At 60.1% G+C, this 54,277-nt stretch carries 60 protein-coding genes and 2 tRNA genes (2 of these 62 cut by a window edge); 20 read left to right on the forward strand and 42 right to left on the reverse strand.

Annotation, left to right across the window (positions count from 1 at the left end; all coding sequences use genetic code 11):
- The 5 genes from MCUTH_RS03765 to MCUTH_RS03785 form a co-directional block, all read left to right on the forward strand.
- On the forward strand, positions 1-333 hold the final stretch of the coding sequence (locus tag MCUTH_RS03765; RefSeq protein WP_066955766.1) for a M28 family metallopeptidase. 717 nt of this gene lie to the left of the window's left edge; only the last 333 of its 1,050 coding nucleotides appear in the window; the start codon falls outside the window, past its left edge; the stop codon is at positions 331-333.
- Positions 334-438: 105 nt separating this feature from the next.
- Entirely contained in the window at positions 439-1,944 is a 1,506-nt protein-coding gene (locus MCUTH_RS03770; protein ID WP_066955769.1) for a glutamine synthetase family protein, read from the forward strand.
- Positions 1,945-2,169: 225 nt separating this feature from the next.
- A complete protein-coding gene (locus tag MCUTH_RS03775; RefSeq protein ID WP_066955772.1) occupies positions 2,170-2,481 on the forward strand; it encodes a hypothetical protein in 312 nt (103 codons plus the stop codon).
- 132 nt (positions 2,482-2,613) lie between these two features.
- On the forward strand, positions 2,614-3,540 hold the full coding sequence (locus tag MCUTH_RS03780; RefSeq protein WP_224732712.1) for a lactate utilization protein: 927 nt from the start codon (positions 2,614-2,616) through the stop codon (positions 3,538-3,540).
- A 350-nt stretch (positions 3,541-3,890) separates the two neighbouring features.
- Positions 3,891-4,712 (forward strand): mechanosensitive ion channel family protein, encoded by an 822-nt coding sequence (locus MCUTH_RS03785; protein ID WP_066955775.1) that lies wholly within the window; start codon positions 3,891-3,893, stop codon positions 4,710-4,712.
- Positions 4,713-4,727: 15 nt separating this feature from the next.
- On the opposite strand, the gene MCUTH_RS03790 is transcribed toward MCUTH_RS03785, so the two are convergent.
- Both MCUTH_RS03790 and MCUTH_RS03795 read right to left on the reverse strand, forming a co-directional pair.
- A complete protein-coding gene (locus tag MCUTH_RS03790; RefSeq protein ID WP_066955777.1) occupies positions 4,728-6,194 on the reverse strand; it encodes an RNB domain-containing ribonuclease in 1,467 nt (488 codons plus the stop codon).
- A 49-nt stretch (positions 6,195-6,243) separates the two neighbouring features.
- Positions 6,244-7,083 carry a class I SAM-dependent methyltransferase gene (locus tag MCUTH_RS03795; RefSeq protein ID WP_066955780.1) on the reverse strand — a complete coding sequence of 280 codons (840 nt, stop codon included), beginning with the start codon at positions 7,081-7,083 and terminating at the stop codon, positions 6,244-6,246.
- Positions 7,084-7,235: 152 nt separating this feature from the next.
- On the opposite strand from MCUTH_RS03795, the gene MCUTH_RS03800 reads away from it, so the two are divergent.
- A complete protein-coding gene (locus MCUTH_RS03800) occupies positions 7,236-7,988 on the forward strand; it encodes a CPBP family intramembrane glutamic endopeptidase (RefSeq protein ID WP_201784938.1) in 753 nt (250 codons plus the stop codon).
- A 101-nt stretch (positions 7,989-8,089) separates the two neighbouring features.
- Here MCUTH_RS03800 and MCUTH_RS03805 read toward each other — a convergent pair whose 3' ends face one another.
- From MCUTH_RS03805 to MCUTH_RS03815, 3 genes are all read right to left on the reverse strand, one after another.
- The gene (locus MCUTH_RS03805; protein WP_150468669.1) at positions 8,090-8,770 is read right to left on the reverse strand and encodes a hemerythrin domain-containing protein; all 681 of its coding nucleotides are present in this window, start codon (positions 8,768-8,770) and stop codon (positions 8,090-8,092) included.
- A gap of 117 nt (positions 8,771-8,887) precedes the next feature.
- Positions 8,888-10,252 (reverse strand): PFL family protein, encoded by a 1,365-nt coding sequence (locus MCUTH_RS03810; RefSeq protein ID WP_066955785.1) that lies wholly within the window; start codon positions 10,250-10,252, stop codon positions 8,888-8,890.
- Between the two features lie 9 nt (positions 10,253-10,261).
- Positions 10,262-10,534, reverse strand: coding sequence for an ACT domain-containing protein (locus MCUTH_RS03815; protein ID WP_066955788.1), 273 nt, complete (start codon positions 10,532-10,534; stop codon positions 10,262-10,264).
- Between the two features lie 231 nt (positions 10,535-10,765).
- Here MCUTH_RS03815 and MCUTH_RS03820 point away from each other — a divergent pair, with 231 nt between their 5' ends.
- Entirely contained in the window at positions 10,766-11,635 is an 870-nt protein-coding gene (locus MCUTH_RS03820) for a UbiA family prenyltransferase (RefSeq protein ID WP_066955790.1), read from the forward strand.
- A gap of 136 nt (positions 11,636-11,771) precedes the next feature.
- On the opposite strand, the gene MCUTH_RS11700 is transcribed toward MCUTH_RS03820, so the two are convergent.
- Entirely contained in the window at positions 11,772-11,918 is a 147-nt protein-coding gene (locus tag MCUTH_RS11700) for a hypothetical protein (protein ID WP_161937568.1), read from the reverse strand.
- Positions 11,919-12,014: 96 nt separating this feature from the next.
- Between MCUTH_RS11700 and MCUTH_RS11550 the strand changes: the two genes are divergently transcribed.
- Positions 12,015-12,764: a glycosyltransferase gene (locus tag MCUTH_RS11550; RefSeq protein WP_150468670.1), complete on the forward strand. Its 750-nt coding sequence runs from the start codon at positions 12,015-12,017 to the stop codon at positions 12,762-12,764.
- 236 nt (positions 12,765-13,000) lie between these two features.
- On the opposite strand, the gene MCUTH_RS12100 is transcribed toward MCUTH_RS11550, so the two are convergent.
- Positions 13,001-13,351, reverse strand: a complete 351-nt coding sequence (locus tag MCUTH_RS12100) for a rubredoxin (protein ID WP_066955801.1) — start codon at positions 13,349-13,351, stop codon at positions 13,001-13,003.
- Positions 13,352-13,683: 332 nt separating this feature from the next.
- Positions 13,684-13,863 carry a hypothetical protein gene (locus MCUTH_RS03845; protein WP_201784939.1) on the reverse strand — a complete coding sequence of 60 codons (180 nt, stop codon included), beginning with the start codon at positions 13,861-13,863 and terminating at the stop codon, positions 13,684-13,686.
- Positions 13,864-14,092: 229 nt separating this feature from the next.
- On the opposite strand from MCUTH_RS03845, the gene MCUTH_RS03850 reads away from it, so the two are divergent.
- Positions 14,093-14,593 carry a shikimate kinase gene (locus tag MCUTH_RS03850; RefSeq protein ID WP_066955804.1) on the forward strand — a complete coding sequence of 167 codons (501 nt, stop codon included), beginning with the start codon at positions 14,093-14,095 and terminating at the stop codon, positions 14,591-14,593.
- Between the two features lie 9 nt (positions 14,594-14,602).
- Positions 14,603-15,268, forward strand: coding sequence for a DUF3795 domain-containing protein (locus MCUTH_RS03855; RefSeq protein ID WP_201784940.1), 666 nt, complete (start codon positions 14,603-14,605; stop codon positions 15,266-15,268).
- A 198-nt stretch (positions 15,269-15,466) separates the two neighbouring features.
- Here the strand turns inward: MCUTH_RS03855 and MCUTH_RS03860 are convergent, their stop codons facing one another.
- From MCUTH_RS03860 to htpX, 5 genes are all read right to left on the reverse strand, one after another.
- Positions 15,467-16,105: a hypothetical protein gene (locus MCUTH_RS03860; protein WP_066955806.1), complete on the reverse strand. Its 639-nt coding sequence runs from the start codon at positions 16,103-16,105 to the stop codon at positions 15,467-15,469.
- A 200-nt stretch (positions 16,106-16,305) separates the two neighbouring features.
- Positions 16,306-17,136 (reverse strand): CPBP family intramembrane glutamic endopeptidase, encoded by an 831-nt coding sequence (locus MCUTH_RS03865; RefSeq protein ID WP_066955809.1) that lies wholly within the window; start codon positions 17,134-17,136, stop codon positions 16,306-16,308.
- Positions 17,137-17,234: 98 nt separating this feature from the next.
- Positions 17,235-17,308: transfer RNA gene (locus MCUTH_RS03870), tRNA-Val, on the reverse strand.
- 2 nt (positions 17,309-17,310) lie between these two features.
- Positions 17,311-17,381 (reverse strand) — tRNA-Gly (locus MCUTH_RS03875).
- A 71-nt stretch (positions 17,382-17,452) separates the two neighbouring features.
- Positions 17,453-18,334, reverse strand: a complete 882-nt coding sequence (gene htpX / locus MCUTH_RS03880; protein WP_066955812.1) for a zinc metalloprotease HtpX — start codon at positions 18,332-18,334, stop codon at positions 17,453-17,455.
- A 138-nt stretch (positions 18,335-18,472) separates the two neighbouring features.
- Here htpX and MCUTH_RS03885 point away from each other — a divergent pair, with 138 nt between their 5' ends.
- Together MCUTH_RS03885 and MCUTH_RS03890 are read left to right on the forward strand one after the other, a co-directional pair.
- The gene (locus tag MCUTH_RS03885) at positions 18,473-19,237 is read left to right on the forward strand and encodes a sulfide-dependent adenosine diphosphate thiazole synthase (protein WP_066955815.1); all 765 of its coding nucleotides are present in this window, start codon (positions 18,473-18,475) and stop codon (positions 19,235-19,237) included.
- A gap of 45 nt (positions 19,238-19,282) precedes the next feature.
- Complete coding sequence (locus MCUTH_RS03890) at positions 19,283-19,933, forward strand: putative phosphothreonine lyase domain-containing protein (RefSeq protein ID WP_066955818.1); 651 nt, start codon at positions 19,283-19,285, stop codon at positions 19,931-19,933.
- Between the two features lie 94 nt (positions 19,934-20,027).
- On the opposite strand, the gene MCUTH_RS03895 is transcribed toward MCUTH_RS03890, so the two are convergent.
- The 10 genes from MCUTH_RS03895 to MCUTH_RS03940 form a co-directional block, all read right to left on the reverse strand.
- Positions 20,028-20,174 (reverse strand): 50S ribosomal protein L40e, encoded by a 147-nt coding sequence (locus tag MCUTH_RS03895; protein ID WP_066955821.1) that lies wholly within the window; start codon positions 20,172-20,174, stop codon positions 20,028-20,030.
- 59 nt (positions 20,175-20,233) lie between these two features.
- Positions 20,234-20,782 (reverse strand): RdgB/HAM1 family non-canonical purine NTP pyrophosphatase, encoded by a 549-nt coding sequence (rdgB, locus tag MCUTH_RS03900; RefSeq protein WP_066955825.1) that lies wholly within the window; start codon positions 20,780-20,782, stop codon positions 20,234-20,236.
- On the reverse strand, positions 20,779-22,353 hold the full coding sequence (locus MCUTH_RS03905) for a bifunctional N(6)-L-threonylcarbamoyladenine synthase/serine/threonine protein kinase (protein ID WP_066955828.1): 1,575 nt from the start codon (positions 22,351-22,353) through the stop codon (positions 20,779-20,781). Before MCUTH_RS03905 ends, rdgB begins: the two co-directional genes overlap by 4 nt.
- 97 nt (positions 22,354-22,450) lie before the next feature.
- Complete coding sequence (locus tag MCUTH_RS03910) at positions 22,451-22,606, reverse strand: 30S ribosomal protein S27ae (RefSeq protein WP_066955830.1); 156 nt, start codon at positions 22,604-22,606, stop codon at positions 22,451-22,453.
- Positions 22,607-22,609: 3 nt separating this feature from the next.
- Entirely contained in the window at positions 22,610-22,903 is a 294-nt protein-coding gene (locus tag MCUTH_RS03915; RefSeq protein WP_066955834.1) for a 30S ribosomal protein S24e, read from the reverse strand.
- 79 nt (positions 22,904-22,982) lie between these two features.
- Positions 22,983-23,477: a GTP-dependent dephospho-CoA kinase family protein gene (locus tag MCUTH_RS03920; RefSeq protein WP_066955836.1), complete on the reverse strand. Its 495-nt coding sequence runs from the start codon at positions 23,475-23,477 to the stop codon at positions 22,983-22,985.
- Positions 23,477-23,680: a transcription elongation factor subunit Spt4 gene (gene spt4 / locus MCUTH_RS03925; protein WP_066955839.1), complete on the reverse strand. Its 204-nt coding sequence runs from the start codon at positions 23,678-23,680 to the stop codon at positions 23,477-23,479. Before spt4 ends, MCUTH_RS03920 begins: the two co-directional genes overlap by 1 nt.
- On the reverse strand, positions 23,680-24,249 hold the full coding sequence (locus tag MCUTH_RS03930) for a DNA-directed RNA polymerase (protein WP_066955842.1): 570 nt from the start codon (positions 24,247-24,249) through the stop codon (positions 23,680-23,682). Before MCUTH_RS03930 ends, spt4 begins: the two co-directional genes overlap by 1 nt.
- A gap of 3 nt (positions 24,250-24,252) precedes the next feature.
- Complete coding sequence (locus tag MCUTH_RS03935; RefSeq protein WP_224732713.1) at positions 24,253-24,633, reverse strand: type II toxin-antitoxin system VapC family toxin; 381 nt, start codon at positions 24,631-24,633, stop codon at positions 24,253-24,255.
- A complete protein-coding gene (locus MCUTH_RS03940) occupies positions 24,630-25,865 on the reverse strand; it encodes a translation initiation factor IF-2 subunit gamma (RefSeq protein WP_066955848.1) in 1,236 nt (411 codons plus the stop codon). The genes MCUTH_RS03935 and MCUTH_RS03940 overlap by 4 nt, the downstream gene beginning before the upstream one ends.
- Before the next feature lie 202 nt (positions 25,866-26,067).
- Between MCUTH_RS03940 and nikR the strand changes: the two genes are divergently transcribed.
- Positions 26,068-26,490, forward strand: coding sequence for a nickel-responsive transcriptional regulator NikR (gene nikR, locus MCUTH_RS03945; RefSeq protein WP_066955850.1), 423 nt, complete (start codon positions 26,068-26,070; stop codon positions 26,488-26,490).
- Here nikR and MCUTH_RS03950 read toward each other — a convergent pair.
- Positions 26,487-26,777: a DUF2098 domain-containing protein gene (locus tag MCUTH_RS03950; protein ID WP_066955853.1), complete on the reverse strand. Its 291-nt coding sequence runs from the start codon at positions 26,775-26,777 to the stop codon at positions 26,487-26,489. The genes nikR and MCUTH_RS03950 overlap by 4 nt on opposite strands.
- A gap of 55 nt (positions 26,778-26,832) precedes the next feature.
- Here MCUTH_RS03950 and MCUTH_RS03955 point away from each other — a divergent pair, with 55 nt between their 5' ends.
- Positions 26,833-28,008, forward strand: a complete 1,176-nt coding sequence (locus MCUTH_RS03955; RefSeq protein WP_066955855.1) for a YcaO-related McrA-glycine thioamidation protein — start codon at positions 26,833-26,835, stop codon at positions 28,006-28,008.
- Between the two features lie 59 nt (positions 28,009-28,067).
- Here the strand turns inward: MCUTH_RS03955 and MCUTH_RS03960 are convergent, their stop codons facing one another.
- The 14 genes from MCUTH_RS03960 to MCUTH_RS04025 all read right to left on the reverse strand — a co-directional run bounded on the left by MCUTH_RS03960 (position 28,068) and on the right by MCUTH_RS04025 (position 43,874).
- On the reverse strand, positions 28,068-29,036 hold the full coding sequence (locus tag MCUTH_RS03960; RefSeq protein ID WP_066955857.1) for a histone deacetylase family protein: 969 nt from the start codon (positions 29,034-29,036) through the stop codon (positions 28,068-28,070).
- A 5-nt stretch (positions 29,037-29,041) separates the two neighbouring features.
- The gene (locus MCUTH_RS03965; RefSeq protein ID WP_066955859.1) at positions 29,042-31,681 is read right to left on the reverse strand and encodes an oligosaccharyl transferase, archaeosortase A system-associated; all 2,640 of its coding nucleotides are present in this window, start codon (positions 31,679-31,681) and stop codon (positions 29,042-29,044) included.
- A gap of 141 nt (positions 31,682-31,822) precedes the next feature.
- On the reverse strand, positions 31,823-32,944 hold the full coding sequence (locus MCUTH_RS03970) for a glycosyltransferase (RefSeq protein WP_066955861.1): 1,122 nt from the start codon (positions 32,942-32,944) through the stop codon (positions 31,823-31,825).
- A 132-nt stretch (positions 32,945-33,076) separates the two neighbouring features.
- Positions 33,077-34,168, reverse strand: a complete 1,092-nt coding sequence (locus MCUTH_RS03975; protein WP_066955863.1) for a DegT/DnrJ/EryC1/StrS family aminotransferase — start codon at positions 34,166-34,168, stop codon at positions 33,077-33,079.
- Positions 34,165-34,764 carry an N-acetyltransferase gene (locus MCUTH_RS03980; RefSeq protein WP_066955866.1) on the reverse strand — a complete coding sequence of 200 codons (600 nt, stop codon included), beginning with the start codon at positions 34,762-34,764 and terminating at the stop codon, positions 34,165-34,167. Before MCUTH_RS03980 ends, MCUTH_RS03975 begins: the two co-directional genes overlap by 4 nt.
- Entirely contained in the window at positions 34,761-36,500 is a 1,740-nt protein-coding gene (gene glmS, locus MCUTH_RS03985; RefSeq protein WP_066955868.1) for a glutamine--fructose-6-phosphate transaminase (isomerizing), read from the reverse strand. Before glmS ends, MCUTH_RS03980 begins: the two co-directional genes overlap by 4 nt.
- Entirely contained in the window at positions 36,501-37,652 is a 1,152-nt protein-coding gene (gene glmU / locus MCUTH_RS03990) for a bifunctional sugar-1-phosphate nucleotidylyltransferase/acetyltransferase (protein WP_066955871.1), read from the reverse strand.
- Between the two features lie 4 nt (positions 37,653-37,656).
- Entirely contained in the window at positions 37,657-38,856 is a 1,200-nt protein-coding gene (glmU, locus tag MCUTH_RS03995; RefSeq protein WP_066955875.1) for a bifunctional sugar-1-phosphate nucleotidylyltransferase/acetyltransferase, read from the reverse strand.
- 4 nt (positions 38,857-38,860) lie between these two features.
- Positions 38,861-40,117 carry a phosphoglucosamine mutase gene (gene glmM, locus MCUTH_RS04000; RefSeq protein WP_066955877.1) on the reverse strand — a complete coding sequence of 419 codons (1,257 nt, stop codon included), beginning with the start codon at positions 40,115-40,117 and terminating at the stop codon, positions 38,861-38,863.
- Positions 40,118-40,153: 36 nt separating this feature from the next.
- A complete protein-coding gene (locus MCUTH_RS04005) occupies positions 40,154-40,759 on the reverse strand; it encodes a hypothetical protein (protein ID WP_066955880.1) in 606 nt (201 codons plus the stop codon).
- Entirely contained in the window at positions 40,756-41,370 is a 615-nt protein-coding gene (locus tag MCUTH_RS04010) for a cyclase family protein (RefSeq protein WP_066955883.1), read from the reverse strand. Before MCUTH_RS04010 ends, MCUTH_RS04005 begins: the two co-directional genes overlap by 4 nt.
- On the reverse strand, positions 41,367-42,029 hold the full coding sequence (locus MCUTH_RS04015; RefSeq protein WP_066955886.1) for a protein-L-isoaspartate(D-aspartate) O-methyltransferase: 663 nt from the start codon (positions 42,027-42,029) through the stop codon (positions 41,367-41,369). Before MCUTH_RS04015 ends, MCUTH_RS04010 begins: the two co-directional genes overlap by 4 nt.
- A 16-nt stretch (positions 42,030-42,045) precedes the next feature.
- Positions 42,046-43,137 carry a SufB/SufD family protein gene (locus MCUTH_RS04020; protein ID WP_066955889.1) on the reverse strand — a complete coding sequence of 364 codons (1,092 nt, stop codon included), beginning with the start codon at positions 43,135-43,137 and terminating at the stop codon, positions 42,046-42,048.
- 5 nt (positions 43,138-43,142) lie between these two features.
- Positions 43,143-43,874: an ABC transporter ATP-binding protein gene (locus tag MCUTH_RS04025; RefSeq protein ID WP_066955892.1), complete on the reverse strand. Its 732-nt coding sequence runs from the start codon at positions 43,872-43,874 to the stop codon at positions 43,143-43,145.
- A gap of 290 nt (positions 43,875-44,164) precedes the next feature.
- On the opposite strand from MCUTH_RS04025, the gene MCUTH_RS11705 reads away from it, so the two are divergent.
- Both MCUTH_RS11705 and MCUTH_RS04030 read left to right on the forward strand, forming a co-directional pair.
- Positions 44,165-44,320 (forward strand): hypothetical protein, encoded by a 156-nt coding sequence (locus MCUTH_RS11705; protein WP_161937569.1) that lies wholly within the window; start codon positions 44,165-44,167, stop codon positions 44,318-44,320.
- 40 nt (positions 44,321-44,360) lie between these two features.
- Positions 44,361-45,266: a DNA-methyltransferase gene (locus tag MCUTH_RS04030; protein ID WP_066955895.1), complete on the forward strand. Its 906-nt coding sequence runs from the start codon at positions 44,361-44,363 to the stop codon at positions 45,264-45,266.
- On the opposite strand, the gene MCUTH_RS04035 is transcribed toward MCUTH_RS04030, so the two are convergent.
- The gene (locus MCUTH_RS04035; protein WP_066955898.1) at positions 45,239-46,387 is read right to left on the reverse strand and encodes a hypothetical protein; all 1,149 of its coding nucleotides are present in this window, start codon (positions 46,385-46,387) and stop codon (positions 45,239-45,241) included. The two genes, MCUTH_RS04030 and MCUTH_RS04035, sit on opposite strands and share 28 nt — an antisense overlap.
- A gap of 5 nt (positions 46,388-46,392) precedes the next feature.
- Positions 46,393-47,157, reverse strand: a complete 765-nt coding sequence (locus tag MCUTH_RS04040; protein WP_066955899.1) for a TIGR01458 family HAD-type hydrolase — start codon at positions 47,155-47,157, stop codon at positions 46,393-46,395.
- Between the two features lie 193 nt (positions 47,158-47,350).
- On the opposite strand from MCUTH_RS04040, the gene MCUTH_RS04045 reads away from it, so the two are divergent.
- The 3 genes from MCUTH_RS04045 to MCUTH_RS04055 are packed head-to-tail and all read left to right on the forward strand — an operon-like array spanning position 47,351 to position 51,284.
- Positions 47,351-48,430 (forward strand): ribonuclease H-like domain-containing protein, encoded by a 1,080-nt coding sequence (locus tag MCUTH_RS04045; RefSeq protein ID WP_083524755.1) that lies wholly within the window; start codon positions 47,351-47,353, stop codon positions 48,428-48,430.
- Positions 48,411-50,660 carry a DEAD/DEAH box helicase gene (locus MCUTH_RS04050; protein ID WP_066955902.1) on the forward strand — a complete coding sequence of 750 codons (2,250 nt, stop codon included), beginning with the start codon at positions 48,411-48,413 and terminating at the stop codon, positions 50,658-50,660. The genes MCUTH_RS04045 and MCUTH_RS04050 overlap by 20 nt, the downstream gene beginning before the upstream one ends.
- Positions 50,661-50,714: 54 nt before the next feature.
- Complete coding sequence (locus MCUTH_RS04055; RefSeq protein ID WP_066955904.1) at positions 50,715-51,284, forward strand: archaemetzincin family Zn-dependent metalloprotease; 570 nt, start codon at positions 50,715-50,717, stop codon at positions 51,282-51,284.
- A gap of 388 nt (positions 51,285-51,672) precedes the next feature.
- Here MCUTH_RS04055 and MCUTH_RS04060 read toward each other — a convergent pair whose 3' ends face one another.
- Positions 51,673-51,879: a helix-turn-helix transcriptional regulator gene (locus MCUTH_RS04060; RefSeq protein ID WP_066955906.1), complete on the reverse strand. Its 207-nt coding sequence runs from the start codon at positions 51,877-51,879 to the stop codon at positions 51,673-51,675.
- Between the two features lie 49 nt (positions 51,880-51,928).
- On the reverse strand, positions 51,929-52,315 hold the full coding sequence (locus MCUTH_RS04065; protein WP_066955908.1) for a hypothetical protein: 387 nt from the start codon (positions 52,313-52,315) through the stop codon (positions 51,929-51,931).
- A gap of 325 nt (positions 52,316-52,640) precedes the next feature.
- Between MCUTH_RS04065 and MCUTH_RS04070 the strand changes: the two genes are divergently transcribed.
- On the forward strand, positions 52,641-54,277 hold the 5' portion of the coding sequence (locus MCUTH_RS04070) for a bifunctional alpha,alpha-trehalose-phosphate synthase (UDP-forming)/trehalose-phosphatase (protein ID WP_066955910.1). It continues 622 nt past the right edge of the window; the window shows 1,637 of its 2,259 coding nt (coding positions 1-1,637); it begins with the start codon at positions 52,641-52,643; its stop codon lies beyond the right edge, outside the window.

Below are 54,277 nucleotides of genomic sequence, written 5' to 3' on the forward strand. Positions count from 1 at the left end.
ATCTCGGACCACATCTCGTTCTGGTCCCGGGGCTATCCGGCACTCATGGCGCATGCTCTACCGCAGTGGCCGGCCCATACGCCGGACGATACCATCGATCAGGCGTCGTTTGAGTTTGCCGAGAGAAACGCCCGGCTGGGGCTCTCGGTCCTTGCGAGGGTCGCAAGGATGGAGGGTCTCGTCTCCCCACCCCCGGAGGGTGGAAGCGATCCCGGGGTTTCCTGGCCTATGATGCCAAACTGGGGCGCTAACAATCGCGCAGAAGGGAATAGATGCTCTCTTACGTCCCTTCAACTCTCGATCAATCCAACTGAACTCTGTGGCTGCTCGTAATGCCGGTGAAATGCCTTCCCGGAGCCTGAATTTGGATCTTTCGCCACACCGGATGCGGGGATAAGAACACGCTTTTTATAGCGTCATGACCAACGTAAGACAGTTATGAAAGATTCTGAGATCCTGATGAACCCCAACGATCTGGTCCGTTTTCTCAAGAAGGATCCCGCGGAGTTTACCAAGGAGGATATCATCCGGTTCTGCGAGGCGAACGGGATTGAGATGGTCAACTTCCGCTACGCAGCCGAGGACGGCAAGCTCAAGACCCTTAACTTCGTCATCTCCTCAAAGGACCACCTTGACGCCATCCTCTCGGACGGCGAACGCGTCGACGGCAGCAACCTCTTTTCATTCATTGAGGCCGGGAGCAGCGACCTGTACGTGATTCCCCGCTACCGGACGGCCTTTGTCAATCCCTTTGCCGAGGTGCCGACACTGGAGCTCCTCTGCTCGTTCTACGGTGCCGATGGGAAGCCGCTTGAGAGCTCCCCCGAGTACGTGCTCCGCAAGGCCAACGAGGAGTTCACCCGCCGGACCGGGTACACCTTCAAGACCCTTGGCGAGCTCGAATACTACGTCATCGCTCCCCGCGAGGACCTCTACCCGGGCCGCGACCAGAAAGGCTACCACTCGGCCGAACCCTTCGTCAAGTTCGCGGATCTGCGGGATGAGGCGATGCGCCTTATCGCCCGTGCCGGCGGAAAGATCAAGTACGGCCACTCGGAGGTCGGCTGTTTCTATGCCGACGACCTCTACTACGAGCAGCACGAGATCGAGTTCCTGCCGATGCCGGCGGAGCAGGCGGTCGAGCAGTTGATCGTCGCCAAGTGGATCCTGCGGATGCTCGGCTACCAGTACGGCGTCGATATCAGCTTCGCCCCGAAGATCACCGTCGGCAAGGCAGGGAGCGGCATGCACTTCCATATGCTCGTCGAGAAGGACGGCCAGAACCTGACCGTCGAGGGCGGCAAGTTGAGTCCGCTCGCCCGGAAGATGATCGCCGGCATCCTTGACGTTTCCGATGCCCTGACGGCCTTCGGAAACACCATCCCGACCTCCTATCTCCGTCTCGTCCCCCACCAGGAAGCCCCGACGACGATCTGCTGGGGCGACCGCAACCGCTCGGTCGTTGTCCGCGTGCCCCTCGGCTGGATCGGTGCCGAAGACATGGCCCACGATGCCAATCCCTGCGAGGAAGCGTGGCAGGAGAAGCGGCCGTCGAAGCAGACGTTCGAGTACCGGGTCGCCGACGGTTCGGCCGATCCCTACCTGACCGTCGCCGGCCTCATCGTGGCGTCGCTGCACGGGATCGAGATGCCCAATGCGCTCGAGATGGCTGAGCGGCTCTACGTCAGCGGCAACATCTTCCGGCCCGAGTTCCGTGAACGCCTCGCGGAGCTCAAGCAGCTCCCGGCCTCCTGTGTCGAGTCCGCCGAGGCGCTCGAGGCAAAGCGTGCGATCTTTGAGAAGGACGGTGTCTTCCCGGCAGGGATGATCGACAGCCGGATCGCCAACTTGAAGGCCTACAATGACCGCGGGCTGAGCGAGAGGCTCTACGGCAACAACGAAGCCATCCGGGAACTGGTCAACCAGTACCTCCATGTGGCATGAGAGACGGAGAGCCGACTCTCGATATACTTTTTAATCAGCAGAATACGGGCTCCTCTCCGGGGGAGTATTCTCTCTTTTGACCGATGGTTCGGCACGGGCAAGTTATTATTACGGGGGAATCCAGAGAGGGTGACTCCCGGGAGTGAGCGGGATCCCCGGCCGATGCCGTTGAGGTCGTGCGAAACCGCGGTGGTCCGCGCACGCCCGGGCGATGGAGGAACGCGTATGCGAGGTGGAGCAGAAGAGAGTATGGCAGGAGAGGCGGGACCGGTCACGTTTACCTGCTACCGCATCACCCCCGGGGAAGAAGAGGTTCCCGAGGAAGGTATGAACACCTATAGCGTCGTTGTGCTGCTGCCCGATGGGGATGTCAGGCATCAGATCGTCTGGGCCCGGGCCCCGGAGGATATAGGTGATGCGATCCGGGTACCTCCCGGCTCACGGGTGATCATGACCGAGATGAAGAGCCCCATAATCTGGGACAGCGAGCCGATGGAAGAGAAAGAGGCGGCTGTCAAGGCCGCACCGACTCCCTGACCATTTTTAGGTGCGCTGTCTGGATCTCTTAAGTACGCAGGCTCGACGGTAGCGCTTTTGACCCTGCCGTGGACCCGAGGATGCCCTGAGAGGACGGCGCGTCATCCTCAGAGTCTCCTGGCGTTGAGGAGCATGGAGACCACCCCGACCATGGAGACCCCGATGATCGCGAACGTGACCTGTCTATTGAACCCTCCAGTACGGATGGGTGCCGCCCCTCCCGGCTTCGTCCGGGATATCCCGCAAGGTAGATGCGGACAGCAGTTCCACTCCAGGTATCGAGACGGCCGGAGAGTTCACAAGGCTGCCCGCGCCATCGAGAGGTATATGTGGGATGACGTCCCCCGTTCCGCAGGTGATCGGATGGTGAATGTTGCTGGGCAGCAGATGGAAAGACCCACGGAGTACAGCGCAGTCAACCTGCTGAAGGATGCCGGGGTGGACGCCGAACGGTGGAACCGGATCCCGGATGAGGCGACGATCAAAAGGACGGTCGAAGCGATTGAAGCACGAAACATCAGGGTGATTATTGTTGATACGGCAGATGAGGCGCTTCAAGCGGTCATTGACCTGATCCCCGGAGGGGCCGAGGTCATGAACGGCTACTCGACGACCCTGATCGAGATGGGTTTTGACCGGGTCCTTGAGGAGAACCCGAAAGGGTGGCGGGACTACCATGCGGTCATCACGGCCGAGAACGACACCGAGAAGCGGCACGCACTCCGCCGAAAGAGCGTCGCGGCCGAGTACTTCCTCTCCGGCGTCCAGGCGATCGCAGAGACCGGGGAATTCGTCGCGTGCGACAAGACCGGGAGCCGGACGGGGGCCTGGCCTCACGCGGCGGCACACCTCGTCCTCGTCTCGGGGGCAAATAAGATCGTGCCGACCCTTGAGGACGCCCTCCGGCGGTGCCGGGAGTACTGCCTGCCGCTTGAGAACCAGCGTGCGCAGCGTGCCTACGGGATCGGGAGTTATATCGGCAAGTACGTCATCCTCGACCGTGAGGAGACCGACGGGAGAGTCACGCTCATCCTGATCCGCCAGCCGCTCGGGTACTGAAATCCGGCCGTCCTGCCAGGGGAGAGGATCGACGTCCTCATGACAGGCGTTTGCCCGACCACCCTTTTTTGGGTCAACCGCATCCCTCCCTCTCCTCGTGGTCCTGCAGATCTTCGCGAGAGAAGATTGAGGCGCGCCGGGACTCTGGAGCCGAGCGGTGAAACTTCCAGCCGCCGTTTACTCCCAAACTCCCTACGCCCTCACCGGAGATGGCGGACGGCTTTGAGCGGCGGCATCGTGGTGAACGGAGGTGGCCCATCCCTCATCCCGGTCACGCTGGACCCGATGAGCGGCGGATCTTTTTCATCTTTTCGGGTTTGGTATATCAAAACACGCGTGCCAGTTTGATCATGGAGATCGCAGAGATCCTCGACTTCACTGTTCCGCTCTCCAGTATCACGCTTGAGAGGGTTGTTCTTGCCATACTCGTCGCGATCATCGGATGGATTGTGGTGAAGGTGCTCACGTCCACCTTCACAACAGCGCTCTCGCGGGCGTCAAACCTCCCCGGCCTGGTCGTCGAGTTCCTGGCCAGGTTCTTCTCGGTCCTGCTCTATGTAATTCTCGCCCTCATCGTCCTTGCGGCGTTAGGGGTTGACATCTCCTCCATGGTGCTCGGGCTCTCGGCGGTGATCGGGCTGATCCTCGGTTTCGGCCTCCAGGATTCAATCAACAACCTCGCTGCCGGGGTCTGGCTTGCGGCATTCCGCCCCATCGATAAGGATGAGTTCGTCGAGGTCAAAGGCATATCCGGCAAAGTAGTCTCGGTCGGCATCTTGGCGACCGAACTGCTCAAGCCCGACAACACCTACATCACCATCCCGAACTCCCTTGTCTGGGGAAACCCTGTGATCAACTCCTCCAGGATGGAGACCCGCCGCGTCGAGGTCAAGGTCGGGGTTGCCTATGACAGCGATCTCGATACGGCAATCCGGGTCGCCACCGATCTCGCGGCGGCCCACGAGAAGGTGCTCCCGTCGCCGAAACCTGCGGTCGTCGTCACAGAACTCGGCGACTCTTCGGTGGTCCTTGCTCTGCGGGCGTGGACGAAGACGTCCGATGTGGGGGGCGTGCAGGGGGACTTAAACCGCGGTATCCTCCGGGCGTTTCGAGAGGCCGGCATCGAGATCCCCTTCCCGCAACTGGACGTTCACCTGACGGGGGCAGAATAGGCCCTCCTTTCCCCCTCACCGGGTGCGTGCGAAGTCGATGAAACCGTTGTAGGGGTCGGTCGAAAGCAGGCGGACCAGGATCCTCTGCCCGACCCTGAGCCCCTGCTCGCCGAGGACCACTTTTCCCTCGGCCGGCGGGTCGATCAGCCGAACGTAGGTTCCTTTCTCCGAAGCCCCGGTGACGAACGCCTCAAACGTCTCCCCGATCCTCTCCCGGAGGAGGACTGCGGCCGCAGCCTTCCGGACGAAGCGTTCGACCTTCTGCGATGCCTTATCCCGGTCGGTGAGGTGGAGGGCGAGGTCGTCGAGTTCTTCACCGGTATACGGGCATTCATCCCCCTCGATGACCGATTTGATCAGCCGCTGGATGATGATGTCGACGTAGCGCCGGTTCGGGGCGGTGCCGTGGGTGTAGTCGGTGACGGCGAGGGCGAAGTGGCCGATCGGTTGGTCGCCGGGCCGGAACGCGACGTACTCCCCTGCCCCCATAAGTTTCACGACCGTAAGAGAGAGGTCCGGAAAGCGGTCGGGGTCGGCTGTTTTCTGCCGGAGAAGGAACCTGGTGAGCGCTCGAGCGTCCGGCTCAGCCGGCAGGGCCTCACCGCGATCCGCCGCTTCCCGGACGATCCCGTCCCAGTTCTTCGGTGTGCGGACGACCCGGTGGATCATGGGTAGACCGGCACCGTTCAGGAATGCGGTTATGGTGCCGTTTGCCGCGACCATGAACTCCTCGATGAGGCACCGGGCAAGGTTCTGCTCCTGGACGACAAGCCCCCGGACCTGGCCGTCCACCACGAGCGGTTCTGCCTCGATTGTCTCGAGGGCGAGCGCCCCCCTCTCCGTCCGGCGCCTCCTCATCCGTACCGCAGCCTCGTGCTGGAGGAGGATCTGCTCTTCGAGGCCCGGCGTCTCTGCGACTGTGCTGGGGACGGGCCCCTTCCCTTCCAGCCAGTCGCCGACCTCTTCGTAGACGAGCTTTGCGTGGTTTGCGACGATCGCCCGGTAGATCTCGCCGGGTCTCGTGCTCCCGTCGGGGAGGACGGTATACTCGATGACGATCGCCAGTCTCTCCCGGCCGGGGAGGAGCGAGGTGAGGTCGGCCGAGAACCGGTCGGGGAGCATGGGGAACGTCGTCACACCGGTGTAGACCGATGTCCCGTTGTGGGCGGCGTGCCGGTCGGTCGCCGAGTCTTTCGGGACGCGGGAGTCGACGTCGGCGATCGCGACCCGGACGTGGATCTCCCCACCCTGCCCCTCCTCGCAGACCTCGATCTGGTCAAGGTCCATGGAGTCGTGGTTGTCGATCGAGGACCAGAGGAGCGAGCGGAGATCCCGGAGATTGCCGCCCGGGTCAAAAGGCGCTTTTTCGCTAAGAGCGGAAACTTCCCGGAGGACAGCCGGCGGGAATGCCGGGGCAAAGCCGTACTGCTGCATCGCCGTCCACGCGATGCCCTTGAGATTGACGGGGGGCTGGTCCTGCATCGTGTGAAGATCTCTTTTATGGCATATATAGGAGATGAAGTGCGCCCGGTCACCCCACCTCTTTCTCCCACCAGACCGCCGCGGTCGGCCGGACGGTCCTCTCGACGTACTTCCCGGACTCGGTCCGGCGAAGCGTTCGGCCAAAGTGGTCCACGACCACCGAGAGGTCCTCCATCCCTGGGTTGTGCATCGCCGCCCAGGTCCGGGCGGCCTCTTCGACGGAGTCGTAGACCGCATCCCAGACGGCGTGATAGATCCGGACGTTCGGGTAGATCCCGGCGTCGTGGAGGATGTTGACGAGGTAGATATAGTCCGGGTAGCCCCGTCCGGCAGCCGCCTCCTCCCCAAAGACCGCTCGATAGAGCGCCATCTCCTCGGGGCCCCGCCACTCGCCTGCGTGCCAGAAGAGGTAGACCGCCCGGCGGGCCGCAGCGTCGAGTTTTTCCAGAGCTGCTGCAAGATCGTAGAACCCGAGTGAGAACGCCGCAATGACGACGTCGTGCGGCTCGACGTCCCTCCCGATCACGGTCTCCTCCCAGCGCATCGTGACCGTGGAGTAGTTTGTAAGCCCCTCCGCCGCCATCCGCTCCCGGAGGATGGAGAGCATCCCCTCCGAGGGGTCGAGTGCCGTAACATGGGCGGCGGTCCGGGCGATCGGCACGGCAAGCCTCCCGGTTCCTGCGCCCACATCGAGTACGGTCTCGCCCGGCCGCACCCGAAGGATCGCGAGTTCCTGCTTGGTCGCCTCTTTCTCGTCGCGGCTGACCCTTTGGTAGGATGCGGCGCGCCTGTCCCAGTGGGCTGCGGGATCGCGCCCTTTCTCGACGCGTTCGGGCGAGCTTGAGTATATTGCCTTCCAGAGCTCGTTCCAGTCGATGATCCGATGCATGAATGTTCACTCTCCCCGGAGCGGCATAAACACTCGGGATCTGTCCCTCTCTGGCCACAGAGCAGCCCCCGTACCGGGCTGATGCCGGCCGATCATCCTGGCGGGAGTAGCCTTATGTAGGGTGAACCGCTCCTTGCAGGACAGTGGTGCCGATGAAGACTGCCAGAAGAACGAGGTCTGTGGAGCTCTTCTTCCTGCTGGTCTTTCTGCTCTCCCTTCCCGTATACCTGCTCCGTCTCGTTCCTCCGTACAGCCTTCTCATGGTCTTTAATCCCTTCATCGCGGCCTCGATCCTCACCAGCCGGGAGGAGGGGTTGAGCGGTGTGCGGCGCCTGTGGAAGAGAACCTTTGATTACAGAAGGATCCGGCGAAAGGTCTGGTACATCCCCATCCTTCTCCTGATGCCGGCAGCGATGGCCCTGCAGTATGGGTTGATGAGACTGATGGGCGAATCCATCCCCCGTCTGCAGTTTCCGCTCCTGATGATACCCGTCTATTTTGTGGCCTTCTTCATCCTCGCGATCGGTGAAGAGGTGGGCTGGTCGGGATACGCCCTCGATCCGCTGCAGGAGCGGTGGGGTGCTCTCCCTGCGGGCGTCATCCTCGGGGCGGTCTGGGCCCTGTGGCACCTCGTACCCTACGCCCTCCTGCATCCGCCCCTCTGGGTGGCGGGCCAGTGCCTTGCGACGGTGATGGCACGCGTCCTCATGGTCTGGATCTACAATAACACCGGGGGAAGCGTCTTTGGCATGATCCTCTTCCATGCCATGATCAACATGGGTTCGGTTCCCGACTACGGCTTCCGGTATGATCCCGTCCTGGTCGGCCCCATCCTGGCTCTCATGGCCGCGGTTGTGGTCTTCCTGTGGGGTCCAGAGACCCTGGCCCGTTATTGGTATGGCTGAGCTGACCCGTGGAGTAAGTAATATCCACCGGCACCCGGAATCGGTTACCTCGCCTTCTCGGCATTGCGCCTGGCGGGATGGGTCTAGGGTTGAACGGGGTGCTATCTCTCCTCGAAACGCTTTTTAACGGCCGCCAGCTCCTTGGTGCTCAGCATGCTCTCTGTAAGTGCATAGAGCATTTCCCTCGCTTCTTTCGGGGCGCCCTCCGCTCGTTCAAAGACTGTGCGGAGCTCGTCAGGATCGTATGCCGGGACCATGATCTTGAGCAGATATCCGGCATCTTCTGGAGTGATATCCCGCATGCCGCTCAGGTAGCCACCGAGAGCTCCCAGCAGTTCGTCCTCGGTGGCCAGCCTCCACAACGCGGGCTGAATATCCTCTTCCTCTCTATCGAGGTGGGCGAGATACCCTGCGATGAACCTGTTCAAGGCCCGGTAGTGCTCTAGACCTATCTCCCCAAGCCTCTCGAAGTCTTCAGGCAGGGCCCTGATCTCCTCTAAATGATTTATCAGGTTCTCGAACTGCTCGGAATGCAGGCGGTGCTCTTCCTCCAGATCTCTCGCCCCTCCTGGAATCCGCCTCGACAAAAGGGGGTGGATGAACGTCTCTTCAGCCTCTATATGGATCCGGAGTTGCTCTCGAAACGCCGCAAGGAGGTCGTTGAGCCTCTCCAATGAACTCTCCTCGCTATAATCGGTCCTCCCGGCTTGAATTGCCATCGTGTAGAGAGCATAGCGGTGGGCTTTGTGAATTGATGTGTACAGGTCGGTCTGCCGGACCATTTTTGCCACCCCGGGGTGACCTCCCTTGAGTGCATACGCCTTAAAACCATGGGTTCGGCATCCGTCTGCGTATGCCGTCACCAAATTGGAGAAAAAGAGATTGACTCTCCCCGCCACTCAGTTCCTGAAGCTATGAACCGGTGCGGGGATCCGTCCGCCGCGGTTGATGAAGTCGGCGCAGCCGAACCTGTTCACCGGCTGGATCGGTGCGCGGCCGAGAAGCCCCCCGAACTCGACGATATCGCCGACATTCTTCCCGATCACCGGGATCAGCCTGACAGCAGTGGTTTTATTGTTGATCATCCCGATCGCGGCCTCGTCCGCGATGATCCCGGATATCGTCGAGGCAGGTGTGTCGCCCGGGATCGCGATCATATCGAGGCCGACCGAGCATACGCAGGTCATCGCCTCGAGTTTCTCGAGCGTGAGGGCGCCTCGGTTCACCGCATCGATCATCCCCTGGTCCTCGCTGACCGGGATGAACGCACCCGAGAGTCCGCCGACAAAGGAACTTGCCATGATCCCGCCCTTCTTCACCTGGTCGGTCAGGAGGGCAAGCGCGGCCGTCGTCCCCGGTGCACCGGCCGATTCAAGCCCCATCTCCTCGAGGATCCCGGCGACGCTGTCCCCGACGGAGGGTGTCGGAGCGAGGGAGAGGTCGACGATCCCGAACGGGATCCCGAGCCGCCTCGAGGCCTCCAGGGCGACGAGCTGCCCGGCGCGGGTGACCTTGAAGGCCGTCTTCTTGACAGTCTCGCAGAGGACCTCGAAGTTTTCTCCCCGGACGCTCTCGAGCGCGTGCTTGATGACCCCCGGGCCGCTCACGCCGACGTTGATGACCGCGTCCGCCTCGGAGACCCCGTGAAACGCTCCCGCCATGAACGGGTTGTCGTCGGGGGCGTTGCAGAAGACGACCAGTTTCGTGCAGCCGATGGAGTTCTGCTCCTTCGTCGCCTCGGCCGTCTCCCGCACGATCTCCCCCATCAGTTTCACGGCGTCCATGTTGATCCCGGTCTTTGTCGAGCCGACGTTGACCGAGCTGCAGACCCTCTCGGTCGAGGCGAGGGCTGCCGGGATCGAGCGGATGAGGGCTTCATCGATCGGGGTCATGCCCTTCGAGACGATCGCCGAGTAACCCCCTATGAAGTTCACCCCTGTGTCCCGTGCAGCCCGATCGAGCGTCTTTGCGACCTCTACAAAGTCTTCCTGAGTCTCGCAGGCCCGCCCGCAGACCAGTGCGATGGGGGTCACGGCGATCCGCTTGTTCACGATCGGGATCCCGTACTCGATCTCGATCTCCCTCCCGGTCGAGACGAGGTCTCTTGCCAGCCGGGTGATCTTTTCGTATATATTCTGGTTTAGGGTGTCGAGATCGGCGTCGCAGCAGTCGAGGAGGCTGATGCCGAGCGTGATCGTCCGGACATCGAGCTTCTCCTGCTCGATCATCTGATTTGTCTCGTTCACCTCAAAGAACGTGACCATGGCGATACCTCAGATTCGGTGCATTTTCGTAAAGATCTCTTCCCGCTGGCACCGGATCTTGACCCCGATCGCATCGCCGAGTTCTTCGAGTTCGGTCACCATCTCGGCGTACGGTTTTGACGACCTGCTTGTATCGACGATCATCATCATATTGAAGTAGCCCTGGACGATCGTCTGCGAAATATCTTCGACATTGACCTGGTTATCGGCGAGGTAGGTGCAGACCTTCGCGATGATCCCGATGGCGTCCTTTCCGACGACAGTAATGATAGTCTTACTCATGCTCTTGCCCTGTTATGGTATTGGCTCTCCCCAGGGATTAATCCAGTTCTAACAATATGGAAGGAACTGGTCGGCCCTCCCTGAAACTGAGGAGGTATGGTTACTCCTTTGGGCCGACCACTCCTCGCATCCGAGATCATCACCTGACCGCCTGGGATTGCAGTTGCCATTTTGGGCCCCCCGATCCCCGGAGAATAGTCCAAATACGTTTGCAGCGGATCAGTATCTCGTATGGTATCCGGCATCGGAATAAAGGCGCGGGCATTTGCCGAACTGATACGGCTTGACCTGGCCTTTGGTGCCGGTTTCTTCCTCGTGGCCGGACTGGTCCTTGCCCTTGGAATGATGCCCCCGCCGGAGATGGCCCTTGCCGGTTTTATCATGCTCTTTTGCATTTCAGGGGCAGCAAATATCTCAAACGATTATTTCGACCGGGAAGTCGACCGGATCAATCGGCGAGACCGCCCTCTTCCCTCGGGGAGGGTGACCACACACGAACTCTGGGGCCTGTTCTCTATCTCCACCCTCTTTGGGCTTGTTGCCACTGCATTCTTCGGTCTTTCAGTGCTGGCTCTTGTCATTCTCCTCTGGTTTGTTTCGCTACTCTACAATGTCAAAATAAAGGATTACGGCCTCGCAGGCAACCTTGTCGTCGCATTCTGCGTCGGCATGACCATCGTTACCGGGGGGATAACGGTAGGGGCGGTGAGCGGCCCCGTGCTGCTCTTTGGGGTCCTGGCATTCATCTTCGACCTCGGCGAGGAGATCGCGTCCGATGCCATGGATCTTGAAGGAGATAGCCTGCAAGCCTCGCAGAGCCTTGCGAAGACAAGGGGCAGGAAGTTCGCGCTCCGGACCGCAGGCATCCTTTTTGCAACGTTCTTTCTGCTGACCCTGGTTCCTTTCTTCACCGGCTGGTTCGGGTACGGGTACCTGCTCCTTGCCGTCATCCTGGATCTCTGGATGATCCGGTGCACCGTCCGTCTTCTCACGGACCGTTCAATCGAAGAGGGCCGTATGCAGGTCCGGCGGCTCTATCTCTCGTGGGGAGCCTTCGTGATTGCGCTGGTTATTTACCGGATCCTTATAGGGCCCTCCTGAGAGCCTCCGGAACTGACAGCAACCCGGGCTGCAAACTTAGCCGAACGCGGGCTCCTGCTCTTTGAGTTGACCAGCTCGTCTGCGGCGAACGCGTGTGCGGCCGTGCCGGGGCCGAACGCCGCTGGTGTCCCTCCCCCTAAACGCATCTCGTTTTGCTGCCGATGACGGCGAGAGCCGGTTGTGTGATGCGCTCTGCCTCAGCCTCGCCAAACCTCCATTCCAGCAGTGCCTGCACTTCCAGCTCGAACGAGGTCCCGGCATCGATAATCGCCTGTTCGAACATTCCAGGCGCCACCCTGTCGAGCAGAGGGCGATACCCGGCTCCAAAGCGTGCGAACGTATCCGGCATCCTCTATGTTTGGGTCAGAGGACTGGATTTATGCAACACGGCACCGCCTCAGATAGGCATAAATATCCGGCGTGTTATGGGCACGCTCTCAAAGGAGGGGATCACGCTGTGAGGAAAAGAGTTATTTTGAGAGGGTTTGTCTGCGTTTGTCTTGCCCTGCTGGCTGTTACATCCGGTGTGGCGGCGCAGCAGACACAACCTTCTGTAATGAATAATACTACCGCCCCATTGGTCTATTCCCAGGAGGAGTTCGAACTCAGGACAGCCATGGACAAGCTATGGACCGAGCATGTTGTCTGGACACGTATGTACATCATATCATCGCTTGAGGACGCTCCGGATACCAATGCCACCGCAGCACGGCTCCTCTCGAATCAGGAGGATATTGGCGATGCCATCAAGCCCTTTTACGGAGAGGAGGCCGGGGATAACCTGACCGCATTGCTAAAGGAGCATATCCTGATTGCGGTTGATATCATTGAGGCTGTGAAGGCGGAGAACACATCACAGGTGGAAGCCGATTCGGCGCGGTGGAACCAGAATGCAGATGAGATCGCTGTATTCCTTGCTGATCTGAATCCATACTTCGAAGAATCGGCCATAAGGGAAGCGCTATACATGCACCTGGCGATGACGAACGATGAAGTCGTTGCACGCGTAAATGGAAACTACACCGCTGATATCGAAGCCTACGATGAGATCTACGATCAAATTCTCGATCTCTCGGATACGCTATCAGATGGGATTGTGCAGCAGTTCCCGGAGCGATTCGGGAAATAATTTTTTGGTGTGCCGGCCGCCTCTGGAATTTGCTCTGGCGGCCCGGCACCCGTCTCCGGGAGCGCCTCCCTATCGTTGTGAATTTCAGGACGAACACTTACGACAGCAACGGGAACCCGAGAGCGGCCATCGAGCGGTTCAGCGATGATATCTACATTTTTTACAAAAGAGGCATTTTTGACAGGATTTTTCGCCGCATCCAGCTGATGAATTCTAAAAATAGTTAAACTGATGGATCATTCCATTGCAACGAAGGCAGATTTGCCAACCTTGGCATAGACCCCGCAGACCGGGCAGATATAATCATCCGGCAAATCCTGGAACGCAGTGCCGGGTGCGATGCCGTTCTTGGGTTCTCCCCGTTCGGGATCGTATATGTAACCGCAGACGACGCACAGATACCTCCCTGACCTCGCAGCAAGGGCTTCAAAGGCGGTCTTTCCGGCTCCACATACCGGGCAGGCATAGTCAGCAGGAAGGTCCGTAAACGCAGTCCCTGGTACGATACTCTGGTGCGGTTCTCCCCGCTCGGGGTCATAGATGTACCCGCACACAACACATTTATACGGCTGAGCCTTTTTTCCCATAGCCCTCTCCTCTGTATCGCTCTGGATACAACGACTTCGCATATGGCAAAGGTTATGATAAAGCTATGTATAGGCAGAGAAGAACAGCGCCGGGCACTAGCCACTGCCGACCCCGCCCGATACCTCACTTCGTTCAACCTCGCCCGGGAAGGCGATCACCCTCTTCGGGCCGACGGTTCAGGTGCGCCTGAATCCTGTCCGGCCAGCGCACCCTCGCATCGCTAAGGCTCCGTCAGGAACCCGGTGGCCGGACGGACGAGCAGTTCATGACGTCTTTTCGATCAGGGGTTTCCTGTTGCGCCCAGGTATTTCGAGCTGCCTGCCTCTGGTGTTCAGGCCCGCCTCGCGCTTACGGCAACGAGGATGGTCCCGACAACGAAAACAATCGCTCCGGAAGCTGCCCAGGACGGGGATGGGCCGACGATCTCCTCGCAGTTTGCGATGCAGAGGATCGGACGGATCCGGAGGATTCCTGTGCCCTGCAGGAACCACAGCAGGCCGAGAAAAGCCATAAATGCGCCGATAATTGTCCCTGCAATCTGTCTTGCACTCATGCTCGATCGAGCGCCGTTCATCGATATTCGATAAAATACCTTCTCCCTTGCAGGGTTGTGATACAGCCCGACGCACATTCTGGGCTATGGGTGCGGTAGGCATGTCGGACGGCTGCACAATTTGTCAAACAACCTTCATCTCTCCTGAAATCCCACAAGGATATCAATAAAGGGTCCCGGGAGCAGCATGGATCATCGGAAGAACATCGTCCTCATCGGGATGCCCGGTGCGGGGAAGAGCACCGTGGGCGTCGTCCTTGCAAAAACCATCGGCATGCAGTTCATCGATACGGATATCCTGATCCAGGAGCGGACCGGGAGGAAACTCCAGGAGATCCTCGATCAGGACGGGCCGGATGCATTCAAGCGGATCGAGGAGGAGACGATTCTCTCCCTCCACCCTCGCCGTGCGGTGATCGCGACCGGCGGGAGCGTGGTCTGCAGCGAGGCTGCGATGGCGCACTTAAAATCGATAGGGGTGGTCGTGTACCTCAAGATCGGATACGACGAGATGGTAAAACGGCTCAGGAACATCACAACACGGGGGATCCTGCTCCTTCCGGGCCAGAGCCTCCGCGAGATGTACGAAGAGCGTGTCCCGCTCTATGAGAGGTATGCCGACCTCACCGCCCCGTGTTCGGGCCGGGATCTTGAGTCCGTTCTTGAAAGCGTGCTCGAGGCGCTGTGAGATCCGGGGATGCCGGATACCCCCTTCGAGCCCGGGCTTAGTGCCGTGGTCGAAGGTTACAGAACCCACGCGGCGCTACCGTACGAGATATCCGGCGAGATATCGCAGGTAACAACGATCATGCATATCGAGTATCCCGAGATCGGCGTCTGCGGGCTCTCCTGCCGGCTCTGCCCCATGTACAACACTGAAGCGGAGAGCAGGTGTTTCGGGTGCAAGAGTCCGACCAGGATGGCCGTCGGCTGCCCGTTCATCAGATGCGCCGTGAAGAGGAGGGGGATCGAGTTCTGCTGGGAGTGCGACGAGAGCGAGACGTGCGAGAAGTGGAAAAACCACAGGGAAGCCGGTAAAGTACGCGACTCTTTCAAGTGCTACCAGACGCTCGAGGCGGATATCTCGTTCATCTCCCGGCACGGGGTATCCGAATTCCAGAAGATTCAGGAGCGGCGGGGGTTGTTGCTTGAGGAGATGCTGAACAACTTCAACGAAGGCCGCTCGAAGAGTTACTACTGCATCGCTGCAACCGTTCTGGAACCTGGAGAACTTGAGGAAGCGCTCTCCCGGGCAAAAGAAGAGTCCGGGGGGCTTGATATCAGGGCGAGGTCGAAGGTTCTTCACCGGATCCTCGACGAGATCGCTTCGAGGCGAGGCTATCTATTGAAATTGAGGAAGTAAGTGAGGTTACTGGATTTCTGTTCGGCGGGCTGCTAGAGGCTCTTGTGGGGTGCATCGGCTACAGGCTCTTGGATTGGTAAACCTAGTGCGAAAAATAGATGGATTTCTTTGCTTTCCTTCGTCTTTTGTACAGCAGAGCCATCCCGGCAGGAGAGATCCTCTTTCGGCCGGTGTCCTGACCTCGGCCATTCGGGGGGATTACGATCCCACCTCGGCAACCAGGAACCTCCCTTCCTCGTCCTCGACGAAGCGCACCGTGACCATATCACCTTCGTGCACGCCGAAGTCCGAGTAGGGTTCGTTCAGGAGTATCCCCTGGAATGATGTCCCGTCGTCCGACTGCTCTTCCAGGCGGACCCAGACCCCTTCGGGGAGTAACTCCCGATCTTTTGAGACAAGGATCACCGATACATCGTCGAAGTACATCGGAGCCCTGAACCGATCGAGGTCCGCTCTGTTTCGGACCGCACGAAGCCGCTCCGGTTCGTGGTAGATGAGCCATCGCTGTTCTTCGAGCAGCGAGAGGCTGTTTGCTTCGTCGTTTGAGAGGAGGGTGTACGTACCTACCTCCTCGGAGGGGAGTATGAGCCCCTCGCCGTGGTTCTCGAAGTTTGCGATGATCTCGGGCGGCCTTCCGGGCTCGGTTCGGCAGAGGGAGTGGATGCGGAAGGTGATCCCCTCTTCGTGGTCGACGTAGAAGAAGCCGATGCACTTTGTGGCATCCGGGTGCATCAGCCCCTTTTCGGAGAGGATGCGGGAGATGCCGGGACCGATCTCTGCGATTGCCCACCTGTTGATGATCTCGCGATCGGAGTAGGGTGTCGTTCTGTTATTCATACGCGGTACAAAGTTCTCATCTCCACATGAAAGGAGTTTTGAAATGGTTATGGAAACTTCTTGATTTGTCGAGAGTGTTAATCGAGATGGCGTGATGCGGGCTTCCGCTCGGCGTCGGAATCCCTTCAATCGCTTCAACCCGAATGAGCACCGCCATGTCGTTGAGGGGCCTGGCCCTGCGCGAGGGTATGCCCTGGGGTCTAAGCCGCTTCCCGGGCATACCTGAATCGTGTCAGCGTCTTATATCCCCATAAGTACACCACGATCACGGTCGCGATGGCGATGAGCCCGTAGCCGATAGCCCCGTCGTAGAGTTCGAAGGCCGAACGGCTGCCCGGGAATATGCTCCTTCCCGTATTGGTCACGGCATGAAAGAGTATGGCTGCAAAGACGCTTTTTCCGGCGTTGTTATAGATCCAGACCGTCAGAATTCGGAACGTAACGCCGAGCACTATCACTCCCCAGATATACAACCCCGGGGTGTAGCCGATTGAGACCGCCGACGGGATGTGCCACACGGCATGGATAAATCCAATGATGAGGCTGGCTGTCAGTGCGGTGTACCGGGCCTGCATGGGATCGGTGACGTACCCCGTATAGCCGAGTTCTTCACCTGCAGCGGCAAGGAAGAACGCAATAAAGAGGAGAGGTGTAGTAAGGGGCGGGCTCCAGGCCGTCGGGACCGGCAGCCCGAAGAGGCGCATTATCCCGTAGGTCAGCACGTAGATGAACGGCATCAGGAAGAGGATGGGAATATACCAGACTTTCTTTGTGATCCTCCTGTAGTCGAAGGCTCTTTTCAAGAGGCTCTTTACCCCCGAGAGCCTCTCCTCCCGGTAGACAAGGATGGATGCCGCTATTGCCGGGGTGAACGTAGCGACAATATCCGTCACGGGAAGGTTATCCACGGGGAGTTTTACCGGGTAGATGGCATTGAGAACCCAGAGCGGAATGGATAGAGCGTAGACCAGCACGAAGAAGAGGAATGGCGACCGTTTTGAAGTGCTGTTATCTGGGGCCTGGGGTCTCATAGGGGGACGGGACCAGCCTAATGTATAAAAACGTTACTCTTACTTTTGATCTTTGATGCCGTGCTGTCCGGGCTTAATTCGAGAAGAAGGAGAAATCATGGGCTCGTCGAGATTCGAACTCGAGACCTCCGCCGTGTGAAGGCGACGTCATAGCCAACTAGACCACGAGCCCCATGCATCGACCGGGAATTGAACCCGGGCTATTGGCTTGGAAGGCCAATGTCATACCACTAGACCATCGATGCACTGCACGTTGTGCCTACATAGATTGACTGTACTGAATAATAAATATTGGGTGGGAGAACCCGGGGTGGGTTCAGTATCCCCGCTGCTGTGTCATCAGCTCCTCGAGGGCGGCCACCCGCTTCTCAAGCGAGGGGTGCGTCGAGAAGAGCTCCATCAGGGTGTTGCCTGAGAGGGCCGGAATGATGAAGAAGGCGTTTGCGCCCTCAACTTCCTGTTTCTTCTCGGCGGGGACGTAGTCCATCCGCCCGCTGATCTTTTGAAGCGCTGATATCAGCGCCCGGGGATTGTTCGTCAGGGTAGCGCTGCCCCGGTCCGCGGCGAACTCCCGGTAGCGGGAGAGCGCCCGGGTGAGGAGCGTGCTTACCAGCCAGACGATGATCGAGACGACGTAGACCAGGATCAGCGCGCCCATGTTGTTATCGCGGTTGTTGAAGAGCCCGATGAAGATCCAGTTGCGCATGATCAGGAAGGCGAGCATCGAGATGAAACTCGCCATCGTCAGAGTCAGCATATCCCGGTTCTTCACGTGGGCAATCTCGTGGGCGAGCACTGCCTCCAGTTCCTCGCGATTGAGCGTCCGCATGATCGAGTCGGTGACCGCCACGACGGCGTGGCTCGGACTGCGTCCGGTCGCGAACGCGTTCGGCACCGGAGAGGCCATGATCCCGACTTTTGGCTTCGGGAGACCGGCTCTCGTGGCGAGGCTCTCAACCATCCGGTGCAGCTCCGGGTACTCGTCTTCCTCTATGATCCGGGTGTTGGTGCTCCAGAGCACCAGTTTGTCGGAGAAGAAGTACTGCCCGAATGCCATTAAGGCAGCCACGAGCAGGAGGAACCCGAAGGAGAACCCAAGGGCTGAAAGGACGCCCAGAAAGATCAGGTAGACTATGAGGAGCAGAAACGATGTAAGGAACATCCTCATCGTGAGACCTAAGTCGCGCGTCCACTGCATGATGGGATATATTGTACCGGTGATGACTTAAGGTATGCGCCGATTTTCCGGGGATCCGTACCAGTACTGATATTGAGTACAACCGGCACCCAACTCCGCTGTTCTTATGGAGCAGAGATGATATAGATCCACAGTACGATGACGTTAAACGAAGTGACCATCAGCAGGGCCATCCTTGAGGAGTCCCACCGGGCGCTCATCGAGCATCTCGAGATGGACGTCGCCGTCGTCGGGGGCGGCCCCTCGGGGCTTGCCTGCGCCGCGCTCCTCGGTGAAAAGGGCCTCTCGTGTGCACTCATCGAGAAGAAGCTCAGTATCGGCGGTGGAATGTGGGGCGGCGGGATGATGTTCCCCCGGATCGTCGTCCAGGAGGAGGCCCGCCGGCTTCTGGACCGGTTCGGCATCGCCTACAAAGAGTTCGAGCCGGGCTACTACGTCGCAAAATCGGTAGAAGCGGTCGCGAAGCTCACCGCGGCGGCTTGCGACGCCGGTGTCGAGTTCTTCAACCTCACCACCGTCGAAGACGTCATGATCAGGGGTGACGGCAGGGTCGGCGGCCTCGTCATCAACTGGACGCCGGTCGATATGGCCGGGCTGCATGTCGACCCGCTCACCGTGGCCTGCACCTGCACCGTCGATGCGAGCGGTCACGACGCCGTGGTCGCCCGTATGATCGAGCGGAAAGGCGGCAGACTCCAGGTGAAGGGCGAGAGTTTCATGTGGGCCGAGCGTGCCGAGTCAAGGATCCTCGATCACACAAAAGAGGTATTCCCCGGCCTCTTCGTCGCCGGGATGGCGGCCAACGCCGTTGCCGGAGAGTGCCGCATGGGGCCGATCTTCGGCGGGATGCTTCTATCCGGAGAGCGGGCCGCAGAACTTGTTGCAGAGAGTCTGGAGCGGTAGTCTGCTTCCAAACTCTTTTTACCGCCCTGACAGTACCAAATAGGTATGGAAGAGATTGATCCAGAGACCCTGGCCGACGTCGCATATGGGATCTTTGAGGTCTACCTCAACCGCGAGCTCCATGCCCGGGGTCCGTACCTCTTTGAGCTCGTCGAGCAAAGAATCGATTTTAAATCAGATCTTATCGAGATCTTCGAAAAGTTCAGCGAGGATTATCCACCTCTTGCCGATGCACTCCGATCCCAATCCGGCGGGATCGATGCCATCTATGCCTCGCTCCGGGATGGGGAAGGGACCCTCCCCTCTAAGACGGTCCGGATGTACTGGATCGTCCAGGATGCCCCGGAACCCGGCGAGCGAGGCCTCGATGACGAGCAGGTGGGAAAGTGGCTCATCTTTGTGCCCCCAAGCGAGGCTGATGAGGCGTGGCGGAAGGTCCGGGACGGGACGGTGAGGGGAGAACTCGGGATATCGGCAAAGGTCAGCACTGCCAAGCCCAATCCAGACTCACGCGACGAGCGGACGGTCATCTATGTCTACACAAAAGACTGGGCCGACGCTGCGGACGTGATGCGGGTCCGCGAGAGGCTCCGCGACCTCGGATTTATTGAGCGGATCGGCTACAAGCGAAACATCGAGACATACAAGGGCGAGTACAGCAAAGAGGGCAGAAAAGTCACCTATTATACCGCTTGAAGGGCGGCAGACTGCCCTGCACCTTGTAATTCTCGACAAAAAGAATATACCGGACCCCTGTCCCGCCGTGACCCGGGATCCGCCGTTAGTTACGTTACGCCTTCCGTTCCTTGGACTTGGGCCGGAGTTCATCCGAGCCGCACTTGCGGCACCGGGTCGCACGGATTGCGTTCCGGGCGTTGCATTTCATGCAGACCTGTACGTTGAGCAGACGTGCTTCAGCTTCGGGAAATCTCGCCATGTTGAAAACACCACTTATCAGATAGGTACTATTCGTTCTTGGTCCTATTAACAGTTCTGTCAGGATGCGCGCTCCTCTCTGATCCAGGTGCGGAACGCCTCGAGGGCCCGTGCCCTGTGGGAGATCCGGTTCTTCTCGGAGAGCGGCATCTCGGCGAGCGTCCGACCGGCGCAGGCAAAGATCGGATCGTAGCCAAACCCCTTTTCTCCCCGGGGCTCCACGATCGCCCCGTGGAGGACCCCCTGGAATGTCCGGATGCCGTCCTCATCGGCGAACGCGATCACCGTCTCGAAGTGGGCGCTCCGGTCGGCCACACCCTCCATGAGGCGTAAGATCCCCTCGTTGCCGATGGTATCCTGGACGTAGGCGGCGCACGGGCCCGGGAACCCGCCAAGGGCGTCGATGAAAAACCCGGTATCGTCGACGATCAGCGGGCGGGAGAGTGCGCGGTAGGCGAACTCCGCCTTGCCGCGTGCAATCTCGGCGATCTCGGTGTGGCGGAACTCCGGGCATTCCAGGGGGACGTGCTCGACCTCCAGGATCCCGGCAAAGTACGCGGCCACCTCACGGGCCTTGTTCGGGTTACTCGTCACCACCGCAAGTTTCACAGGTATCGCCCCCGCAGTTCCACTTCATGTTCACGGGCGATGACCTCGTCCGCCCCCTCAAAAGTCTCCGCATACCCCTCGATAAAGGCCTGCTTCAACTCCTCGAAGTTCTCGGTGGTGCTCTCGAGCGTCTCGAAGAAGACGTGGATATCGACGCCCCGGTCCTCGATCTCAGCGGATGTGGATGCAAGCCCGAAGTCGATTAAGACGCATTGGCCGTTGCGAACGATCATATTGCTCGTCGTCAGGTCCCCGTGCACGATCCCCGCTCCATGGAGCCTCCCGACGGCCTCCCCGGCAAGCCGGATCGTCTCGGGCGTGGCAACGTACTTCAGCAGATCGCCCTCGACCCGCTCCATGACGATGGTATCTGCGGTGATGTCGTGGATCACCGGGGTGGGGACACCCGCCCGCCGTGCTGCTGCGATCAGCCGGGCTTCGGCCCGGGTCCGTTCGGTGATCAGCCGCTTATCAAGCGCCGGGCTGCGGTAGCGCTTGCTCACCCTGCGCTTGACCACGTCCTCCTCCCGGATCTCGACGACCGCCTCCGCACCCCGGGCGGTGCCGCCCTCATGCGGCCCGGTGGCGAAGATCTCGCCGGGCTCGTCCTCGCGCCAGGTGACCTCCACCTCATCCGACCGGAAACCCGGCCGGATCTGCGACTTCTCGAGGGGGAGGGTCACGCCGTGCTCCAGCATGACCTTGCCCGTGTAGGCGATCATTGCCCCGTTATCGCCAAGGAACGTCCGCTCCGGGACGGCGAACGCCGCTCCCCGCTCCTCGCACATGACCTGCAGCATCTCCTGCAGTCGCCTGTTCGCGCCGACCCCCCCGACGAGCAGCACCTCGTCCTTCCCCGCATGGGCGAGCGCCCGTTCGGTCACCTCGACGCACATAGCAAATGCGGTCTCCTGGAGGCTGAAGCAGACATCCTCAAGCGCCGCCGAACTCTCCTGGGCGGCACTGACGAGCCCCGAGAAGGCGAGGTCCATCCCCTTCACGGTATACGGGAGTTCGATATAACTTCCCTTCTGGGCGAGTTTCTCGATGATCGGGCCGCCCGGGTGCGGGAGGTCGTGGCTCCGGGCGAACTTGTCAAGCGCGTTCCCTAGCCCGATATCCAGCGTCTCTCCGAATATCCGGTAGCGGCCGTTCAAGTAGCCGAGTACCTGCGTATTCGCCCCGCTCGCGTAGAGAACGATCGGATCGCGAAACCCGGTCGCCCACCTCCCGATCTCGACGTGCGCGACGCAGTGGTTGACGCCGACGAGCGGAACGCCAAGGGCTATCGAGAGAGCCCGTGCCGCGGTCGCCACCGTCCGGAGGGAGGGGCCGAGACCCGGCCCCTGGGAGAAGGCGACGGCCTTGATCCGCTCCGGCTCCGTGAGCACCCGGGAGACGACCTCCTTCATCACCGAAGCGTGGTGCTGCGCCGCCTCCCGCGGATGAATCCCTCCTTTCGGCGGGACATAGGGTGAAGAATGGAGGGCAACCAGATCGTCGCCGAAGAGGGCGGCACTGAGGTTCCACGCCGTCCCTTCAAGTCCCAGCACCAGCCCATCATGAGACATAAAACAGGTATCGCTCCATCATGAAAAAGATCGGTCGCGGCCGGTGCCTGCAAGGCAGAGTGCGGCCTGATCCGTATATGTATCCGGGTGTGAGGACCTACTTTCGGAACTCAGTGTAGCCGCACTTGCCGCAGGCTACCCGATCCTTGTGCTCGGCCATCAGGAAGCCGGGACCACAGCGTGGGCAGTGCCGCTTCTGCAGAACCGCCGCATCACCCTTGATCTCGTAACACTCGTATCTCTTGACTGCCATGGCTTACGCCTCGCTCTCTGCTTTCGGTTCGCCGCGCTTAAGCAGGTAATCCCGCTCGGTCGAGTTCCTGCTCTCCTCGTCGTCGTAGATCCGGGCACGGCCGGTAAGTTCCATCTTCCCGAACCGGGTTCGGTCGAGGTCCAGCACGACGAGGTTCTCGCTCATATTCAGCATCGCAGCGAGCTTCTCCTGAATACTCTTCCGCGAGGGTGTCGGGCCGTCAAACGTGAGAGTAAATGTAAGCTCCCTCCGGTTTAACAACTCGTTCCTCACATCACGGGTAATTTCGAAGTCCATCGATATCCCTAAAATGTTGTTAGGAGATTTATTTATACCCTTGGGGATGGGGCACCGGGACAGGCGAGACCCGCTCCCCTCACTCACGCACGAAACAGTTCAGCATGGACGCGGCTTCCTCTTTTGCCGACTCGTCAACAAGCCGGAGGACGACCCCCTCCCCCGGCTGGCCGTAGAGGATGGCGGCCCCGACCGGCGCGGCGATGATGAGCGGAATGACCGCAAGATCCTCCTCGCCGTCGACAAAGATCACTGCTGGAGGGTTCCCGACCGCCTCCTCGATCGCCTCCACGAGTTCGTCGGTGATCGTGCCGGCCGGGTTCTTTGCCGCGAGTCTTCTCGTCTGCAGCAGGGGTGACTGGGTGCAGGGCGATCGCATGGTATAGCCGTCGATGATCGCGATATCCGGGACGATGCCTGCACCAAGGAGGTTGTGCGTCACCACATCCCCGACCGCGTAGACCGCCCGGCCCCGGAGCTCTGGGAGGTGTTCGCCGATATTCCGGGCGAGGGTGCCGAACGGTTTCTTGAAGAGACCGCGGTGTTCTTCGGGGAGCCGGAGGAGCCGGAGCATCAGCGGACCTTCAGTGCGTATCGGCCGGGCATGGTGATGTTCATCTTCTTTGCGATCTCCGAATGCTCGGGATCGATGATCACGACGTAGCCCGCCCAATCCTCGCTCAGGTTGGCCGTGCCGCAGATCACGCAGGATTCGCCCTCGACGACGCGGTGACACTCGCGGCAGACCTTGATCACCTTCTTGTTTCGCACGGCCATTAGGCTGCTCCTTTCCCTTTCTCTTGCTCAAGTTCCTCTTCGAGCCAGGTCGTGGTCCCGAGGCCCGACTGCCGCATGGTAAGACCAATCTTGCTCTCCCGGGGCTCGCGTTCGTTGAGCGATAGAGCAACAATCCGCGCCCGGACGCCGTCGCCGACAGCGATAAACCGCTTCGAATCCTGGCAGATCAGCCTGCTGTTCTTCTCGTCGTAGTTGATATATTCATCCGATATCTGGCTTACGTGAAGCATGGCATCGATGGGCCCGAGGCTGACGAACGCACCGAAACTCGTCGTCTCGACCACGACGCCTTCGATCACTTCCTGGAGCGCGAGACGGAGCACCACCGCTTCGAACCTGACATCGTAGTAGACGGCCCCGTCCCCGGGGATCAACTCCCCCTCACCGATATCGAGAATCTTCGTGACTGCGATGAAGATCCCGATCTCCTTTGATATGCTGCCTTCCAGTTGTTCCTGCAGTACGTTGAGGACGACCTTCCCAAGGTCTTCCCCGAGCCGGTGGGGCGGAACCCGCACCTTATCCTCCAGTGTCATTTTATAGTACATAATCTATCCTCTTATCAGCTCCAGCGTTCTCTCTCTTCGCATCGAGATGACGTCTATTCCCTCGCGAAGGAGAGCATTTCGGAGTTCTCGGTCGTTCGTCACCACAACGCATCCTTCCCTGCGAGCATACTCGATAACCCGGTCGTCCACATGGTCCGCGCTGCTTCCGCTTGGCAGGACGGTCGAGCGCCGGGCCATCGCGAGACCCACACGGGCGGCAGCCGCATCGCGGCCGTGACCCCGGGCAAGTCCCGAGAGCTCGCCAACCACTTCTTCAAGGACGATCGGCTCATAATCCCCGAGAAGGGCCAGAAGTTCTCCATAGAGGTCAATCCCGAACTGGGCTGGCATCAAGAGGGCGTTTGTGTCGAGAAGAACCCTCACTCGACCAGAACACCCATCCCGATCAGCCGCCATCGTCCGCCGACCTGTCTGCTGATAGCAATCCGTGCGCCGACTTCAGCGCAGACCGCACGCTTCAGCATGACCTCGACCAGATTCTTCTTGGTGTTCGTGATCACGCCGACGGTGACCGCGGTCCCGACAGAGAGCATCAGCGGCTCTTTATGCTTCAACGGTTCGATGAGCAGTTCGCTGTCCGCACCGACCACCCGATCCATGAGCGTGACCTCGAAGGTCATCCGCTCCCAGATCGGCGGCAGTTTCCCTACAAGCCCCGCTACCTGTCCGGCGAGAGCGTCACTCTTTGTCAGTGCCGGATCAAGTTTCGTACCAACACCAAGGAGGCCGCCGGGCGCTGCCTCGGTCACCTTGGTCTTACCGGCGTGGATGGATGTGATCTTTGTCTCGATAGGCTCCCACTTTGTCCGGTTCTCGATCTGAACCTGCCGGCCGGGTCTGATCTCGATATCGTCGCCCTCGTGCAGAACTCCCCTAATAAGCGAGCCTCCGATGACGCCGCCCTTAATCTCCCGCCAGCTGCAGCCGGGTTTGTTGATATCAAACGACCGTGCGATGAGCATCAGCGGGTTAACCTCCGGATCGCGTTCCGGTTCCGGGATAACCTCGTTGAGTGCCTGGATCAGGGCACCGATATTGATTCCTTTCTGTGCAGAGACGGGGATGATGGGTGCGTCCTCGGCAATGGTGCCCTTGATGAACCGCTTTATCTGCTTATAGTGCTCAAGCGCCTCGGCCTGGGTGACCACGTCGATCTTGTTCTGGACGATGACGATCTTCTTGATACCGATCAGCTCAAGCGCCATCAGATGTTCTTTGGTCTGGGGCTGCGGGCAGGCCTCGTTGGCGGCAATGACAAGCATCGCGCCGTCCATCAGGGCCGAACCCGAGAGCATCGTCGCCATCAGCGTCTCGTGACCCGGGGCATCGACGAATGAGACCGTCCGGAACGGAACCGCCTTCTTCCCGCAGATAGGGCATTCCGGTTTTGTAGTATAGGCCTCAGCCCCTTCGCACTCTTCGCATTTGTAAAAAGTTGTATCTGCGTAGCCAAGCCGGATGGAGATGCCGCGCTTGATCTCCTCACTGTGTCTGTCCGTCCAGGTGCCGGTTAGCGCGCTGACCAGGGTGGTCTTGCCGTGATCGACATGACCTACAAGCCCAATATTGACACTAGGGATGAATACATCGCGCAAAAGTTTTCGAACCTCCTTATCCAATATATAGTGACACTACTTATACATAATCGGTGGTGTGTACCGCTCCCGCTTCTATCTTCATGGCGCAGGCGGTGTTCTCCCGTTAATCATTATTCATGTGACATACGAAGTATGAAGAACACCTCTATTCTTAGCGAAAATTTATCCCCTAGCAGCGAGATATGGAACTGATTGTAGTATGTCAGGTGATACCGAACTTTCACGTATCGGGATCTCTCTACCCAAGAATCTTCTTGATAAATTCGACGAGATCCTGAGTCTCCGAGGATACTCCTCACGTTCCGAGGGAATACGGGATTCGATACGCAATTATATCACACACTACCAGTGGATCTCCGATGTAAAAGGAGAACGCCAGGGCGTCATCACCATGGTGTATGACCACGACCAGCGTGGGCTGCTCCAGACGCTCACCGAGATTCAGCATCAATACGCTCAGATCATTCAGGCATCCCTTCACTCACACGTGACTCACAACAAGTGCCTTGAGGTGATCCTCATCCGGGGAGACGGTGCTGTGCTGAAGGATGTTACCGAGCGGCTGATGGCGCAGAAAGGGGTTGAGTCGGTGAAACTCACCACAATACCGATAGACAGTTAACCGCCGCCCTCACAACTCTGGTCGATCCCCCTCTCCCATACCTCTTCGAGCTGCTTCTGGATCTCCTTATGCTCTTTGAGGTAATCCTCAAGGGAGCGCTCCGTCCTCTCCGCGTTTACGGCCGTGCGCTCGGTGCTGACGAGTTCGTCCACCCGGTAGTAGAGTCCGGTGCTCTCGAGTTCGGCGTACCTCCGGCCATCGATCTCCTCGATCCGCACGACCTTCCCGGTCGTGCCGGTGCGGGGGTATCGGACGACTGCGCCCACTGCTATGTCATCCGTGCTCATACAGGGAGAGTATACCTGCCATGCTATTAAGGTATCACCTCCTAGGTATCATGAGATGGCAATCACGATTCACCCCGTAGAGAAACTGTACTTTGACGGAACCCACCGATCCCGGCCTCCCGAGGAGACCCGGGCGATCATCGAGCCGCTGATGGGAGAGATTGGTGTCGCCGAGATCATCGATCTTACTTCTCTCGACCGTCTCGGAATCCCCGTCTTTGCGGCGACTCGGCCGAAAGCCGCTCGGGGTGCTCTTCGCGTCCTCATCGGAAAGGGGAAAGAGCCCGTCCAGGCCCGGGTCTCGGCGATGATGGGGGCAATCGAGCGCTACTCCGCCGAGTACCGGGGTGACCGGATGGAGTATGCAACCTACGAAGAGATCGGTCCGGGGCGAGCGGTGCACCCCGAAGACCTGATCCTCCCACGAGGACTTGAGCAGGGAGAGATGCTCCACTGGACGCCGGGATGGGATATCCTGAACGATGAGGAGGTCTATCTCCCGAGCAACGCAGTCTTCCATCCCTACGACTCGCTCGGGATGACGATGCCGCTCTTTCGAAGCGACTCTAACGGGCTTGCGTCCGGCAACGTCATGGAAGAGGCGATCCTGCATGCCCTCTTTGAGGTGATCGAACGGGACGCGCTCAGCATCGCCAGTGCGGAGCGCGACCTTGGATATCGCCTCACCATCGAGAAGGACTGCGCCGCCCGCAAGATCCTCGACCGGTTCGAAGAGAACGGGATCGAGATCCACCTCTGGCTGATCGAGGGGAGGACCGGCATCCCCACGGTCGCGGCCGCCGCAGACGATACCGTCACAAAAGACCCGGCGATGCTTGTTGTCGGGTCTGGGACGCACCTCTCGCCGGAGATCGCGGCCCTCCAGGCCCTGACCGAGGTCGCCCAGAGCCGGGGAAGTTATCTGCAGGGCGGTCGAAACGACCCCAGGCGGGAGGAGGTCATCAGGAAGGCAGGCTACGAGCGGTTAAAAAGGATCAACCGGATCTGGTTTGCCGACGCGGATTCCGTCGATATCACCAACGTTCCCGACAGAAGCACCGATCGATTCGACCTCGATATCCAGAAGGTGCTCAAAGAGGTCGAGCCTCATACGGACCGGGTCTGCGTCTGCGATCTTTCAAGGACCCCGGTTCCGGTGGTGCGGGTCGTCCTCCCCGGGTTTGAGGTCTCGTATATGGATCCCGACCGGAAGCGCTCGGAACAGGGTTGAGGCACGTTAGAGCCGCAAAGGGGCAACCGCGATTATATTGCCGGCTCAACGGGCCTCTCTCAACAGAACCAGACTTTCTTTAGGATCTCGGCAACCCTTTGGGTATGCCGGCGCAGGGGCCTTTCTGCAGGGGTATGCCGCTCCCCCCGCAGGGCACGGAATATTGCAGCAATCGCCTCCCCGAGCGACGGCCCGTAACCCCCCTCGAGGGTCAGCGCGAGGGGTAGGTCCGTGCCGTCGTTCAGCATCCCGGTAAGCACGCCGTAGTCTTCGGGCACCAGGTTCATCCGCCCGTGTTCGTCGTCGGCGAGGGCGTCCTGCCCGGCCGAGACGATCAGGACATCAGGGCGGAACCGGACGATCGCCGGGATGAAGACTTCATCGAAGATGTAGCGGTAATCGGTGATGGTGGACCCTGCCGCAAGCGGGGCGTTGAGGGTGTAGCCCCGGCCGGCGCCGGTCCCGATCTCGTCGATCCAACCGGTCTTTGGGAAACTGTTCTCCTCGTGCACGGAGCAGTAGAGCACCCGGTCGCTCCCGTAAAAGGCCTTCTGGGTGCCGTTGCCGTGGTGCAGGTCCCAGTCGAGGATCGCCACCCGATCAACCGAAAGGAGCGCTTTCGCGGCCGCGACGGCGGCGTTATTGAAGATACAGAACCCCATCGCCCGATCGGGTTCGGCATGGTGCCCCGGCGGGCGGACCATGGCGAAGCAGTGCTCGCCATCAAGTGCTCGCTCCACTGCGGCAAACGTCGATCCGGCAGCATATGATGCTGCTTCGAACGAGTGACAGGTGACGTAGGTGTTCGGGTCTAAAAAACAGGTTCCCCGGGCGACCTCCTGCACCCAACGGATGTACTGGGGGCGATGGACCCGTGCCAGGTCTTCCTCGGTTGCCCGGACCGGGGGACGCCACCGTACATTCTCAGGGATCCCGGAGAGGGCCGCCCGGAGCCGGGAGCCCGACTCCGGGTGGGTCTCCATGTCGTGCCGGGTAAATATGTCACCGTAGATGACCGACGAGCGCATCCTCGTTAGTTGATGGTGCGCCCCTGCTGGATATCCTCTTCGGTGACATCGAACGTCTGGCCGGTGCCCACGATCCGGTAAGGCCCGGTCGTCTTCACCTCGCCCGACCACCCGGACGTCGCGTACGGGACGACGAACGTGCCGTTTATGCTCTCCTGGCGGTAGGTGAACTCCCGGCCGGTGTTGGTGACGACCGGCACCTCAATGATTCCTTCGCCCTTGATCGTGGCTCCGGGGACATACTCGAAGATCTTGACCGCCTTGAGATCGGGTCCGTCCTCCCCGGCGTTGCCAAAGATGTTCTGAGGGCTCTCGTGGACGAGCCGGTAGTGTCGGAGCGCCGGGACGCGTTCGAGCGGCTGGAGGATCGAGTTGCCCTGGAACTGATAGTACATGTTCAGCAGCGTCGCGCCTGCGCCCGCCGGTGCGTTCTTGTTGTACTCCTCCACCGCGGCTGCACCGGCGGTTGCATTCATCTGCTCCGTGCGGATGATGACGGGATACGAGGTGTTTGCCGTGGCCGGTTCGAGGTACTCGGCATAGATCACCGGCGCCGTCGGGTCGGTCATGGACCCGTCGAAGTTATGGAGCCGGACGGCCATCGTCAGGTAGTAACTCTGGTTGTTGAACGGCACCGCCTGGTAACTCGTCGAGCCCGCGCTCACCGGGAGGAGGTAGTGCGGCTGGAACCGCTCCTGAGCCACGTCGGGGTCGGCCCAGGTCGCCGGGGCATGGAACTTTGCGGTGACGAGGTCGATATCGGTGATGACGTAGCGGGTGCCGATGTTGTCGAGGATCTGGTTTGCGGCCTCTTCGGAGGTCGAGACAAGGTAGGCTGCCGAGCCGTTCGGCCCGGAGACACCGTGCTGGAAGGGGTTGTTGTTCGGAATCCGTTTCGAGATGAAGGTGATCCAGTGGCCGTAGTCCCACCAGGACATGACGCCGTAAGACTCCTCCGGGTAGGTGAAGGTCTCGGGATTGACAATAGCATAGTAGTCGACACCGGGATCAGGGGTGTTTGAACCCATCCATTCGAGAGCCTCCATCCATTGAGAGTTCATGCCGCCGTACTTCGCGCTGGTGGCAAGCGCTATGTTCCCCTGAAGGGATGCCCCTGCAAAGAAGAGCGTGACGATGGCGACCAGGGCGAAAGCGCCGACCTTGAGGTAATCCGGCTGATTCTTCGAAGGAGCCTTTGCTTTCCGTGATTCCGCGGTTCTTTCACCCTTCTTCCCCTTCCGCGCCGGCTCTTCCTGCTTCTCGGGGGCATTTGGGGCGGCGGAAGCACTGCTCCCTGTACCAATGAGGCGGGTGACATCTTTCCACCCCATATTCAGGACGGCACCCGCAAAGACCGCCGCGAGCAGGGCAATGTTTGAAGCGAGGTAGTACTCATAGCGCACGTGTGCGGCGGTTGAGGCAAGGATGATCCCTGACCAGATCAGGACAAAGATGTGGGCCGGGTTTGCTCTCTCGCGGCACTGCCAGATCAGGACTGCAGCTCCGCCGGCGGCGAGCACCAAGCCCCAGTGGAACGTCATCCACGCGGCAGCAAACGACCAGGGCATGGCTTCCTGGACGGTCGTGGTCGTGGCACTCGCGGTGAAGAAGTAGATAAGGTTCCAGATCAGGAGGTTGTAGATATCCGGGAGAGCGACATAGAGGACTGCGACGGTGATTGCCGCCACAGCCAGGAGTGCGCCCGGGTAATAGTACTTCGGCCGCCCCTGGAGGTAAACCGAGAGCCCATACAGCGCAAGCGTCCCTGCGATGAGGCCGGCATACGCGATGACGTGCCCGACGGTGTAGAAGATCAGGCTGATCCCGGGGTGCGGGAAGCCGGTGGCTGCGACCCCGACGATCGCTACAGCGAAGGTGACGGTGTTCACGAGGGCGAGGTACTCGCTCGACCTGCCCTGGAGGAAGTCCAGAATGAACTGGACCAGGGTGAACGCAGCCACGATGAGCGCAAAGAGGATCATCGTCGGCATGTTGTAGAACCCGAGAAGGTAGGCGATGCCGGCGAGCGCTGACGTTATCACCGGGATCTTCAGGGTATCGAGATTCTTTGGGGAGAGCGGGCTACTGCGTGCAGTCTGCAGCGCCACGATGTAGGCGAGAGCAAAGAGCGCCGAGAAGAGGGTCTCTGCGATGTGGTGGTCTACAAACCCAAAGAGGGAGCGATAGGCGTAGTTTCCGCTGATGACGGCAATCAGGCCTGCTGCAATGAGGCCTGTCTTCCAGTCGGCGATCTTTTTCGCGAGCAGGTAGGTGACGGGCACCATCGCCACGGCCATCAGCGGCGGGACCCAGCAGGCCACCACCATGATCTCAGGCCGCGTCGACGCCCCGACAAGAATGCAGAGCGCCGCTATGATCTCGGCAAAGAGCGGTCCCCAGTGGATAGCATCGCCGGTCGGGTAGAGCGTCATGTGGTCGAACCAGGCGTAGTTGGGGAAGTTGGCGACGGTCTGCTCAACCTGGCGGAGACTGTACCAGGGATCGTTACCCAGGAGATTGACACCTTCAGCGGTCACCAGACCTTCTGAAGGGATGCCCCGCGTCCAGAGCGTGAGCAGGGCAAACAGGACGATGCAACCAATGATGATGTATGGTCGATATTTATTCAGATCCACGTGAACCATCGGACCCTCCTTATTACAGACCTGTTTTCTTTCGAACCGTTATAACCTTGGTGTATTTCGTGGACCTGGAAAAAAAGCGCTCGTCTGCGCGATCCCGGCGACGCAGACGAACAGCCTGCTCTCTCGTATTGGGTAGATCGGTTACACTCTTCGTATCTTCTTTGAGGTACTCTCCCAGACCCTCGTATCGGTCCCGAGGTTGAGCAGCCCCCTCACGAGGTACACCTGGTTCATGGCAAAGGAGACTGCGGTGTTGCTGCTCCAGAGGTAGCCGGCGAGGACGGCGAGAACGAGGACCCCGAGGGCGAGGAGGGGTGAGGTAAGAGCGAGTCCTGCTACAAAGAGCACGCTGCCGAGAAGGAAGAGAGGCGGTGTGATGAGGTACATGTAGATCCGCAGCGGGTAGAAGAAGCGCGAGAACGGGCGCCGCTGCCTTAAGAGGTCGAGGTTTGCAATCGTCGCCTCGATCAGCTGTGTTGCCCGCCGGATCTTCTGCCGGTACTGCCTTCGAATCTCCTCGGGCACGTCCTCGTAGACCAGGGCGGTGGGTTCGTAGACTGCTCTAAACCCGCGTCGGATTGCTTCAAATGCCGTGTTTGCATCGTCCGCTCCCTGTCTGTCATCGATCCGGGTCACGAGATCGCGCTTGAAAGCGACGAGCGCACCGTTGAAAGCATAGGTGGAGTCAACGGCACTCTCCCAGGTGCACATCCGCCCGTAGTAGTTGCGGTAGGCGCTCTCCATCTGTGCCGGATGCGATCCTTCTTCCGGAAGGGGGTGGAGGTCCCCGCAGACCGCAACGATGCGCTCGTCGCTCAAAAGCCGTGCGATGAGGCGCTCAAGCGCATGACGCTCAAAGAAGACGTCCGCGTCCGTAGTAACGACGATCGGATACTGCGCCGCCTCGATTGCTCTATTGTACGACCGGGTCGTGCCCAGGCGCTCGGTATTTGCAATGATCCGGTAGGTGATGCCGGCCCGCTCGAAGGCCTCTCTGACAAGCGCTTTTGTGTTGTCGGAGGAGCAGTCGTCTACAAAGATGACCTCATACCGGTCTGATGGGTATGAGGATTCAAGGATGTTCTTGACCCGCTCCTGGATAACGGCCTCTTCATTGTAGGCTGATATGACGATGCTTATTTTAGGATACTCCGTGAGTGCCGGCGGCTCGTCAAGTTTCTTTCCGATATTGATTCCCGCGAGGAATATGACATAGGGAACGATCGCGGCCGCAATAAGCCCCGGGCCTATCCAGAGAAGCATAAATTTAATCGATGGGGCTCGTATTTATTGTTTAGGGATGCTGAAAGTTATCCCTCTATTTTCCCATTTCGCGTTTCAAACAGCCGCGATTGTCTCTCATCAGAGGCAATTTGCTATATGTTCTTTTCGCCATCACCCCAGCCCCCTCACCGTATCACAGATAAACTCGAGGTCCTCGTCGCTTACCGCCGGATGGACCGGCAGGCTCAAGACCGATGCTGCAAGGTCGTCCGATACCGGACAGGAGGCACGGTTGCTTGCACTCTCATAGACCGGCTGCCGGTTGATGGGGATGGGGTAGTGGACGGCGGTCCCGACCCCCGCATCGGCAAGAGCGCTCATGAGCGCGTCCCGTGAGAGTGGGTAATCGCCCGGGACCTTCACGACATACTGGTGGTAGACGTGCCGGACGCCCGGTGCCGTGTAGGGTGTCGCAAGCCCCGTCCCCGCAAGGTGGCTGTCGAGGTACCGAGCGTTCTTGATCCGGCGTTCGTTGAACTCTTCGACCCGCCCAAGCTGCACGAGGCCGATGGCGGCGGCGATGTTCGTCATCCGGTAGTTGTAGCCGACGACCGAGTGGAGGTACTTCTGGCTCTGGCCGTGGTTGATGAGGAGCCGGACGCGCTCCGCAAGGGTATCGTCGTCGGTCGTGACCATGCCCCCCTCGCCGGTGGTCATGTTCTTGGTGGGGTAGAACGAGAAGCAGGAGAGATCACCCAGGCTCCCGGCCCGTCTCCCATGATACTCAGCACCGTGCGCCTGGGCAGCGTCCTCGATGAGAACGAGGTCGTGGTCGTCGCAGAGCGCACGGAGTGCCCTGAGGTCGAACGGCTGTCCGAAGAGATCGACGGCGATGATCGCCCGGGTCTTTGGCCCGATGAGGCTCGAGACCGAGTCAGGATCGATATTGAACGTCCGCGGGTCAACGTCCGCAAAGAGCGGGGTCGCCCCGCACATCGAGACGCACGAGGCCGTCGCAAAGAACGTGAACGCCGGGACGATCACCGAGTCTCCCGGGCCGATGCCCGCGGCAAGCAGGGCAGCATGGAGCGCCGCGGTTCCCGAGTTGACTCCGACCGCGTGGGAGACCCCGCAGTATTCGGCGAACCGGTCCTCAAACTCGGTAACGACGGACCCCTGGGCGAGCATCCCCGACCTCAGCACGTCGGCGACGGCCCGGGCCTCCTCTTCGCCGACGAGCGGCTGGGCGATGGGAATCTTCATCGGCACCGTCTCGCCTCGGGTGGGAGCGGGCGGAACCGTGCCGGTGCGCCCACCGCGAGCATCTCCGGCGGGACATCTTTCGTCACCACCGCACCGGCGGCGACGAATGCTCCCCTCCCGACCGTGACACCGGGAAGGATCGTCGCGTTCGCACCGATGACGGCGTCGTCCCCGAGCACCGGGCCACGGAGAGATTCGTGGGGACCGGGCGGGTAGCGGTCGTTTGTCAGCACAGCGTTCGGGCCTATAAAGACCCGGTCCCCGATCCGGGCACCCGTGGGGATGTAGACCAGGCTCTGGAGGCGGACGTCGTCGCCGATCGTGCAGTCTCCCTCGATAACCGCCGCCGTCCCGATTGCCACGCGGTCGCCGATGGTCGTCTTTTCTCGGATCAGAACGTTATGGCCCGACTGGAAGTCGTCGCCGATCGTCACGTCGCAGTAGATGATGGTGCCCGACCGGAGGATAGCGTTCCTCCCGATGGTGGCACCGGGATAGTCCTTCTCGCCCATCCGGTCACGGGAGGGAAACCCGATGGTCACCGGCTCGAATATCACCGCCCCCTCGCCGAGGGTATTACGTCCGTACTCAATCATTCGACCGTCACGCTCTTTGCCAGGTTTCTCGGTTTGTCGACATCCCGCTGCAGGGCGCAGGCCGTGTGATAGGCGAGCAGCTGGAGGACGACCGACGCGGTCAGCACCTGCACCAGCAGGTGCGTCTTCGGGATGGGGATGAAGATATCCACGATCTCGGCAAGCTCCGTATCGCCGAAGACGCCGATGGCGATGATCGGAGCTCGCCTCGCCTTCATCTCCTTGATATTCGAGGCCATCACGCCGTAGGTCGGGCAGGGAGTGCAGATGGCGACCACCGGCGTCTCTGAGGTGAGCAGGGCGAACGGCCCGTGCTTGAGTTCTCCGGCTGCATACCCTTCGGCATGGACGTAACTGATCTCCTTCATCTTTAAGGCGCCTTCCATCGAGACCGGGTAGAACGGTCCCCTGCCCACGAAGAAGATATGCTCGGCTTTTGCACAGAGGTCGACCGCCTCCTTGATCTCCTGGAGAAGGACGTCCTCGATGGCCAGGTGCGCATGTGAGAGGACATCGTCAAACGCCCCCTCGCACCGCACGTTGATGATCTCCATCAGCGCTGCAAGTTGTGCTATGTAGGACTTGGTTGCGGCGACGCTGATCTCAGGCCCGGCCCGCATCAGGAGGGTCTGGTCGGCAATCCGGGTGACGGTGCTCCCCTGCATATTGGTGATGGCAAGTGTCGGGCAGTTGCGGGCTTTTGCCATCTTTAGAGCGGCGATCGTGTCTGCGGTCTCTCCCGACTGCGATACCGCGATCACAAGGCCGCGGAGGGGTGGCGTGAAGTACTTGAACTCCGATCCCATCTCGACCCGTACAGGGATACTGCAGAGGGATTCTGCCAGGTACTTGAAGATCAGGGCGGTATGATACGACGTTCCGCAGGCGACGAGGGTGATCTCGTCCGCCTCCATGACCATCTTGCGCACACGCTCGCTGATCCCCGCCCGGATGGTCTCGTAGAAGGACTGGGGCTGCTCGTAGATCTCTTTGAGCATGTAGTGGGTGAACCCGCCTTTCCGGGTATCCTCGACGCACCAGCTGATCAGTTCGATCGGGCGCTCCACTCTCTCGCCGCCGTGGTAGATCTCAAGACGATCTGGTGTGATCTCGGCGATATCGCCATCCTCAAGGTAGATAACGCGCTCGGTGTATTCAAGGAGTGGCGTCATATCGGAGGCGGCAAAGACCTCGGCATCACCGATACCGAGGACGAGCGGGCTTGCCTCCCGTGCGGCGACGATCTTCTGGGAATCCTCTGCGATCGCGAGGATTGCGTAGGATCCTATGAGTTTGGGGAGGATCGCCTTGACCGCGGCGAGGAGATCCCCGTCGTACTGCTCCTCGATGAGATGGGCGATCACCTCGGTGTCGGTCTCCGACCGGAATGTGTGGCCGCGCTCTTCGAGCTGCCGTTTCAGTTCGCTGTAGTTCTCGATAACCCCGTTATGCACCACGGCGATCTTTTCTGCACAGTCCGTGTGCGGATGAGCGTTGACATCGCTCGGTTCACCGTGAGTGGCCCACCGGGTGTGCCCGATCCCGATGCATCCGTGCAGACCGACAGCCCCTGCCTCACCATCGGATATCCGACCGGTCCTCTTGTAGACCTCGATCGCGCTTCCGACCGTCGCGATCCCGAACGAGTCGTAACCCCTGTATTCCAGCCTTTTGAGGCCCTGGATCAGCACAGGAGTTGCTTCCCGTCTGCCGATGTAGCCGACAATCCCGCACACCTACATCACCCGGGTGCAATCCTCAATGACGCCGATCACGGTCTTCCCTCTTTCGATCCTGACACCGTTACCTACAATGCAGTTTTTAAATGTTGTGAATGGTGCCGCACGGACCCCGTCGCCGAGGACTGCGCCGAATTTCTCCTTCTGGATCCGGTCTCCGACCTCTATGAAACTCTCAGACGGGTATGTTGTGGTATGGTCGGCAAGGATGCACCCCTGGCCGAAGACCGCCGAGACGATCCTTGAGTGAGAATCGATGGTAGTATCGTTCATGATGAGCGAGTCGGCGACGTAGGTGAACGGTTCAAGTACCACCCGGTCCCCGATGCTCGTATCGGGCATGATGACACAGTTCGGCCCGATGTTGCAGTTGCTCCCGATGGTGACGGGGCCGTATATCACCGTATTTGGACCGATCGTCGTCCCACTGCCGATACGCACCGCACCCCGGCGGGTGACGGATGCATCGACCGTCCCGCCGATCTCGGGTGAGATTCCCCTGAGCATCCGGCTGTTCAGTTTCAGGAGGTCCCAGGGATAGACGGCGTCCTGCCAGTCGTCCGCCGGGATCGCCCGTATCCGGCGGCCGGACTCGATCATGGCGGCGAGAGCGTCGGGGATCTCGTTCGTCTGAATATAGGAGAAGACGTCGGGTGTGAATGAGTAGATCCCGGTCGCTACGGTGAACGTCGGGGCTTCTTCGGGTTTCTCGATGATCTCCCGGACGAAGCCGTTTCGGATCACCACAACCCCGAAGTTCGAGGGGTTCGGGTGCTCGGCGACGAGCATGGCGTTCTTCTCCTTCTTTATCCGGGCGATCGATTCGGCATTGATGTAGTTGTCGCCGGGCAGAAGAAGGAAGTCCTCGGTGATCTCGGACTCAGCCGCCAGGAGGGCATCTGCGGTTCCGAGCTGGCGTTCCTGCACGACGACCTGGACCGGTGCGTCGAGCCGATTCAGATGTCTGATGACGTCTTCTTTACGGTAGCCGACCACCACGATGATGTCGCGGATCCCGTTCTCAAGGAGGGCGTTGATGACGTACTCGATGATCGGCCGGTTCGCGACCGGGAGCATGGCTTTGGGCTTGCTCCGGGTGAGCGGCCGCAGCCTGCTCCCCTCTCCCGCTGCTAAGATGACTGCCTGCATCGCATCACCTGATGACCGATCCTTCCTCGATGCACCCTTCCACCAGAGAGTGGGGCGCGATTCTCGCGTTGCTGCCGACGAGGCTCCCGACGTTGATCGAGCAGTTGATCCCGAAGAGGACGTTGTCGCCGATGATGGCACCGAACTTTCGCCTGCCGGTCGTCCTCCCGCAGACTTTCACGGTTGCGTTGTCGTGGCGGAGGTTCGCGATCTTGGTTCCGGCGCCGAAGTTGCAGTTGCTCCCGATGACGCTGTCGCCGATGTAGTTGAAGTGGGGGATCTTCGTCCCCGGCATGATGATGGAGTTCTTGATCTCGGTCGCGTGCCCGATATGGCAGCCGTCGCCGATGGCGGTCGAGCCCCGGATGTAGGCATGCGGGCCGATGATACAGTTCTCGCCGATGACGCAGGATCCCTCGATATAGGTTCCGGCCCGGATAATGGTTCCTTTCCCGATACTGACCGTCTCGGGGATTGTGCATCCGTCCTCGATGATGCCGTGCTGCTCGTGGTGCATTGAGGCAATGAGCGCCTCGTTTGCATCAAGGAGATCCCAGGGCTGCCCGACATCGAGCCAGTAGTTCAGCGGGTGTGCGGTGAGCGTTCCTTCCCGGATATACACCTCGAGAGCATCGGTCAGCTCGAACTCGCCCCGCCCGGATATCTTGATCTCCGAGAGGAGGTCGAAGATATCCGGCTCGAAGAGGTAGGCGCCCGCGTTGACCAGGTTGCTCTTTGGTTCTTCGGACTTCTCTTCAAGGCCCGTGATGCGGTCTCCCTCTATGGTCACCACACCGTAATCCTTGGGGTGGTCGGTCTGGTGGATTCCGACGCACGGTGCCTTCTCATTGCAGAGTTCCCTGATGTCATCGCTCTGGAGGACCATATCTCCGTTCAAGAGAAGGAATTTGCCGTTGACCAGTCCTGCGGTCGACCGGAGCGCATCTGCGGTCCCGAGCTGGTGGCGCTGGGTGACGTAGGTGATCTTCACCCCGAGAGCGCTCCCGTCCCCGAAGTGGTTTCGGATCTCGCGCTCATAGTATCCGACGACGAATATGAACTCAGTGATCCCGGCGTCGCGTGCCGCAAGAACCAGGTGCTCCATCATCGGGCGGTTGGCGATAGGGAGCATCACCTTCGGACGCTGTGCGGTAAGGGGTCGCATCCGTTTCCCTTCTCCTGCTGCAAGTACAACACACTGCATATACTCACTCCAGACTGCGTTTTGCCCGCTCTAACGCGGCGTGTCCCGCATCAAGCATCTCTTTTGCTTTGGCCGGTGTCTTTCCTTCGGCGGTTATTCTGATCTTCGGTTCGGTCCCGCTTGCACGGATCAGGTACCAGCCCTCCTCGTCCTCAAACCGGACTCCGTGGGTCGGCTCGTCCGCCCCGAGCGCCGTCATGATCTCTCGGGGAGCATCGATGCGGTAGGACTCCCGGAGGAGCGTATACCGGGGCATCTTATCAAGTTCCTCGGCGATCGACCACTCTGATGCGATCTCGCAGAGCAGGGCTGCGGCGTAGACCCCGTCCGGACAGTAGGAATACTCCGGGAAGATCCAGCTTCCCGATGCCTCACCGCCGAAGTCGCCCCAGGCGAGGAGTTCTTCGGAGACGAAACTGTCGCCGACCGGCGTGCGGCGGACCTCCGCAACCTCCTCGATCGCCATCGAGGCATCGACGGTGGTGACCACGCGCTTCCGGTCGAGATACTTCGCAAAGAGCATGAGGAGCTGGTCTCCCTCGATGTAGCGGCCGCGTTCATCGAACGCCATCATCCGGTCGGCGTCGCCGTCGTGGATCACGGCACATGTGGCCTCCCGCTTTCGGACGATCTCGGGTATGTAAGGTAAGTTTGCTGCAAGCGGCTCGGATGGACGGGCGAACCGTCCTGCGACGTTGCAGTTCAAGCCGATGACTTTAACTCCCATGCTGGCGAGGAGATCGGGGGTGATGACGCTCCCTGCACCGTTGCCGCAGTCGAGGACGGCCGTGATGGGGCGACATAGACTGACCCTATCAAGGATTGCCTCCCGGTGCGCATCCACCGCATCGATAGGAGAGGTATGCCCCTGCTCATCCCATCCTGCCCAGTGCGATCCTTTGAGTGCATCCTCGATCTCCGCCTGCTGCCGGAGGGTGAAGGACGATCCGTCTGGGTTGAGCAGTTTCAGACCGTTGTAGGACTCGGGGTTATGAGACGCGGTGATCATGCACCCTGCATCCACCCGCCCCGTTGCGTGAGCGACCGTCGGTGTGGGTGCGATGCCGCAGGAATAGACGGTTGCACCGGCCGAGAGCATCCCGGCAACGGCGGCATGTTCCAGCAGTTCGCTGGTCGTGCGGGTGTCCCTGCCAATGACGACTTCGGATGCGTTGTCTGCGATGGCTGCTCCTACCCGGAGCGCGAGGCTCACGAGTTCAGGGCCGAATTCTTGCCGGATCCCGGAAGAACCAAAAAGCATACTGTGTATAATCCTTCCTTTCCTAAAAAAAGGTATTCATCTCCCGTAGGGGCACCAGTGCTCGAGTTTCAGGAGCCCGCTGACCCCGGCGGTCGATGGGCCAAGAAAGATCATCTGCTTCTTCCCCCGGTACTCGTCGATGGCGGCGACATCCTCATCTCTCGTCATCCCGTCTCCGGCGACCAGGAAGAGGTCCGCCGCTTCCGGCGATCCGACCACCTGGTCTTTGAGTGCTCTCTCAAGCACCGGCATCGGGCCGACGAGGTAGACCTTCTTTCCGGCGATCTTCTGCGAGAGTTCTGCAAGGCAGGGGGCGTAGCAATCGGGGGTGCAGGGATGGAGTTTCCGTGTTAGATTGAGAAACGATGAGACGGTGTTCGTGATCACGCCTGCCGCCGCTCTCTGCTTCTGAGTTGCAAGCGGCGCACCGAACATAAAGGAGATCCGGGTCTTGGCCCGGATCGGCTCGCTTGTGATGAACTGCCCGCTCTGCCCACCAAAGTTGCCCTCCATACAGACCCCTTTCGGGTACTGACAGACGTCAGCGCCGTAATTTACATCGAGCGTCACAACGCCGTCCTCTAGCCCGCTGCCGGCAAGAATCTTCTCAAGTCTTTCGATTGCTTCATGCCAAAAACTCATACTTCCTCCAGACTGTCCCACAGGACCACCCGCACTGGCGACCCGTCGGCACCTTTGAGCCGTAGTGGCATTGCCGCCATGAAATATTCTCCCTCGGGAACGCAAGAGAGATCGAGCAGTTCGAGGATGGCCATCCCGCTCCCGAGCAGACGGCGGTGGACCGAACCGTCGCCGCCATACTCCTCGATCGACGGCGTATCGATACCAAGACATGTGATCCCGGCATCGACGATGAGGTCTGCCGCTTCCCGCGAGAGTGCCGGATACCCGGGATCGAACTCCCGCCTCCCGGAGAAGGCGGTCCGGAGAAGGAGCCTTTTCGCGCCGTCGATGCGGCCGGCGAGGTTTGCAGGACCGATGACCTCTCCCGCGTCCCTGCAGTCGAGGACCCGTGCACGCCCCATAAGTATTCCGGGCGGAATCTCATCGACCGTCATCCCTCCTTCCAGATAGTGGGAGGGGGCGTCGATGTGCGTTCCCGTGTGGCTCCCGATGACCATCTCGGTCACCCGGTACTGCCCGTTGTCGATCTTGGTGAATCGGGGCGGGATATCCCCGGGGTATATGACGATCTCCTCGGAGAGATCCAGGGTAACATCGTAGACCGTCACAGAGATCCTTCACCCCGCCACCCGAACTGCCCGATCAGCGGTACGAAGCAGACGCCCCCGAGTGAGATCTCCTCGATCCTGCCTTCGCGTTTGACGAGTTTGACGAGGTCCTGACAGTCCCGCGGTCCGACGGGAGAGATCAGGCGCCCGCCCTCGGCAAGTTGCTCGATCAGGGGTTTTGGGATCGAGGGCGTTGCTGCCGTGATGATGATGGCATCATACGGTGCTCCCGGCGGATAACCCTGTGAACCGTCGCCGACGATCACCGTAACCCCGGAAACGCGAGCGCGTGCAAGGTTCTCTCTGGCCTGGTCGGCAAGGTTTGAGAGGCGCTCGACTGATATGACGCTTCCGGCGATCTCGGCGAGGAGTGCGGCCTGGTAGCCGCTGCCGGTCCCGATCTCGAGCACCCGATCCCCGGGCGCCAGTTCGAGTTGCTCGGTCATGAGGGCGACGATGTAGGGCTGAGAGATTGTCTGCCCCTCCCCGATGGGGAGCGGCCGGTCCTCGTAGGCAGAGCGCTCAAAGCCTTTCGGCACAAAAAGGTGACGCGGGATCTTTCTCATCGCGGCGAGTACCCGCGGATCCCTGATTCCCCGACCCCGGATCTGGTATTCCACCATCTCTTCGCGCTCACGCGCGTACGGGTCGGCCTCCATCACATCTTCTCCCGAATCAGAAGCCTGATTCTGCTTTATCGATCGCGGCATCGATCTGGGCCTGCAGGACTGCAGGCAGACCGCTGATCTTTACATCCAAAAACCCGCGTATAATGGTTGCGGTGGCCTCCTCTTCCGAGAGACCACGGGCCATGAGGTACTCGATCTCGTGGCGGGCGATCTTACCGACCGCGGCCTCGTGGGAGAGTTCCGTGCCGGTCAGCGTCCCCTCAATCTCGGGGATGGCGTGGATGACACCATCCTTTAAGATCAGGCCCTTGCACTCGATGTGGCCCCGGGTGTTGTCCTTCTCGCCGAGGACATGGCCCCGGGAGATGACCTTGCCGCCGGTGGTGATGGCACGGGTGACGAGTTCGGCGCTTGTATGCTCGGCGGCGAGGATGGCCCGGGAACCGAGGTCGAGGGTTGAGCCGGGCGTCGCGACGACGATGCTTGAGAACCGGGCTACGGCGTTCTTCCCGATAAGGCGCGCTGTCGGGTACATGTTGATCCGGTGGACCGGCTGCATGCAGACGTAGTTTGAGAGGAACGTACCATTCTCCTCGATGATAGTGGCGCTCCGGGGGAAGACGCTGATCCCCGGGTTCCAGTTGTGGATCATCGTGGACGTGACTTTGGCGCCTTTGCCGACGTAGATCTCGGTCACCCCGATATGAGCGCCGTGCTTCTTCTGCCAGGAACTCGCACAGCCGGAGATGATGTGGATCTCGGAGCCTTCCTGTGCGATGAATATGTTGTGCACATGCTGCGCCGGCTCTTCTCGTAGAAAGAGGCAGGCCTGGAGGGGCATCTCGACCTTCGCACCAGGATGGGCGATGACGACGAGACCCTGCGGGCTCTCCTGCCTTGCCACGAATTTAGTGAACTTGTCCTTTTCCTTCGGGACGGCGTTCCAGTAGTAGTCCTTCAACCAGTCGTACTTCTCGAGGGCGGCCTTGATGGGGAGCATCTCGATCCCTTCGGCCCCGCAGGTGGTCTGGACAACGTTCTGGTCGATCTGGAAGAAACTCCCGCACCTGTTCTGCATCCCTACCTCAAGTCCGGTCAGGGCGAGGCGTTTTTTGTCTTCCTCCGAGAGATGCTCCATGTCGGTTATATCTGTTTGCAACGCAGACACTCTCCGTATCCTTTATCTTTGACTACACGCAGAATCTCGCGGGGATTCCCGTGACACCGGATCTGGCCGTCGATTAAGACATGGCCCTGATCGGCATCGAGGTAATCGAGGATATACCCGGTGTGGGTGATGATGAGACCGCTTCGACGTCTGTTGACGATGCGGACATCCTTCTCGAGCAAGGTTGCGATCTCTCTCCCCATCAGGTTCATATTCTCAAGGTCGACGCCGCTCTCCGGTTCGTCCAGCATGATGAAGTCGGGCTGCTGGGCCTTTAATTGCAACACTTCGCTCCTCTTTATCTCGCCGCCGGAGAACCCGACATTGATGTCCCGGTTGAGGAAATGCTCCATGTTGACCGACTGCGCGAGTGCCTCTATTGCCTCCCCTCCGAGGGTTGATGTCGCGGCGAGCAGTTTTCCGAGTTTCAGTCCGGATATTGCAGGCGGATGCTGGAACATCATGCCGATTCCGAGGTGAGCCCGCTCGTGAATCGGCATCCTGGTGATATCCTTCCCTTTAAAGACGATCGATCCTTCCGTGATCGTATAGCCGCCAAACCCCATGATGGCTTTGAGCAGTGTGCTCTTTCCCGAGCCGTTTGGACCCATCAGGACATGAGTCTCCCCCTGCCCGATGTGGAGGTTGATATCGTGGAGAACTTCGGTATCATCCACGCTCACGTGTAAATTACTGATATCCAGCATACGGCACCCCGTTTATGTTTCTCCTTGGGGGTACATTAACACTTGCAATGCAACACCAACCCTTACGATTGGTGGAGGATTGGCGCCCTTTTTCGGCTTTTGCCGGGCGGACACCCGGCTGATCGACCCTGGTCCGGCCGGTAACCGCCGCCGTGTCAGACTGCGGAGCGGTCTTTTTTTGCGCTTTCCGCGTCTGAAGATGGGCCTGCATTCCCGACGGCAGCCGTGCCTCATCACTTTCACCCCGCGCACGGCCTATGGTTAAATAATGCCCTCACCCCGTCTCATGTATGGAGCGATCGACATTTTCCACATTCGCCTGCCTCGCGGAGCGGGCTGCCCGGTATCCGACCATCATCCGGCGGAGCCAGATGCGTAAGACTGTGTTCCTCGCCGCGACCACCCTGCCGTCGCACCCTTCTTGCAAGGCGAGGGGCTATACTTAACATCTCCCGGGGTATTGGCACCTTCCGGTGATCGGACCGGATGCGGCGGAAAGGCATACCGAACCGGAATGAGAAAGGGAAGGTCCGGCAGGGCACGGGGAACGCCAGGCATACCGTCCAGACCCCTGAGCCTCCTGCCATCCGGCAGTTCACGAACAGCGTCATCTGCGGCGACGCGATGGCGGTGCTCCCGGCGATCCCGGACCGGAGCATCGACCTCATCATAACATCCCCGCCCTACAACTTCGGCCACCACTACGCAAACGATTCCATGAGCGACACCCGCGAGTGGAACGACTACTTCCGGAAACTCGGCGCGGTCTGGAGCGAGTGTTACCGCATACTCAAGCCAGGAGGTCGGATCGCGATCAATATCCAGCCGCTCTTCTCCGACTACGTCCCGACACACCATGTCATCTCATCGCAACTCCTGGGTCTAGGGTTTCTCTGGAAGGCGGAGATCCTCTGGGAGAAGAACAACTACAATGCCCGGTACACCGCGTGGGGGAGCTGGAAGTCGCCGTCGATGCCCTACCTGAAGTATACCTGGGAGTTTATCGAGGTCTTTGCGAAGGAGACGCAGAAGAAGGCCGGGAAGAAAGAGATGATCGATATCACCGGCGACGAGTTCAAGGAGTGGGTCTTTGCCCGGTGGGTCTTTCCGGCGGAGATCCGGATGCGTGACTACCAGCACCCGGCGATGTTCCCGGAGGAACTCCCGAGAAGGCTGATCAAACTCTTCTCCTACCGGGGAGACCTGGTGCTCGACCCCTTCAACGGTGCGGGGACGACGACGCTTGTTGCCAACCGGCTCAACCGGCGCTTCATCGGGATCGATATCTCCCCGGAGTACTGCAAGACCGCCATGGCCCGACTCTTGGGGGAGGAGGCAAAGGACGGCACCCGTGCTCCTCCTCGCTACATCGTCTGGGACCGACTCTCCTGAACTGGATGCGCATCAGAGTTCCCTTCGAGGTATGCCCGGGCATGGAGGTATGATCCGGGCCGGTCGTGGGTGTGGGTGACAAGATGATTGTGGAGGTTGATGACAGCCTCCGACTCCTCAAGCAGGGCGTTGTACTTCTCTACCGCATCATTGTACTCGTGGGCCTTCTCGTTGTATCTCCAGACGAGGCGGTTGTACTCCTGAAACTTCCCCGACTGAGCGAGTTCTGCCAGCCGTGCGTCGAGGGACTTGAGGGTCTCTCTCTGAACCTCCAGATCGGAGAAGCACTCCACGAGTTCTGAAGAGAGGTCTTCTGCCCGGTCGCGTGAGGCGGCAAGAGCGCGCTCGATCATCTCGATCTCGCCTGACGCCGTATAGATCCTCTGACCGTCCCCGATCGGGATGACCAGCGGGTCTGTGGTGAGGATGGTCCCGTCCGCAAGTTTGTCGGGTGGAATCCCGACGTAACTTGCGTTCGTGGTCTCGATGTAGGCGTAGCCGGTCTCGCGGTAGAGGTTCCCGTTGCTCTTTACACCGACGGCCATGTGTGCCTCGTCCTCAAAGTAGAAGAGCGCAACAGCATACCCCTCCCTGGCCAGGAGCCCGGCAAGGAGGAGGCTTTTATCGTCGCAGTCGCCCAATCCGTCGACATACGTCTCGATCGGGAACTTCGGCTCAACGATGGAGGTATCGGTGCTGTAGGGTATGGACTGCACGAAGGCGGTGACGAGCTCGAGATACCGGTCGCCATCGAGCCCTTTGCGGTCCCGGATCTCGCGGAAGGCGGCAAGGAGGTCGGCATAGAAGGGTTCCAGGCAGGGATCGTCGATGAACGCCCGGTAGTAGATGGGGACCCACTCCTCTTTTGAGAGATTTATTGAGAGGTAGAGTTTCCGGTCGGCCTCTTTTGCGCCGGCATAGACCGCAGGGTCAGGATCTATTCCGATCCTCTCCTCTCCGTCCTCGAAAGGGAATGTGTAGACCGGCACCCGATCGAGGCTCGCCCCCTCGATCGGCGTGATTGCCGGCGGGACGATCGGGGGCTGCAGGAAGCCTCCCAGGCATCCGGCCCCGAGAACTGCGACGACGATGATGGGTATGATGAGGGCCTGTTTCCACATGGTATTCAGAGGTATTCAGGGAGATTTGCAAGCGAGTCGATGATAAGATCCGGCGTGATCCCCGACCGCAAGACTGCCTCTTCTCGATATTTGCCGGTCCTCGTCAGGATGCCCTGCATCCCGCAGGCCTGGGCGCCGCCGACATCGGTGACGATATCGTCGCCGACCATCGCCGCCTCGTCCGGGCGCGCCCCGATCTCCCGGAGCGCCCGGAGGAAGAACGCCGGGGAAGGTTTTCCGATCACCTCGGCCTTCTTTTCGGTGGCATACTCGAGCGCGACGACGAAGGGGCCCGCCGAGAGCATCAGCCCGTCCGGTCCCATCCAGTAGCGGTCTTTCTCGAGCGCGACGAGGTCCGCCCCGTTCATGAGCAGGCGAAACGCCCGGTTCATCGAGGCGTAGGTGATCCCGTCGGCCGCATCGGCGACCACGACCGCATCCGCTCCCTCCTCTACTGCCACAATCCCGGCCTCCTCAAAGTCCGTCCGGGCATCCGGGGTGGTGAGGAGGAAGCACCTGGCACGATCGCTCTCCTTGAGGTGCGCCGCGGCGGCCACCGGGGCGGTGATGATCCAGGACTCCGGGATGGCGTAACCGAGGTTCTGCAGCCGCCGGGCAACCGAACGGCGGGAGCGGCGAGTGGTGTTTGAGACGAACCGATAGGGTATGCCCCGCCGGTCAAGTTCCCGGAGCGCCTGGTCTGCTCCGTCGATGGCCCGGTCGCCGACGTAGAGGACGCCGTCGATGTCGATCAGGACTGCACTGACCATACTGCTCTCTGTTGTCCGGATGGATATTTATACAGTGTGTGCGGGCACGACACTTCATCCGCAGTCTTACAAAAATCTCAGGGGTTTTCACGCCCCGTCCCTCTTTTGGCGTGAGATGATCCGGGGAGTCATTCACTTTCACCCCGCAACGGCTACCTTGAATGCCGCGAGGCTCTAACCCTCTGCCGGGAGAATGGTTCACCCCTTTGATCAGGCGGGTAAGTTGTGGCGTGTCCGGATTGACCGGGCCGGGGAGTATGAGGTCGTCGACGAGAGCGAAAAGCACCTTCCCGGCCCATGGTCGACGTTCATCCGCCGCTCCGACTACGATGATGCCCGAAGGCTTCAAAACACCCTTGTTGCCGAGTACCGGGGGCGGAGATTTGAGGATGCTTTCCGCGGCCGGGAAGTTGTCTGCTCCGCCGGGAGGTGCTGTCTCCTCGAATCTCGCAGAACCATGGACCTCGATGCCCGCGACCCGGACCGGGCGACTGAGGCAATCCTATCGGATCTCACATTGGTCCACGGCATCGGCAGGGTGACCGAGCGGCGATTGAAGAGGCGGGGTTATCAGACGATCGCCGATCTCGTCCGGCACCCCTGCTACCGCCAGGAAGCCTCAAAGGTCCTGGAACTCGTGGCGGAGGGGAATACCCGTGACCTCATGGAGCAGATCGGGCGGCGACACCGCCGAAGCGACCCGCTCCTCCTTGAGGCCTGCCGGTTCCATGCCCCGGAGGACTTTCTCTTCCTGGATATCGAGACGCTGGGGCTCTTCTCTCGCCCGATCATCCTCATCGGTCTTGCCCGGGCCCGGGGAGGATCGATAACCATCAGCCAGTACCTGCTTAGATCAGTTGACGAGGAGGAGGCGGCGCTCACCTCCGTCCTCCCCGAACTGGAAACGGAGAGCACGGTCCTCGTCACCTTCAACGGCCGGGCGTTCGACCTCCCCTATATCCGTGAGCGGTTAGGATACTACGGCATCTTGGCTGACCTTGATATGCCGCATGTTGACGTCCTCCACTTCGCACGACGCCGCTGGGGTGAGACGCTATCTTCCTGCCGGCTCTCTGCGCTCGAGGCGGAGATCCTCGGTCTTGCCCGAGAGAATGATCTCCCGGGAGCGCTGGTGCCGGAGTTCTACGACACCTACCAGCGCACCGGAAATCCCGGTCCGCTCATCCCGATCGTGGAGCATAACCGTCAGGATCTCGTCTCGCTTGTCCGGCTCTTTGCGCTTCTCCGGGGGGATGGCAACGACTGTGCGTGAATTCCTCGACCTGCTCGCGGCGGACCCAAACGTCGTGCATACCAGGACCACGCCGCCCCGGGCGGCCCGGTACGGAATCCTCTTCCGTCCCCTCCCGGAAGGCCTCCGTACCTACTGCGAGGGAAGAGGGATCCGGCTTTATACCCACCAGGCTGCGGCGATCGAGCATCTGCGCGCCGGAGAGAACGTCATCATCACCACGCCGACCGCGAGCGGAAAGACGCTCGCTTTCCTCCTCCCGGTCTTCGAGCGTCTGGCGCTCGACCCCGCCGCGACCGCCCTCTTCCTCTACCCGACAAAGGCGCTCGCAAACGATCAGGTAAAGACCATCCGGGAGATAGAGGACGTTTCGGGAATACGGGTGGATGCGGCCATCTACGACGGCGATACGCCCGCCGGAAAGCGGCCGGCGATCCGGGATCGGTCCCGGATCATCCTATCAAACCCCCACGAACTCCACCAGGTCCTCGCCTGGCACATGAAGTGGAGCCGTTTTTTCCGAAACCTCCGGTTCGTGGTGGTCGACGAGGCGCATCGCTATCGCGGGGTTGCGGGATCTCATATGGCCATGCTCCTCCGCCGCCTTGCCCGCATTGCGGAGTACTACGGTGCCCGGCCGCAGTTCGTCCTCTCCTCTGCCACCCTTGCAAACCCGACCGAGTTCGCCGCCCGCCTGACCGGCGAGGAGGCGATCCTTATCGAGGATGACGGATCGCCGGCGGGTGAAAAGACGTTCATCCTCTACAACCCCTCTGTTGGAGACGGCGGACGATCGGTCCATTCTGTGACGAAGGACCTCCTCCTCGCCTCGGTGGAGAGCGGGTGCCGGACACTCTGTTTCACCCTCACCCGGAGGCTTGCCGAAGTGATCGCGGCCCGGTCCCGGGAGGTTCCAGGGATAAGCGCCTACCGGGCCGGCTACCTCCCGACCGTCCGGCGTGCGATCGAGGACGCCGCGAAGGACGGCAGCCTTCGCGGCGTCGTGACGACGAACGCCCTCGAACTCGGGATCGATATCGGGTCGCTTGACGGTGTCATCATATCGGGGTATCCGGGGACGATGATCTCCTTCCGGCAGCAGGCGGGACGGGCTGGACGCCGTTTGGGGGAGTCTTTTGCCGTCCTGGTCGGGTTCGAGAACCCTCTCGACCAGTATTTCATGCGCCACCCGGAGGAGTTCTTCTCCCGGCCCTGCGAGCACGCCGTCGTGGACACGGAGAACCCCTACATCCTCTCGGGCCATCTCCTCTGTGCGGCATCGGAACTCCCGGTCGACCCAAAGCGCGATGCCCGCTGGTTCGGTCCCGATATCGCGGAGATGCTTGCTGCGCTCGAGCGTGTCTGCCTGCTCCGGAAGGCTTCGCGGGGCTGGATCTATGCCGGGCGGAGACGGGCGGCGGAGATGGTCGGGCTTGATTCCGTTACCTCCGATACCTTCCGGGTGATGTATGAGGGCAGGCTGCTCGAGACGATGGATCGTGAGCAGGCCTTCCGGGAGGCTCACCCGGGTGCAATCCTCCTCCATCGCGGGGAGACCTACGTGGTGACCGAGATGGACCTTGAGCAGCGCACGATTCAGGTGGAGGAGACCGATACCGATACCTACACCCAGCCCCTCGTCACCACCGATGTTGCGGTCGTGCAGGAACTCCGGCGCCGCGACATCGGCGGCGTGGGAGTCTCGTTTGGGGACGTTACAGTCAGTCGGCAGGTCATCGGGTACACGGTGCGGCACTATGATCGGGTCGTGAGCCACCACCGGCTGGACCTCCCGCCGCTCTCCCTCGCGACAAAGGCCTTCTGGCTCACCATACCGGACCGGACGTTGGATACGATCACCGCTAAAGGGTTGGACGTTGCCGGTGGGCTGCACGGTGCGGAGCATGCCCTGATCGCAGTCATGCCCTACCATGTCGTCTGCGACCGCCGCGATATCGGCGGTCTTTCGACCCCTCTTCACCCTGCAACCGGTGCTCCGACGATCTTCGTCTACGACGGCTATGAGGGCGGGATCGGGCTTGCCGAGAAGGCCTCCACTCTCCTCCCCGCGATCGCCGGGATGACGCACGAACTGGTCCGCGACTGCTCGTGCACCGCAGGGTGTCCGGCATGCATCTACTCGCCACAGTGCGGGAACCAGAACCAGCCCCTCGATAAAGAGGCGGCCATTCTTATCCTCGACGACCTCGCCCGACGACTTGCGACGGGTACTTCCACTCCGGACGCCTGACCGATACTCTCAAGTCTCCTTGAGAACGATTACGCGATCACCGGTCTGCCTGTCATGAATATTGTTCTGGTCCCTATCGGGGCGGTCGATCCGGCCGAGTTGCGGATGCTTGTGAACCCCTTACGAGCAGTCTTCTCCCGGGACGTCGTGATCGGCGAGGGGGTGCCCCTCCCAAAAGCCGCACGAAATGATCCCCGCAGTCAGCATGACGCGGAGATGGTGCTTGAGTCCCTTGCCCTCTCCGTGGAGATGGAGCGTCACGATCGGGTGCTGGGAGTCACGAACGCCGATCTCTACCTTCCCGGAATGAACTTCGTCTTCGGGATCGCAAGGGAGCGATGGGCAATAATATCCCTGCACCGGCTCAGAGAGTCGTTTTACGGTCTTCCTGATGATCCGGACCTCTTTCGCCGCCGGGCTGTTGTGGAGGCCGTGCATGAGCTGGGACACACCTTCGGGCTTGCTCACTGCAAACGATCCCGGTGCGTCATGTTCTTCTCGAACACCGTCGCCGAGACCGATCGGAAAGGGCCGGAGTTCTGCATGAGGTGTCGTCTCCATCTTGCTTCCGAAGGGCTCGGCGGTCGGGCTCTTGCCTGGGGAGGCGGCCCGGTCGAATCGTGACGGCTCCACCTGTTCCCCGGGGGTGCGGCGCCCGTCGAGGGCCGGGCGAGAGAGCGGGTCCGGTTTGGAAATGACCTACACCTCCCTCTGGGAAACTGAAATAATCGTTCCATCACTCCGCGCTCTTTGCGAACGTTTGGATCGCCTCGAAAAATTATATTTTACGGTGCATAAAATTGTATATCCTCAATAAAACGTTAAATTATGGATTATATGGTTATTTAAAGGATATTCTAACGAATAAAAAATCGTAATGTTTTTAAATTCAAACTCCGACCTTAGAAATGCCCCCAATATCTTTTTATGACTCTACCGTTCTTCTGTTGCAACTCTTTTATCAATTGCACCTCGCCGGGAGCGATGATCGTTCTGCTCGCCTTCTTCCCGGTCACGCCAGATCCTCGTCATCGAAGGTGAAGACCTCCTCGATGGTGGAATCAAGCGCCCGGGCCACCTTGTAGGCGAGTTTTAGGGAGGGGTTGTACTTCCCTTTCTCAAGGAAGACAATCGTCTCGCGCCGGACCCCTACCTGCTGTGCCAGTTCCTCCTGGGTGAGCCCGGTCTTTGCCCGGAGTTCCCGGATCCGGGTCTTCATCCCGCATCCCCCTTCCAGATCTGGCGCTGGCCTCCTGCCCACGTTCGCCTCACGCCACATCTCCCTGCCGGAAGAGGTACCACTGGAAGAGGCGGGCCGAGAGCCCCATCAACAGGATGGTTGAGAGCAGCACTCCCTCGACCGTGAGGGTGAGGACCCCGAGGTAGTTTGCCCAGAAGAGGAGTGCGAGGAAGATGAGCGTGACGAGCCACGAGTAGGAGATGCCGTACGCCCCGATCTTTTGTGTCCGCTCATCCCTCTCCAGTTCGTCCCGGAACCTCCAGTGCCGGACGGCGGCCACCGCAATGATCACCATACCGATCGTCACCAGGATCGAGGAGAGCGCCTCTGTTCCTTCTCCAAGGAACGGGAGAATGAGGCCTGCTGCCCCGATGACCGCTCCTGCGCCAATCTGCAGCGCATATCGTCGCTTCATTCGTTCACCTGTTATGTATATCTAACATAGTGTTAGAAATAGATAACTAATTCGGTTCTTCCGGGATGGTCAAAGCCCCCTTCTCGTTCTGCCATCTTGTTCCCGGATCTGCTCATATCGGCTGCTGTTTTGGCAGAAAACGCGACAATAACTCCGCGGTTGGGCAAGCGCAAGGTCGTGCGGTGCTTACCGGCGGTGAAACGGCCGGGCAGAAGTGCTGTCCGTCCAGGCGGCGATGTCTATAATTATTCAGTATTTCGCCAAAAACTTAATTTTGGTTGAGAATCTTTGGGTGCTGATCAATCCCTCCAAATTGGGTTAAACCATGAACCGATTACTGATAGTATCAAACAGACTTCCAATCAGCATCTCCCGGAAAAATGGCGATATTCACCTGCAAAGGAGCGTTGGCGGCCTTGCAACCGGTGTTGGCTCATTCTACAAATCCTACGAGAGCCTCTGGATCGGCTGGCCCGGCATCAACGTCCAGAAGAAGCAGGATGACGAGAGGGACCGAATCGTAGATGTACTCCAGAAGGAGCAGTGCCACCCGGTCTTTCTTTCCCCCTACGATATCAAGCACTACTACGATGGGTTCTGCAACAACACCCTCTGGCCGCTCCTTCATTACTTCAACCACTTTGCCGAGTACAACCCAAAGACATGGCAGGTTTACCAGCGGGTGAACGAGAAGTTCTGCGACGCCGTGATGGAGGTAGTCCGGCCCGATGATATCATCTGGGTCCATGACTACCACCTGATGCTTCTGCCGCAGATGCTCCGCGAGCGTCTCCCTGATGCGGAGATCGGCTACTTCCATCACATCCCCTTCCCCTCGTATGAGGTCTTTCGGCACCTGCCCTGGAGGAAGGAGATCCTCTCCGGCCTTCTTGGGGCGGACCTCATAGGCTTTCATACCTACGGTTACGTCCGCCACTTCCTCTCCAGTGTTCGGCGGCTTTTAGGCTACGAGCACTCGTTCGGAGAGGTTCGGACCGGGACCCGCGTGGTGCGGACCGATCTCTTCCCCATGGGGATCGACTACCAGCGGTTTGCCGACGCTGCAGGCAGCACCCCCGTCCAGAAGGAGATCGCCCGGATACGGCAGATGTACGGGAAACGCAAAATAATCCTCTCGTTCGACCGCCTGGACTACACGAAAGGGATCCCCCTCCGGCTTGAGGCCTTCGACGCACTCCTCGAGAAGAAACCCGAGTATCGGGGTGCCGTCTCCCTTGTCCTCGTCGCGGTCCCGTCCCGGACGGGCGTCGATAGTTACCAGGCGCTCAAGAAACAGATCGACGAACTCGTCGGGCGCATCAACGGGAAGTACGGGACGACCGACTGGACTCCGGTCAGTTACTTCTACAACTTCCTCCCGTTTGATACACTGGTGGCGTTCTACAGCGCTGCCGATGTCGCGTTGGTGACACCGCTCCGTGACGGGATGAACCTGATGGCGAAAGAGTACGTCGCCACGAGGACCGACGGCACCGGGGTGCTCATCCTCTCCGAGATGGCGGGAGCGGCCGAGGAACTCGGTGAGGCGATCATCGTCAATCCAAACGACCAGGACGCGGTGATCGAGGCGATTGAGGCTGCACTTGCCATGCCGGAGAAGGAGCAGATCGAGCGGAACCGGACGATGCAGAAGCGGCTGATGCGCTACGACATCGAGCACTGGGTCGGCGACTTCCTCACACGCCTCGGTGATGCCCGGGCTGTCCAGGTCGAGCGCTCCGAACAGATCATCACACCCGACATCAGGGAGGAACTGGTCGCAGATTACGCTACCGGAGAGGACCGGCTCCTCCTCCTCGACTACGACGGAACCCTGGTGCCTTTTGCCGCAAAACCACAGAAGGCGGTCCCCGACGATGCCACCCGAAAGTTACTCGAGGCCCTCTCCCGGGCTCCGGGAAACGAGGTCGTGGTAATCAGCGGCAGAGACCGGTATACCCT

This window comes from Methanoculleus thermophilus, assembly GCF_001571405.1.
Taxonomy (GTDB): domain Archaea; phylum Halobacteriota; class Methanomicrobia; order Methanomicrobiales; family Methanoculleaceae; genus Methanoculleus; species Methanoculleus thermophilus.

Bases quoted from the DNA above. Each gene is read 5' to 3' on its own strand.
- MCUTH_RS03770 (WP_066955769.1), top strand. From the start codon at position 439: ATGAAAGATTCTGAGATCCTGATGAACCCCAACGATCTGGTCCGTTTT.
- MCUTH_RS03775 (WP_066955772.1), top strand. From the start codon at position 2,170: ATGCGAGGTGGAGCAGAAGAGAGTATGGCAGGAGAGGCGGGACCGGTC.
- MCUTH_RS03780 (WP_224732712.1), top strand. From the start codon at position 2,614: ATGGAGACCACCCCGACCATGGAGACCCCGATGATCGCGAACGTGACC.
- MCUTH_RS03785 (WP_066955775.1), top strand. From the start codon at position 3,891: ATGGAGATCGCAGAGATCCTCGACTTCACTGTTCCGCTCTCCAGTATC.
- MCUTH_RS03790 (WP_066955777.1), bottom strand. From the start codon at position 6,194: ATGCAGGACCAGCCCCCCGTCAATCTCAAGGGCATCGCGTGGACGGCG.
- MCUTH_RS03795 (WP_066955780.1), bottom strand. From the start codon at position 7,083: ATGCATCGGATCATCGACTGGAACGAGCTCTGGAAGGCAATATACTCA.
- MCUTH_RS03800 (WP_201784938.1), top strand. From the start codon at position 7,236: ATGAAGACTGCCAGAAGAACGAGGTCTGTGGAGCTCTTCTTCCTGCTG.
- MCUTH_RS03805 (WP_150468669.1), bottom strand. From the start codon at position 8,770: ATGGTCCGGCAGACCGACCTGTACACATCAATTCACAAAGCCCACCGC.
- MCUTH_RS03810 (WP_066955785.1), bottom strand. From the start codon at position 10,252: ATGGTCACGTTCTTTGAGGTGAACGAGACAAATCAGATGATCGAGCAG.
- MCUTH_RS03815 (WP_066955788.1), bottom strand. From the start codon at position 10,534: ATGAGTAAGACTATCATTACTGTCGTCGGAAAGGACGCCATCGGGATC.
- MCUTH_RS03820 (WP_066955790.1), top strand. From the start codon at position 10,766: ATGGTATCCGGCATCGGAATAAAGGCGCGGGCATTTGCCGAACTGATA.
- MCUTH_RS11700 (WP_161937568.1), bottom strand. From the start codon at position 11,918: ATGTTCGAACAGGCGATTATCGATGCCGGGACCTCGTTCGAGCTGGAA.
- MCUTH_RS11550 (WP_150468670.1), top strand. From the start codon at position 12,015: ATGCAACACGGCACCGCCTCAGATAGGCATAAATATCCGGCGTGTTAT.
- MCUTH_RS12100 (WP_066955801.1), bottom strand. From the start codon at position 13,351: ATGGGAAAAAAGGCTCAGCCGTATAAATGTGTTGTGTGCGGGTACATC.
- MCUTH_RS03845 (WP_201784939.1), bottom strand. From the start codon at position 13,863: ATGGCTTTTCTCGGCCTGCTGTGGTTCCTGCAGGGCACAGGAATCCTC.
- MCUTH_RS03850 (WP_066955804.1), top strand. From the start codon at position 14,093: ATGGATCATCGGAAGAACATCGTCCTCATCGGGATGCCCGGTGCGGGG.
- MCUTH_RS03855 (WP_201784940.1), top strand. From the start codon at position 14,603: ATGCCGGATACCCCCTTCGAGCCCGGGCTTAGTGCCGTGGTCGAAGGT.
- MCUTH_RS03860 (WP_066955806.1), bottom strand. From the start codon at position 16,105: ATGAATAACAGAACGACACCCTACTCCGATCGCGAGATCATCAACAGG.
- MCUTH_RS03865 (WP_066955809.1), bottom strand. From the start codon at position 17,136: ATGAGACCCCAGGCCCCAGATAACAGCACTTCAAAACGGTCGCCATTC.
- htpX (WP_066955812.1), bottom strand. From the start codon at position 18,334: ATGCAGTGGACGCGCGACTTAGGTCTCACGATGAGGATGTTCCTTACA.
- MCUTH_RS03885 (WP_066955815.1), top strand. From the start codon at position 18,473: ATGACGTTAAACGAAGTGACCATCAGCAGGGCCATCCTTGAGGAGTCC.
- MCUTH_RS03890 (WP_066955818.1), top strand. From the start codon at position 19,283: ATGGAAGAGATTGATCCAGAGACCCTGGCCGACGTCGCATATGGGATC.
- MCUTH_RS03895 (WP_066955821.1), bottom strand. From the start codon at position 20,174: ATGGCGAGATTTCCCGAAGCTGAAGCACGTCTGCTCAACGTACAGGTC.
- MCUTH_RS03905 (WP_066955828.1), bottom strand. From the start codon at position 22,353: ATGTCTCATGATGGGCTGGTGCTGGGACTTGAAGGGACGGCGTGGAAC.
- MCUTH_RS03910 (WP_066955830.1), bottom strand. From the start codon at position 22,606: ATGGCAGTCAAGAGATACGAGTGTTACGAGATCAAGGGTGATGCGGCG.
- MCUTH_RS03915 (WP_066955834.1), bottom strand. From the start codon at position 22,903: ATGGACTTCGAAATTACCCGTGATGTGAGGAACGAGTTGTTAAACCGG.
- MCUTH_RS03920 (WP_066955836.1), bottom strand. From the start codon at position 23,477: ATGCTCCGGCTCCTCCGGCTCCCCGAAGAACACCGCGGTCTCTTCAAG.
- spt4 (WP_066955839.1), bottom strand. From the start codon at position 23,680: ATGGCCGTGCGAAACAAGAAGGTGATCAAGGTCTGCCGCGAGTGTCAC.
- MCUTH_RS03930 (WP_066955842.1), bottom strand. From the start codon at position 24,249: ATGTACTATAAAATGACACTGGAGGATAAGGTGCGGGTTCCGCCCCAC.
- nikR (WP_066955850.1), top strand. From the start codon at position 26,068: ATGTCAGGTGATACCGAACTTTCACGTATCGGGATCTCTCTACCCAAG.
- MCUTH_RS03950 (WP_066955853.1), bottom strand. From the start codon at position 26,777: ATGAGCACGGATGACATAGCAGTGGGCGCAGTCGTCCGATACCCCCGC.
- MCUTH_RS03955 (WP_066955855.1), top strand. From the start codon at position 26,833: ATGGCAATCACGATTCACCCCGTAGAGAAACTGTACTTTGACGGAACC.
- MCUTH_RS03960 (WP_066955857.1), bottom strand. From the start codon at position 29,036: ATGCGCTCGTCGGTCATCTACGGTGACATATTTACCCGGCACGACATG.
- MCUTH_RS03965 (WP_066955859.1), bottom strand. From the start codon at position 31,681: ATGGTTCACGTGGATCTGAATAAATATCGACCATACATCATCATTGGT.
- MCUTH_RS03970 (WP_066955861.1), bottom strand. From the start codon at position 32,944: ATGCTTCTCTGGATAGGCCCGGGGCTTATTGCGGCCGCGATCGTTCCC.
- MCUTH_RS03975 (WP_066955863.1), bottom strand. From the start codon at position 34,168: ATGAAGATTCCCATCGCCCAGCCGCTCGTCGGCGAAGAGGAGGCCCGG.
- MCUTH_RS03980 (WP_066955866.1), bottom strand. From the start codon at position 34,764: ATGATTGAGTACGGACGTAATACCCTCGGCGAGGGGGCGGTGATATTC.
- glmU (WP_066955871.1), bottom strand. From the start codon at position 37,652: ATGCAGGCAGTCATCTTAGCAGCGGGAGAGGGGAGCAGGCTGCGGCCG.
- glmU (WP_066955875.1), bottom strand. From the start codon at position 38,856: ATGCAGTGTGTTGTACTTGCAGCAGGAGAAGGGAAACGGATGCGACCC.
- glmM (WP_066955877.1), bottom strand. From the start codon at position 40,117: ATGCTTTTTGGTTCTTCCGGGATCCGGCAAGAATTCGGCCCTGAACTC.
- MCUTH_RS04005 (WP_066955880.1), bottom strand. From the start codon at position 40,759: ATGAGTTTTTGGCATGAAGCAATCGAAAGACTTGAGAAGATTCTTGCC.
- MCUTH_RS04015 (WP_066955886.1), bottom strand. From the start codon at position 42,029: ATGGAGGCCGACCCGTACGCGCGTGAGCGCGAAGAGATGGTGGAATAC.
- MCUTH_RS04020 (WP_066955889.1), bottom strand. From the start codon at position 43,137: ATGGAGCATCTCTCGGAGGAAGACAAAAAACGCCTCGCCCTGACCGGA.
- MCUTH_RS04025 (WP_066955892.1), bottom strand. From the start codon at position 43,874: ATGCTGGATATCAGTAATTTACACGTGAGCGTGGATGATACCGAAGTT.
- MCUTH_RS11705 (WP_161937569.1), top strand. From the start codon at position 44,165: ATGGAGCGATCGACATTTTCCACATTCGCCTGCCTCGCGGAGCGGGCT.
- MCUTH_RS04030 (WP_066955895.1), top strand. From the start codon at position 44,361: ATGCGGCGGAAAGGCATACCGAACCGGAATGAGAAAGGGAAGGTCCGG.
- MCUTH_RS04035 (WP_066955898.1), bottom strand. From the start codon at position 46,387: ATGTGGAAACAGGCCCTCATCATACCCATCATCGTCGTCGCAGTTCTC.
- MCUTH_RS04040 (WP_066955899.1), bottom strand. From the start codon at position 47,157: ATGGTCAGTGCAGTCCTGATCGACATCGACGGCGTCCTCTACGTCGGC.
- MCUTH_RS04045 (WP_083524755.1), top strand. From the start codon at position 47,351: ATGGTTCACCCCTTTGATCAGGCGGGTAAGTTGTGGCGTGTCCGGATT.
- MCUTH_RS04050 (WP_066955902.1), top strand. From the start codon at position 48,411: ATGGCAACGACTGTGCGTGAATTCCTCGACCTGCTCGCGGCGGACCCA.
- MCUTH_RS04055 (WP_066955904.1), top strand. From the start codon at position 50,715: ATGAATATTGTTCTGGTCCCTATCGGGGCGGTCGATCCGGCCGAGTTG.
- MCUTH_RS04060 (WP_066955906.1), bottom strand. From the start codon at position 51,879: ATGAAGACCCGGATCCGGGAACTCCGGGCAAAGACCGGGCTCACCCAG.
- MCUTH_RS04065 (WP_066955908.1), bottom strand. From the start codon at position 52,315: ATGAAGCGACGATATGCGCTGCAGATTGGCGCAGGAGCGGTCATCGGG.